Raw genomic sequence first — 57,671 nt, 5'->3', positions numbered from 1 at the left:
CAGCAGACCCATTTGATCGAGTCCTCCTGGTGCTGTACTTAAAAAGCTTGTCGCAAAACTTAAATCTAAAAACCGTGCGATGAGCAAACTTGTGCCGTATGTGAGAACAATCATTGCAACGGTACTCGTCACCCCGCCGATTAAAACTTTCAATGGCAGACGTAATGTTTCCGGCTTTAATAATAGTCCGATGTAGGCACCGATTAAAATTTGTGCAATATGAAGAACATCACTCGGCATTGTCGGCGCTTCAATTCCAAAGAATTTTAATCCGATGACAAGGATGATTGGTGTTAAAAAATGCGCGACAGGCAGCTTTAATTTTCTGCCGAGTGGAACAGCAACAGCAGCGAGCAAAATGACAAGGACTACTTGCCAAACGTCCCATGTTAACGGAATACTCGCTCCCCCAACAACGTGACCGGATACTAAAAACGGAATGAGCAGCACGACCCCCAACACACGAACAATATGAAAATACGTGACCGCTGTTAAATGGACATCCCCTTCTTCTTCTGCAAACAATACAAGCTGAGATAATCCGCCTGGGACATTGGCAGCGACGGCCGTTTTAAATGTAAGCCCCGTGGATCTGGCAATGATCCATGCAATCCCTAAACAAAACGCAAATAATAGAACATTCACGATGATCATAAAGAACAGCAATGATTTGAAATCTGAAAAAAGCGCGAAATCAAATTGCTGTCCAATCGCGACACCGACAATTACAAGTCCAGTATTACGTAAAACTGCTGGCCATTTAAGCCGGTCTTTTATGAAAAATTGTGCAATTAATACTGAAAAAATAGGACCGATCAACCATGGAATCGGCAGTGAAAGCGCGGAGAATAGAAGTGCCCCAATCAGTGCAATTACGAATACAAGAAGCATAACTCCTCCCCTTTTCTTTTGATGAATACGTTCATTTTAACTTAAATTATTTCGGAATGCGAATAACTAAAAAAACCTTTAAGTTGACAATAAACAGTAAAAACTAGAAAATATGTACCAGAAATTCAGTTGGGACTACTTAAATACGTTCTGAAATAAGTAGATTCCGCAAAAAATATTTATAATAATTTATGTATATTTATTCAATTATTATCAACAGTTACTTTTGTTATATAATAACCACTTATTATAATACTATAAGGATTAATCCACTATTTTTCCATTACATCTCACCGCTATCATTTCTGTATCAGTACATAAATATTGCCTCTAAAATGATATTTACATGCAATTTCCTTTTACAAATATAACAACACGAGTAAGTATGTAAGCATTTTCATTTGCGATTTTTCATACATGAGTGCATAATAGGTTCATAAAGTTGTCGCAACTTTAATAACATAATAGAGGTGTTAATAGATGATCTATGCAAACCCTAATACTGCTGGTGCAGTAATCAACTTTAAAGAAAAATATGATAACTTTATCGGTGGCGAATGGGTTGCTCCTGTTAAAGGGCAATACCTAGATGTAAAATCACCTGTAACTGGTAAAGTATTTACTACAGTTGCTCGTTCAACTGAGGAAGATATTGAATTAGCATTAGACGCAGCACATGCAGCTAAAGGTGCCTGGGCACAAACTTCTGTTGCATACCGCGCGAATATTTTAAATAAAATTGCAGACCGCATTGAAGAAAATCTAGAAAAAATTGCTGTTGCAGAAACTTGGGACAACGGTAAAGCAGTACGTGAAACATTAAATGCTGATATTCCATTAGCAATCGATCACTTCCGTTACTTCGCTGGCGCAATCCGTGCACAAGAAGGCGGTATTTCTCAAATCGATAACGATACAGTAGCATACCACTTCCATGAGCCAATCGGGGTTGTAGGTCAAATTATTCCTTGGAACTTCCCATTACTTATGGCTACTTGGAAAATCGCGCCTGCATTAGCAGCTGGTAACGTAATCGTGATGAAGCCTGCTGAACAAACACCAGCATCAATCATGGTATTAATCGAATTAATCCAAGATTTACTACCAAAAGGTGTATTCAACGTTGTAAACGGTTTAGGTATTGAAGTAGGTAAACCACTTGCTACAAACCCACGTATCCAAAAAGTAGCATTCACTGGTTCTACTGGTGTTGGCCGTTTAATTATGCAATATGCGACAGAGAACATTATCCCTGTAACATTAGAGCTAGGTGGTAAATCACCGAACATCTTCTTCCCGGACGTAATGGATCAAGACGATGAGTATTTAGATAAAGCAATCGAAGGTTTAGTAATGTTCGCATTAAACTCAGGCGAAATTTGTACTTGTCCTTCACGTGCATTAATTCACGAATCTATTTATGACAAATTCATGGAACGTGTATTAGAACGCGTAAAAGCAATCAAAATCGGTAACCCATTAGATACAGAAGTTATGATGGGTGCTCAAGCTTCAAATGAGCAATTACAAAAAATCTTATCTTACATCGAAATCGGTAAAGAAGAAGGCGCTGAGCTACTTATCGGCGGCTACCAAAACCAATTAGATGCTGATCAAGAAGGCGGCTACTATGTGGCACCAACAGTATTCAAAGGTAACAACAAAATGCGTATCTTCCAAGAAGAGATCTTTGGTCCAGTTCTTTCTGTAACAACATTCTCTACTTTTGAAGAAGCAATGGAAATCGCAAACGATACAGAATTCGGTCTAGGTGCTGGTGTATGGTCTCGTAACATGGATACAGCTTACCGCGCTGTTCGTGGTATCCAAGCTGGTCGTGTTTGGACAAACACTTACCACCAATACCCTGCTCACGCAGCATTCGGTGGATTCAAAAAATCAGGTATCGGTCGCGAAAACCACTTAATGATGTTAGAGCACTACCAACAAACAAAATGTATGTTAGTAAGCTACAACAAAAACGCTCAAGGTTTCTTCTAAGCCGAAGCGATATAAGGGATGTGCTAATGTAGCACATCCCTTTTTTAATATTTTAATTGAGGTTGCTGTGGACTTTATGGGAAGAAAACAGAGCGGCGCGGAGTGGAGGGGCTGACTTCTAGGGGATCAGCGTGCGCGGAAAATCCACTAAATACTTGCCGACGTATTGGCAAGCATTTAGTTAGTTGAAGCCACGCCCCCAGAAAAGCATGCCCCGCAACGCAGCAGAGCGGACCAGCTCCAACAAGCTACCTGAAGTGAGTGGATATCTCAAATTTCCAAAGCATTATCCACAATTAGGGGGTCATATTATATGGAAAAGCTAATTGCAACCGAAAAAGCGGTTGAGATTATTGAGCTATTGAAGGCAAAGCATGGGAACTTAGTTTTTGAACAGTCATCGGGATGCTGTGATGGTACGGTGCCGATGTGTTTTCAGGCGGACGGTCACTATATTAGCAGCCAGCTTGTCCACATTGGGGAAATTGCAGGTGTTCCGTATTATATCGATAAACATCAGGCAGAGTATTTAAAGCATATGCAAGTTGTTGTTGATGTAATGGAAGGCCGCGGCGCTTCATTTTCACTCGAAAGTGCTGAAGGCTTTGCTTTTTTAATGAAGTCAAAGGTAATGTAATAAATGCAAAACGCCATCCAGGTGCTTGTGAGCTTTTTGGATGGCGTTTTTTTATTATGATAAAACTGGGGGATAAATTGGGATAGACAATGTCACCAATGCCACACTTAATAATAATAGCGATAATTTAACGTTTTTCTTCATATTCTTCGTCTCCTTTATAATTAAATGAATTGGATTGCTTTTTCAAACTTCTTTTCTTGCCGGTAGTACTCACCCAATAAATAAGAAAACTGCTGGTGCATTTCTTTAAATTCTTCACTGTTTGCCGTGAACGGAATTAACCTCCCCTCCAAAAATTCCATCGCTTTCTTTTCTTGTCCACCTAGCAAATATAAATAAAAAGAAGCAAATAAATTAAAACTAATTTTTCTCTTACTTTTTGCTTCTTCTTTTAAAATAGTAAAAGTTTTTATACTTTCTACTTTCTGTTCAAGACGAAATTGTGTCATACCCAAGTTATATAAACAAAATAGATAGTTATCGCTGTCATTTTCCATTAACGAAGCACTTTTCTCAAAGTAAACGAGGGCACTTTCATATTCGCCTCTCATTTGATATAAATCTCCAAGATTATGGTATATAGCAGGCAGTAACTGCTGTTGTTGCATCAGTTCAACATTTCTCAAGAGATGATCATAAATTTCGATTGCTTCATGGAACACTTTCCCCTGAGCGTAATAAAGAGCGAGCGACATCGATGTATAAATAATCCGCTTAAAATTAAACTGGTCCTTATAAAAATGCAGTGCTTTTCTCCCGTAAATGATCGCCTGGCTTGGTTCATCGAGCCGTCCTTTTATTAACGAAAAGTGATAGTAAAACTCCCCTTCCAGTGATCCGAGTTCTGAATTTGTCTGAAGTATAGTAGTTAGTTCTACAGCTGCTTCCGCGTATTTTCCTCTTGTTAATAAAACTAATGCATAATAGTAAGAATGTAAATATCTCTCATGTTGGGAAAAATTTTGACGGTGGGCATTTAGCCACTTCAGCTGATGTTCCGCCAGTTTATATTCGTTAATAAAAACGTAGTATCGTAATTTGTAAAGTTCATATAAATAGATCGATTCCGTAAAACCAATAATTTCTTCATAGTCTTTTAATCGGTCCATTGTCTCATTAGCTTTCTCATTTTCTAGATAATTGATCTGTTTTTGTAAGTCTTTCAATAACTTTATGATATGGTGTTCGCTATTTTTGACGTCATGGCTATTAATATTCAAACGTTCAAGCAGTAGACGAATTGTCTCGCAGTTTGCTTCTTTATTGTTATTTTCTATTTTACTTAAATGTGGAATTGAGCAAATTCCCGCTGCTACCTCATTTTGAGTCATTCCCAGCTTTGTACGATAGTACTTTATTAAAGAACCTATTTTCATTCAAATACCACACCCCTTTAAAAGTTAGTTAGTTTATCTAGTATACTTAATATTTTCCCAATAATCAAAAAACTGTTAATGTGATAAATTCAATATGTAATCCAAATATATTTTGAAAAGGGGTCAGGAAAAATGAAAAAAGTGAAGAGTACGTTATTTAGTCTTTTGATTGCAGGATCATTAATGAGTCCGGCACATGCGGCAACTTTGGGTAATGAAGACAATTCGGCAAACAATGTCGGCCAAGAAAAGTTCCGTGTGTACATTGAAGCAAACAACCAGTCTGCAAAACAATCAGCAAAATCACAATATTCAGCACGTTGGGAATTAACAGAGAACGGATTTTCAACAGAAATGAATGAAAAGCAATTCCAGGCATTACAAAAGAATAAAAATTTCACAGTCACAAAAGTTCCTGTCGTTTCTTTAGATCCAATCAACTTGGAATTGGGAGAGGATTATACAGTAGAAGATAGAACGCCGGATGCATCAGCGTACGCAAGAGCTTCCCAGCAAGTACCATGGGGAATTAAAGCGATTTATAATAATAGTTCATTAACATCTACATCTGGAGGAAGCGGCGTAAATATCGCCGTACTTGATACGGGAGTAAACACTTCCCACCCTGACCTATCCAACAATGTGGAGCAATGTAAAGACTTTACGACTGCATCATCTGTTGTAAACAATAGCTGTACTGACAGAAACGGTCACGGTACACATGTTGCCGGTTCAGCTTTAGCTGATGGCGGAAGCGATCGAGGCGGCGTTTACGGTGTTGCTCCAGATGCAGATCTTTGGGCATACAAAGTATTAACAGACAGCGGTTCTGGTTACTCGGATGATATTGCTGCTGCAATCCGTCATGCGGCTGACCAAGCAACATCTACTCGTACGAAAACGGTCATTAACATGTCATTAGGTTCTTCAGCGAACAACAGCTTAATTTCAAGTGCTGTCAACTATGCATACAGCAAAGGCGTACTTGTTGTTGCGGCTGCTGGTAACTCAGGCTATGCACAAGGAACAATCGGCTATCCTGGTGCATTACCGAACGCTATTGCAGTAGCAGCATTGGAAAATGTACAGCAAAACGGCACTTACCGTGTAGCTGACTACTCTTCACGCGGTTATGCTTCAACAGATGGCGATTATGTTATTCAGCAAGGTGATGTTGAAATTTCAGCTCCTGGTTCAGCTATTTACTCTACATGGTACAACGGCGGCTACAACACAATTAGCGGTACATCAATGGCTACACCTCACGTAGCAGGTTTAGCAGCAAAAATCTGGGCTCAAAACCCGTCTTGGTCTCACACGCAACTGCGCTCGAACTTACAAACACGTGCAAAAGCTGTAGACATTAAAGGCGGTTACGGTGCCGCTACAGGCGATGACTACGCTTCAGGATTCGGGTTTGCCCGCGTTCAGTAATATAGGCCGTAATAAAAAACGAAACACCGGGCGTGCTGCTGGTGTTTCGTTTTTTCATTTATTTTTTTCTACACGGTAGCGCAGTAATGTTTTTAATCGATCACCGGTTACTTTACGCGGATCCGATAAATAAATTTCGCGGTGCACTAATGTTTTAATGCGTAAATCATTGTTTTCAATAAACTCCTGCATGACCGTGAACGTCTCACTCTCTGTAGCAAACGGACCGATATGCAGCATTTGTACCGACAGACCATCCGTCATCTCGTCAAAGTAAACTTCGCTCAACAGTTCATTTCGCTTTTTATTCCGTGCCACTTCCATCGCTTTATTGAACATTGCTTCATTTACAAATTCCGGCTGGCGGATCATAATCGTATACACAAGATCATCTAGATGGAGCTCATCGGAATCGTAATTCTTTTTATCCCACAGCCCTTCAAGCGGATAGACCGTATACTCAAAATAATCATCCGGCGCAAAGCCGTTTTTATGACTCATACGAATCGTATACGCCAAACTGTACAAGGCCTCTACGCGTTCTTTAAAGTCTTGTCCATTCGGATTGCCCTCACCTTTGATACAGATATATTTCTGTTGCGGGACGTCCAGTAATGCCGGTTTTGCTTTTGTGCCGTATAGCTCTTTTTCGTGTTTTCTATATTCATGCTTCATTTCATTCACCCCTTTATCTTAAAGATACACGCTTTATAAGGGTGGTCGCAATGTTCTAATATGTTCGGAAATGTTCTAATATAATTTTATTTGTTCTAATAAAGCTGCGATTTTCTAATATAATCGGGTGTTGTTCTAATAAGCAGTCACTTTGTTCTAATATCCCTTACCGATCAGCTAATATCTCCCGGTCATCTTCTAATATCGGTTCTAATTGTTCTAATAAAATCCCGATCGCATATCAGTTTCAACATATTCAGCTGCTAACGTTGCTTGAATACAGTTGGAACCGGCGAAACTTCTAATATCGACCAAGTTTCTTCTAATATCCCCTCCGACTCTTCTAATAACCCGGACCAATGTGCTAATAAAACCGACCAACAAAAAAACAGCCTAAGTAAAAATCACTTAAGCTGCTTCGCGTAAATTATAATTCACAAGCCCAGCCATCTTTATCGCCGTCTCTTGCCGTTGCATAAGCGGGATGCGATGAGCTGACACCTTTCGGATAATAAACCCGCATTTCTGTACAGTTTTTAAATGCAGTCGGTGCTCCCGGAATGACATATGTCCCGGAATTTGCATCACCTTTTGGTTTTTCAGGTGTTGTATTCGGCACGATGAACTCTTTCGCACTAATTGAGTAGGATTGACCGTTCGTAGTCACAACAATTGTTCCATCCTGAGCAGTTGCGTAAGCTTTTGTACCAACCGCTTTAATGTTTGTAAGCACTTCTTTATGCGGATGGCCATAGCTGTTACCCTCTTCATAGCTTAAAATAACCGCTTTCGGATTTACCTTCTGTAAAAACCCAAGCGAGCTACTCGAACTTGAACCGTGATGACCAGCTTTTAAAATCGTTGCGGAAACATCGTATTTCTTCGCAATTTGCTCCTCGATTCCTGCATCTGCATCGCCCATCAACAAGAAGGACATTTTTTGATACGTCAGTTTTAATACGATGGAAGCATCATTCATATCACTTGCTTGCGCATTGACAGCTAAAACTTGAATTTTCATAGTTGAATCCAATGAAATCAAGTCCCCCACTTTTGGCTCTTTATACGGAATTTTCTTTTCGGCCACCATCTGCAGTAAGTTTTCATACGTTGCTGTTGTATGGACTTTTCCGCTGTTAATAAATTCGCCAACCGTAAAGTTTTCCAGTACTGCAGTCAATCCACCGATATGATCGGCATCCGGATGTGTCGCTACTACGTAATCAAGTTTCTTCACATTTTTAGATTTCAAATAAGCAACAACCGTGCTGCCGTATTCTTTCGTCCCTGCATCAATTAGCATTGTTTTCCCATTAGGTGCTTGAACGAAAATCGAGTCCCCTTGTCCAACATCCAGAAAGTGTACGTTCAGTTTGGAAGATGTTGTCCCTAAGCTTTCCTGATATTTCACAGCACGTGCTAAAAATGCGGAAATATGAGCACGCGTTAAATTATTCGCTGGCTTGAATGTACCGTCTTCATAACCCGTTGTAATTTTTGCTGCAGCTAATTGGCTCACTGCTTCATATGCCGTATGCCCTTTTTTTACATCTTTAAATGTTTTCGTGCCATTCGGTAAATCAAATGCACGTGCAATAAATGCCGCCATATGACCGCGTGTCACTTTCGCCGTCGGTTTAAACGTCCCGTCCGTATAGCCATTAATGATACCTGCTTCTACAGCTGATTGAATATATCCGCTGTTTTTATGTGACTTCGGAACATCTTTAAATTTTGTTGCTCGCTGTGTCCCATCAAGACCGACAGCTTTTGCAACCATGACAGCCACTTCTTCGCGCGTCACAATATCTTTCACACCGTACGTCTTTTTGTCAGCACTAATAATCCCTTTATTCAATAAATAAGCTATATCCTGATAATTACTATGCTTTGGCGGTACATCAGTAAACACTTGTTCCGCACTTGTCGGTGAAGCATGTAGCATCGTGGATACAGCTAGAAGAAACACTAATAATAAACTAAATACATTTTTCATTATCTAACCTCCATTATTTATTATAGATTTTTTAATAAAGAAAGGAAGTTATTTTCGAATAGTATCTAATAATTCTTTTTGGTAGTAATGGATTGATCATCCTTTTCTTGATCATTCAAAATTACCGGATGGGATTTGTCCCTTTCTAAACAACCTGATATTGATAATTAAAAATCGTAGTCGAGGATTTATAGTAGAAATTTAAATTTCTTTACAAACAAAAAAAGCATGTAGCCTTTGCTACATGCTTATAAATGACCCGTACGGGATTCGAACCCGTGTTACCGCCGTGAAAGGGCGGTGTCTTAACCACTTGACCAACGGGCCATGGCTCCGAAGGCAGGACTCGAACCTGCGACCTGCCGGTTAACAGCCGGATGCTCTACCAACTGAGCTACTTCGGAATAATTGTATATGGTGGGCCTAAATGGACTCGAACCATCGACCTCACGCTTATCAGGCGTGCGCTCTAACCAGCTGAGCTATAGGCCCTATTTAAAAACTGGAGCGGGTGATCGGAATCGAACCGACAACATCAGCTTGGAAGGCTGAGGTTTTACCACTAAACTACACCCGCATATGGTGGGTTTGGACGGAATCGAACCGCCGACACTTAGAGCTTCAATCTAATGCTCTACCAACTGAGCTACAAACCCACAAATGGCGGTCCCGACCGGGATCGAACCGGCGATCTCCTGCGTGACAGGCAGGCATGTTAACCGCTACACCACGGGACCATTTGGTTGCGGGGGCAGGACTTGAACCTGCGACCTTCGGGTTATGAGCCCGACGAGCTACCACTGCTCCACCCCGCGACAATATTATGTTTATACTTTTTTCATTACCCAGTTTGTAAAAATGGAGGAGGTAGAGGGATTCGAACCCCCGCGCGGTGTTACCCGCCTGTCGGTTTTCAAGACCGATCCCTTCAGCCAGACTTGGGTATACCTCCAAAAGTATAAAATGGCTACCGAGGGAGTCGAACCCACGACCTTTCGGGTATGAACCGAATGCTCTAGCCAGCTGAGCTAGGTAGCCATGATGATAAGTATTTCTCTACTTGATAAGCATATAAGCTTTATCCAGTTAAGTTATATGGCGCGCCCGGCAGGAGTCGAACCCACAACCTTCTGATCCGTAGTCAGACGCTCTATCCAATTGAGCTACGGGCGCATATTGTTTTATTTAAAAAATGGTGCCGAGGGCCGGAATCGAACCGGCACGGTGATCACTCACCGCAGGATTTTAAGTCCTGTGCGTCTGCCAGTTCCGCCACCCCGGCATTTTTTGGAGCGGAAGACGAGGTTCGAACTCGCGACCCCCACCTTGGCAAGGTGGTGTTCTACCACTGAACTACTTCCGCAAAATGCATTAGAGAATTTTTATTCTGACAGTATATATAATGGTTATAAAACTGGTGAGCCATGAAGGACTCGAACCTTCGACCCTCTGATTAAAAGTCAGATGCTCTACCAACTGAGCTAATGGCTCTTGATTAAAATGGTGGAGGATGACGGGCTCGAACCGCCGACCCCCTGCTTGTAAGGCAGGTGCTCTCCCAGCTGAGCTAATCCTCCCAAAAAAAATAAGCGAAGCGACGTCCTACTCTCGCAGGGGGAAGCCCCCAACTACCATCGGCGCTAAAGAGCTTAACTTCCGTGTTCGGTATGGGAACGGGTGTGACCTCTTTGCCATCATCACTTCACTTAATTATTTAGTTAAAAGAAATTTCATTCTTTCAAAACTGGATAAACGGTTCATTGAATTGTGCAATAAAATGTGGTTAAGTCCTCGACCGATTAGTATTCGTCAGCTGCATGCGTCGCCGCACTTCCACCTCGAACCTATCTACCTGATCGTCTTTCAGGGGTCTTACTTACTTGCGTAATGGGAAATCTCATCTTGAGGGGGGCTTCATGCTTAGATGCTTTCAGCACTTATCCCGTCCATACATAGCTACCCAGCGATGCCTTTGGCAAGACAACTGGTACACCAGCGGTATGTCCATCCCGGTCCTCTCGTACTAAGGACAGCTCCTCTCAAATTTCCTACGCCCACGACGGATAGGGACCGAACTGTCTCACGACGTTCTGAACCCAGCTCGCGTACCGCTTTAATGGGCGAACAGCCCAACCCTTGGGACCGACTACAGCCCCAGGATGCGATGAGCCGACATCGAGGTGCCAAACCTCCCCGTCGATGTGGACTCTTGGGGGAGATAAGCCTGTTATCCCCGGGGTAGCTTTTATCCGTTGAGCGATGGCCCTTCCATGCGGAACCACCGGATCACTAAGCCCGTCTTTCGACCCTGCTCGACTTGTAGGTCTCGCAGTCAAGCTCCCTTATGCCTTTACACTCTACGAATGATTTCCAACCATTCTGAGGGAACCTTTGGGCGCCTCCGTTACTCTTTAGGAGGCGACCGCCCCAGTCAAACTGTCCGCCTGACACTGTCTCCTACCCCGCTAAGGGGCATGGGTTAGAAGTTCAATACAACCAGGGTAGTATCCCACCGACGCCTCCTTCGAAGCTGGCGCTCCGAGATCTCTGGCTCCTACCTATCCTGTACAAGTTGTACCAAAATTCAATATCAGGCTACAGTAAAGCTCCACGGGGTCTTTCCGTCCTGTCGCGGGTAACCTGCATCTTCACAGGTACTATAATTTCACCGAGTCTCTCGTTGAGACAGTGCCCAGATCGTTACGCCTTTCGTGCGGGTCGGAACTTACCCGACAAGGAATTTCGCTACCTTAGGACCGTTATAGTTACGGCCGCCGTTTACTGGGGCTTCAATTCACAGCTTCGCTTGCGCTAACCGCTCCTCTTAACCTTCCAGCACCGGGCAGGCGTCAGCCCCTATACGTCACCTTACGGTTTTGCAGAGACCTGTGTTTTTGCTAAACAGTCGCCTGGGCCTATTCACTGCGGCTTCTCTAGGCTATGCACCCAAAGAAGCACCCCTTCTCCCGAAGTTACGGGGTCATTTTGCCGAGTTCCTTAACGAGAGTTCTCTCGCACACCTTAGGATTCTCTCCTCGACTACCTGTGTCGGTTTGCGGTACGGGCACCTCTCACCTCGATAGAGGCTTTTCTTGGCAGTGTGAAATCAGGAACTTCGCTCATACGAGCTCGTCATCACAGCTCAACGTTATAGTATGCGGATTTGCCTACATACACGCCTTACTGCTTGAACACGCGCAACCAACGGCGTGCTTACCCTATCCTACTGCGTCCCCCCATTTCTCAAACGGTGAGGAGGTGGTACAGGAATATCAACCTGTTGTCCATCGCCTACGCCTATCGGCCTCGGCTTAGGTCCCGACTAACCCTGAGCGGACGAGCCTTCCTCAGGAAACCTTAGTCATACGGTGCATGGGATTCTCACCCATGTTTCGCTACTCATACCGGCATTCTCACTTCTAACCGCTCCACCAGTCCTTCCGGTCTGACTTCAACGCTGTTAGAACGCTCTCCTACCACGCATACTCAAAGTATGCATCCACAGCTTCGGTGAATCGTTTAGCCCCGATACATTTTCGGCGCAGCGTCACTCGACCAGTGAGCTATTACGCACTCTTTAAATGATGGCTGCTTCTAAGCCAACATCCTGGTTGTCTAAGCAACGCCACATCCTTTTCCACTTAACGATTACTTGGGGACCTTAGCTGGTGGTCTGGGCTGTTTCCCTCTTGACTACGGATCTTATCACTCGCAGTCTGACTCCCGTGTATAAATATCCGGCATTCGGAGTTTGTCTGAATTCGGTAAAGCGAGATGCCCCCCTAGTCCAAACAGTGCTCTACCTCCGGTATTCTCAATCACGAGGCTAGCCCTAAAGCTATTTCGGAGAGAACCAGCTATCTCCAGGTTCGATTGGAATTTCTCCGCTACCCACACCTCATCCCCGCACTTTTCAACGTGCGTGGGTTCGGGCCTCCAGTGAGTGTTACCTCACCTTCACCCTGGACATGGGTAGATCACCTGGTTTCGGGTCTACGACCACGTACTAATTCGCCCTATTCAGACTCGCTTTCGCTGCGGCTCCGTCTTCTCAACTTAACCTCGCACGTAATCGTAACTCGCCGGTTCATTCTACAAAAGGCACGCTATCACCCATTAACGGGCTCTAACTACTTGTAGGCACACGGTTTCAGGATCTATTTCACTCCCCTTCCGGGGTGCTTTTCACCTTTCCCTCACGGTACTGGTTCACTATCGGTCACTAGGTAGTATTTAGCCTTGGGAGATGGTCCTCCCGGATTCCGACGGAATTTCACGTGTTCCGCCGTACTCAGGATCCACTCTGGAGGGAATGAACTTTTGACTACAGGGCTTTTACCTCGTTTCGCGGACCTTTCCAAGTCGCTTCGTCTAATTCATTCTTTTGTAACTCCGTATAGAGTGTCCTACAACCCCAAAGAGCAAGCTCTTTGGTTTGGGCTCTTCCCGTTTCGCTCGCCGCTACTCAGGGAATCGAATTTTCTTTCTGTTCCTGCAGGTACTTAGATGTTTCAGTTCTCTGCGTCTGTCTTCAACACGCTATGAATTCACGTGAAGATACTATCCGATTAAAGATAGTGGGTTCCCCCATTCGGAAATCCCCGGATCAAAGCTTACTTACAGCTCCCCGAGGCATATCGGTGTTAGTGCCGTCCTTCATCGACTCCTAGTGCCAAGGCATCCACCGTGCGCCCTTATTAACTTAACCAAAAGTTAACACTTGGATAAAATCCAAGATTTAGTTTACACGTCAATTGCTTGACTTGTTTAAAAATCTATAAAATAGAAATTTGATTTATTGCTTTCAATGTCGTTTTATCCAGTTTTCAAAGAACAAAGGTTTTGAAGTGTTTCATTCAATTAAGAATGAACCTTCAAAACTGAACAGCAAACGTTAATGTTTCATTCCCCAAGGGAATGATTCCGAAAAATCCTTAGAAAGGAGGTGATCCAGCCGCACCTTCCGATACGGCTACCTTGTTACGACTTCACCCCAATCATCTATCCCACCTTCGGCGGCTGGCTCCATAAAGGTTACCTCACCGACTTCGGGTGTTACAAACTCTCGTGGTGTGACGGGCGGTGTGTACAAGGCCCGGGAACGTATTCACCGCGGCATGCTGATCCGCGATTACTAGCGATTCCGGCTTCATGTAGGCGAGTTGCAGCCTACAATCCGAACTGAGAACGGTTTTATCGGATTAGCTCCCCCTCGCGGGTTGGCAACCGTTTGTACCGTCCATTGTAGCACGTGTGTAGCCCAGGTCATAAGGGGCATGATGATTTGACGTCATCCCCACCTTCCTCCGGTTTATCACCGGCAGTCTCCTTAGAGTGCCCAACTGAATGATGGCAACTAAGAATAAGGGTTGCGCTCGTTGCGGGACTTAACCCAACATCTCACGACACGAGCTGACGACAACCATGCACCACCTGTCACCGTTGCCCCCGAAGGGGAAACTATGTCTCCATAGTGGTCACCGGGATGTCAAGACCTGGTAAGGTTCTTCGCGTTGCTTCGAATTAAACCACATGCTCCACCGCTTGTGCGGGCCCCCGTCAATTCCTTTGAGTTTCAGTCTTGCGACCGTACTCCCCAGGCGGAGTGCTTAATGCGTTAGCTGCAGCACTGAGGGGCGGAAACCCCCCAACACTTAGCACTCATCGTTTACGGCGTGGACTACCAGGGTATCTAATCCTGTTTGCTCCCCACGCTTTCGCGCCTCAGTGTCAGTTACAGACCAGACAGTCGCCTTCGCCACTGGTGTTCCTCCAAATCTCTACGCATTTCACCGCTACACTTGGAATTCCACTATCCTCTTCTGCACTCAAGTTCCCCAGTTTCCAATGACCCTCCCCGGTTGAGCCGGGGGCTTTCACATCAGACTTAAGGAACCACCTGCGCGCGCTTTACGCCCAATAATTCCGGACAACGCTTGCCACCTACGTATTACCGCGGCTGCTGGCACGTAGTTAGCCGTGGCTTTCTAACAAGGTACCGTCAAGGTAGCGCCAGTTACTACGCTACTTGTTCTTCCCTTGCAACAGAGTTTTACGAACCGAAATCCTTCTTCACTCACGCGGCGTTGCTCCATCAGACTTTCGTCCATTGTGGAAGATTCCCTACTGCTGCCTCCCGTAGGAGTCTGGGCCGTGTCTCAGTCCCAGTGTGGCCGATCACCCTCTCAGGTCGGCTACGCATCGTTGCCTTGGTGAGCCGTTACCTCACCAACTAGCTAATGCGCCGCGGGTCCATCTTATAGTGACAGCAAGACCGTCTTTCAACTTTCAAACATGTGTTAAAAAGTATTATTCGGTATTAGCCCCGGTTTCCCGGAGTTATCCCAATCTATAAGGTAGGTTACCCACGTGTTACTCACCCGTCCGCCGCTAAAATTTTAAAGGTGCAAGCACCAATAAAATTTCCGCTCGACTTGCATGTATTAGGCACGCCGCCAGCGTTCGTCCTGAGCCAGGATCAAACTCTCCATAAAAGTAGTTTGAAAGCTCATTTGCTTTGCTAGCGATCCAACTTCGTTAGAAGTTGGAATCTATTGTTTGCTTCATTTAAGAAGCTTGTTTCATTAACGTTGCTTGTTCAGTTTTCAAGGTTCATTTTGTTTCGTTTGTCGCGGTAACTCCCGGCGACTTGTATAACTATACAGCCTATTTAAATAAACGTCAACAGTTTTAAATAACTTTTTTCATCTTTTTTATTTCAGTCTAGTTTCTTCTTATATAAATGTATTCGAAATAAATACTGAAACTAACCGAAAAATCTCTTATCCCCTTCTCTTTTCTAACTAAATTCTATAAATAAATTATAGAACCACACTACTCTCTCCCCCATCTAAACAAAAACTCAAAAAACCCCAATCGTTCAAAATCCCCGCCACAGCTTTGGAAATTTCAAACGATTGGAGCGTTTCCTCACCCTAAGTTTTTTGAATTACTTTCATCTCTTCAACTTGCCGGTACTTACCTTGGTAAAATAATAGCGGATCGCCTTCATTAACTTCAATTAACTTCGGCTTCCCTAAAAAAATTGTATGATCGCCTGCCTCGACTTGTTCGACTACTTCACAAACTGTGCGCATGATTGAATTAGGGATTAACGGAAAGTTCTCAACATACTCAAATTCAAAAGGGCTGTCTACTTGAATCTGACCTGCGAATCTTTTGGAAACATCAATTTGTTCATACTTTAAAATACTAACACCGAACATATTTGACGCTTTGATTTTATCCAATGTAGCCGCTTTATGACCGATTGAAATTGCGACTAATTCAGGATCGAGTGAGATGGACATAAAACCATTTGCAGTCATTCCATGCGGCTCTGCATCATTTAAAGTAGTAATAACCGTGACACCTGTTGCAAATTGTCCCATAGCTTGTCTAAATGATAGTGCTGTCATCAAGTACCCCTCTTTTCCAGTTAAATAGTAACGTTTGATTTTGTTTTCCAGACCGGGTTTGTCCATCCATTTAAATCGTAGTCCGACATTGCACTGTCTACAACAGATTTGAAATAGTCCACATTCCCTGTAGCCATCCCATGATATAACGCTTCCAGTCGAATGTTTTCATGGTTACCTGCGTAGTTTACTTCGTATAATTCATGGCGGCCGCCAAACTCAGAACCGATTGCATCCCATACCATTTTCAATAATTTCACACGTGATTCAGCATCTACACCTGTGCCGCGATAGTACTCATCTAAATACGGACGAATTTCAGGATTGTTGAAGTCAGCTGCACTTGATGGCAGTTGAATTAGACCTCCAGCGACTACTTGTTCGAAAATATGAACGACCTTAACCCATACTTCCGGTGCAAGGACACGATATGCACTGGCAGCTTCACCATTAGGAACAGCAATTCCGCTCATACCTATATCAGGGTTTGTCGCCATAGCTGTTGATAATGACCAAATCATATTACGCATCGCAACAATTTCTCCTATATTTGCCTGAACACCTCTAAATTGATGCGTACCAGAAAACTCCGTTGCTTTTAAAATTAGTCCTAACATAAAGTCCAGTTTAACACCTAAACGCGTACATCCATGGAAGCTAAAACGATTGACGAAATGTGTGGCTGGCACGAAGTTATTAGAAACTTCCACATTTTTATAAGCTAGAACATCTTCCCATGGGATAAATACATTATCCAAAACAATGACCGCATCATTTTCATCAAAACGACTTGATAATGGATAGTCGAATGGAGAACCGTTTACTTTAGCACTGAACTCATATGATTGACGGCTGATCATTTTTAATCCCGGCGCATTCATTGGAACAAGGAAAATCAACGCATGACTCACATCTCCATCACCAAGGGATTTTGGTCCATAGTTAGCGACAAAATTATAGTGAGTCAAAGCGGCAGCTGTCCCTACCATTTTTGCCCCCTTTACGATAATCCCGTCGTCTCTTTCCTTCACAACACGAACGAAAACGTCTTTGTTTTCATGCAATGATTTTGAACGATCCATTTGCGGATTAATGACTGTATGATTAACAAACGGCAGCTCTTTCGATGCTTTTCGGTACCATGCTTTTGCATTCTCTTCAAAACCTACGTAATAATCCGAGTAGGCATTTAAATGTCCGAGGAACGAAGCTTTGTAATCAGGTGTACGGCCCATGAATCCAAAATTTAATTTAGACCATTCTGCAATAGCGTCGCGCGCCCCTAATAAATCGTCCGCATTCTTTGGAGTTATAAAAAATTTATGTGTACGGTCACCATACTCATTAATTCCAGTTAATATGGATTGTTTTTCCGGATCATGCAATGCATCATAAAGACGTGAATATGATTTTGCAGAATTTTCATAGGCTGGATGTTCTACAACATTATCAATCTTTTCACCATTCAAATAAACAACACGACCATCATTTAGGCTTTCCAAGTAACTTTTACCAGTATGCATAACTTATAACCTCCTTTGATTTGTTAGCTTCAGTGTAAAGGAAGAAAGCGTTTTCACATATTGCAGTTCCTGTCTAAAATTTTCGTTTTCACTAACAGCAATTGCTAGTTTCATAATAAAAAGATCACTTAACGACCAGATTAAGTCGTTAAATGATCTATAAATACTAATTTATATTACGGGCAGATTTAAGACTTTAAGCACTTTTAAATTTAACAAAAGCTGAAATCGGATTTTAGGACATCGTAAATCAATTTGTAATAACTCCTTTATATTTTGTAAACGATACCTGACCCCTCCGACAGATAAATTCGTTAACTTGGCTGTTTTCTCCAAATTGCCGCCATTATCTAAAAAATAATAAAGTGTTTGCATCAGATCCTCTTCTTGTAGAATTTCCTGAAGATCTCTTTCTACTATACTTCTAAGTAATTGTTGATGTTCCGTATATAATAATGCACCAAGTATGCCGATATCCTCAAACTGCATAACCGGCTCATTGGAAGTGGCCATTCTCTCAGCAATGATTGCCTCTTTAATAGATGGATTAAGGCATTCCAATGTATTTGTTGTCGAACTTATACCGACACGGCAAATGATCGAATCCTGATATTTATCGATTGAATGCAAGAATTTTTCGGGTGCTCCGTCTAATAGAGGGTCATCAAAAGAAAGCGGAACAAAACATAAAACCCCTTGACCGCGTTGGACAATCAATACTTCCATATTTAGCTTTTTAAAAAAGTTCACGATTTCACGATATACTTTTACAAACATCTGCAAATTGTCGTCACTTGATTTATCTTTGTAGTTAAAGGAAATATAGGCAATATGATAACTTTCCTGCACATAAATATTCAATAGCTTCAGTTCCCGTAACAGCTCTTTATAATCCGTAATCTCTCCAATAAGAAGCTTTTCAAATAACACGGCTTTCATTCGTTCATTTGCATCGAACATCGCCTTTTTATTGATAAGCACAATACTGCAAATGGTACTGATTCGCTCAAGTATCATTTTTTCTTCTTCTGTAATGATTTCATCTTTCTGATAGAAAAATCCGCAATATTGAAAAACTTCCTGATCGACTATTATCGGTGATATAAGAATTTGCCCGCTGTCCAGGCTAATTTCGCGTATCTCCCGGAACTTCCAATTCGCATATTTCTTCTTATATTCCAAAATAAAGTTTTCCAGTAGTACCGATTGACAGGAGGAATAGCAAAGGTCCCCTTCAAGATCAAGCAGAGCAATTTCTCTTCCTACCATTTGATTACATTCCTTTAATATTTCAATTAAATTTTGTTTATTAATGAGCATTTCATTTAATTTATTGTAGATTGCGATTACATTTTTCAGTTGCAGATTTTCCTTAACCATCTTATTCACATCGATTTGTTGCTTCAGGTTTTGCATCGGTATAAAAGTTGTAAGATTTTTTTTCAAATCAAAATTCAACAATAAATCCACGCCTTTCAATATATAATTCAACTACCACTCAATATTTAACGCTTCATACCAGAAACGCAACTACTTCAAAATCGATTTCTGCCTACAATCTAAATAAAGCCTATCACCCTATCCGAAATTTCAAATAGGATGATAAGCATTTTAGTTTAAGGAGATGCAAATATTTTTTGCTTCTGTAAAGAATTCAATACTGTGACGTCCGCCTTCTCGACCAACACCGCTCTTTTTGAAGCCGCCAAATGGAACACGTAAATCACGAACAAACCAGCAATTCACCCAAATTGTCCCTGCACGGACAGCATGTGACACACGATGTGCACGCTTCAGATTTTCTGTCCAAATGACACCGTTTAATCCATAATCGGTATTGTTTGCAATTGCTAAAGCTTCTTCTTCCGTATCAAACGGTAAGATCGTTACGACTGGTCCAAAGATTTCTTCCTGACATGTACGTGCATTCGGATCATGATGCAGGAAAATCGTCGGGGCGATATAGTAGCCCTTCGCCAGATCATCCGATAATTGCAGCGGCTGGTCACCTGTAATCAGCTTTGCGCCTTCTTCTTTGGCTAATTCAATATAATAATTTACCTTATCGTATTGCACTTTACTCACTAGTGGGCCAGTTGTCGTTTTCGGGTCTTGTGGATCGCCAACGACTAGTGCCTCTGCTGCTGCTTTAAATTTCTCTAAAAACTCATCTAAAATTGTACGCTGCACTAATATGCGTGAACCGGCTAAACAAACTTGCCCGGAATTTAAAAATGCTGCCTGAATCGATGTCGGTACAGCTTTTGATAAATCCGCATCTTCGAAAATAATATTCGCTGCTTTCCCCCCAAGCTCAAAGGAAGTTTTCTTCAATGTATCCGCGCCATTTTTAATAATCTGTTTACCTGTAACAGTCGATCCTGTAAATGAAATCAAATCAATTTCAGGCTGTTCCGTTACCCATGTACCAACCGTTTTTCCGCTTCCATGAATCACGTTTACGACACCATCAGGAATGCCTGCCTGCTGTGCAATTTCTCCAAGAAGCGAAACCGATAATGGCGTTAATTCTGCCGGTTTAATGACAGCTGTATTCCCAGCTGCAAGACATGGGCCCAATTTCCAAGTCGTTAACATAAATGGTGCATTCCAAGGTGTAATTAGGCCTGCTACACCAACCGGTTCATAGCGTGTATAGTTAATAAAGTTTTCATCCATGGGATACGCTTCATCCCCTTGCTTCTCTACAAAGTCTGCAAAGAAACGCAAATTATGGGCAGCACGTGGGATATCGGAGCCGACTGCATGCTGATAAGGCTTTCCTACATCCATTGCTTCAAGGCGGGCAATTTCTTCTTTTCGTTCAACGATAATATCTGCCATCCGGCGAATTTTCGCACAACGCTCCGCTAACGGCATTGTACGCCATTCACTATGTTCAAAAGCCTGACGCGCACTGTTGGCAGCTTCTGTAACGTCCTCTTCGGATGCTTCCGAAACAATCGCAATTAAACGTTGGTTGGAAGGATCGTGTACTTCAAATGTTTTCTTTGTTGCGGATTGTCTGTATTGTCCATTAATAAAATGATTAACCGTTAACACTTCTTTTTCAGTTGTTAGCATCTGTCTCTCTCCTTTTGGCAACGGATTTCCCTGCTATGCCCCAATGTGTTGCAGCTGTTTCCTGTAAATGGACGCGGACTGTTTCTATTGGTGCATCCAATACATCGCTGGCTGTTTTGCTCAATTGTTCAATAAGACGCTCTTTTTGTTCGGGTGTACGTCCTTCTAAAATCGTTACTTGGATGAATGGCATTCGCCCGCACCTCCAGTAAATGAAACCGAAATCGTTCCTAAACTTTGGAAACTTGCATGGAAAAAGTCTCCCGGTTTTATTTCGATCGCTTCACTAATCGACCCACTTAAAATTAAGTCGCGTGGTTTTAAATGCAAGTTCCGCTCATGCAGCTTTTCCGCTAACCATTGAATGCTAATAAGCGGATTTTGCATCACAGCGCCAGATGTTGTCGAAGCAACGATCTCCCCATTTTTGTAGTAAACAACCCCTAATGCATCAATAAAATCGGCATCTAGTTTTATTGGACGGTTGCCCAAAATATACCGACTCGAGGATGAATTATCGGCAATCGCATCAAGTAAAGTAAACTTAAAGCGTTCAAATCGACTATCAATGATTTCAAATGCCGGCAGCACAAAATCAATTGCATCGATTACTTCTTCTAAAGTGGGAGAACCTTTTAACGGTTTCTTTAAAACGAAAGCGAGTTCAGGTTCCAGTTTTGGATGAATATATGGTGCTAAATCATGTTTACCGCCTTCGATTAAGTACATATTTTTCAAAAGCACACCATATGACGGTTCATGAACTCCCATCATCTGCTGTTTTGCTTTTGATGTTAATCCCAACTTCCACCCAATCTGTTCCGTTTGTTCTTGCTCTATTTTTTTATCTACTAGTAACTGCTGAATCTCATAAGCTTCACGCTCCGAGAATCCATCTATTTTATTGGCAAACTGTTCAAGTGTTTGCGCATTTTTTTCAGCCCAATACAACTCATCTACAACCGATAATTTAGTAATACTCGTCATATGAATCCTCCTATACAAACTTCACTTCAACAGAACCAATTTGTCCGAAGGCTGCCTTAAAATGATCCCCTTTTTCAATTGGTAGCGCTGATGTAAACGCGCCAGTTAAAATCACTTCGCCGGCAAGTAGCGGGACATTAAACTGTTGTAATGCGTTCGCTAACCAAACCGCAGAATTAACCGGATTGCCCAAAACATTACTTCCCGTGCCCATTTCAATGAGTTCGCCGTTCTGATACGTATTTAAACCGATTGTTGTTAAATCAATATCATAAATTGACAGACGCTGATCCCCTAAAACGACCAAGCCGGAAGAGCCGTTATCTGATACCGTATCTTCAAATCTGATTCGCCAGTCTGCAATACGGCTGTCGATTATTTCAAATGCCGGAACAATATAATCAATTGCCAGTAATACATCCAAAGGTGTAATATGAGGTCCTTTAATATCTTCTTTTAAAACAAAGGCCAGCTCTGATTCGACTTTAGGCTGTATCAGTTGATCGATGTTAATCGTATCTCCCGATTTGTACAACATATAATCGAATAAATGACCGTAATCCGGCTGGTTGACATTGAACATATTTTGAATTGCTTTACTCGTAGCGCCGATTTTTTTACCGATGACTTTATGGCCAGCCTGTTTTTTTTGCTCTACATAGGCAAGTTGGATTTCATAAGCCTGCTTTAAGGAAATTGTAGGCGCAAGCTGTGTGAACGGCTCAATCGGCGCCTTCGTTTGCTCGGCTTCCAAAAGCATTTCTGCAAAACCTTGTGCATTTGCCATACTATCAGACCTCAACTTTCTTTGAAGATAGTTCCATTGCCACATCGATGATCCAGTCTTCCTGTCCTGCAACGGCATTTCGTTTCCCAAGTTCTTCGATAATACTTACCGCATCGACTTGGAATTTTTCTGCAGCTTTTCTTACGTGTAACAGGAAGCTATTGTACACACCAGCATACCCTGACGATAAATTTTCACGGTCAATAAATGGCAAGTAATGCATTTCTGGTGCCACTAATTCTTCCGCAGCATTCATCAGTGTTGAAAGGACAATCGGTGTTTCGATATTCGATTTCACCATTGCGGCAATAAGGACTTCCAATGGCGCGTTTCCAGCACCGGCACCTAGTCCTCGTAGCGTCCCATCAATCAATGTTGCTCCGTGTTCAATTGCTGTTAACGAGTTTCCAACCGCCAACCCTAAATTATTGTGACCATGGAACCCTACTTGAATTGACAATGTCTCTTTTAAAGCATTGACCCGCTCAATGACTGTTTTTGGCACTAATGCGCCGGCAGAATCGACGATATATACACCATCTGCACCGTACTCTTCCATTTTCTTCGCTTCTTCCGCTAAACGCTGCGGTGTTGTACTGTGGCTCATCATTAAAAATCCGTAAGCATCCAGATTTTGCTTTTTCGCTTCTTCAAAATATTGTTGTGATATATTAGCCTCTGTACAGTGAACCGCAATGCGGAGTGCATCAATTCCAATATTGGCTGCTTCTACAATAGCTGGACGTGTTCCAATACCCGGAACGAACAATGAAGCAATTTTAGATTGGCCTTTTACTTTCACGGCTGCCTCGATCAGCTTCATCTCGTCGTATTTAGAAAAGCCTTGCTGAATCGTGGAGCCTTGAAGTCCTGCACCGTGGCTTACTTCGATTAAAGGAATATTCGCTGCCGCTAATTCGGCAACAATCTGTTCAACAAATTGTGGAGTAAAGGAATGGCTGACAGCATGTGAACCATCACGCAATGTAGTATCTCCGATTAGAATTTTGGTCACTTTAAAGCAGCCCCCTTCAGCATATTTTCTGCAATTTTTTCTCCAACTTGTAAAGCCGCAGCTGTCATAATGTCGAGATTACCGGCATATTTCGGGAAATAATCACCCGCGCCTTCTACCTCATTCATTATAATGACCACTTTACGGTTGCCCCAAGGAGTTTCGCGTTCATCGACAATCGGTTGCCCTTTCAGTCGGTAACCTGGTACATATTGCTTCACCTTTTGTACGACATCTTCTACAGATTTCTGTAATTGGACTGGATCAATATCATCTTCCAGTACCGCATAAACGGTATTGTTCATTAAAATAGGAGGCTCCGCCGCATTGATGACCGGCATAGCGCGTGCTGATTGCGCACCACCCACTATTTTTGCTGCATTGGCAGTTGTAATCGTAAATTCATCCAAGTTCTGGCGTGTTCCTAAACCGATGGATGGGCTTGAAATGGTAGCGATAATCTCGCTGTAGAGCACTTCTGCAATTTGGCTCACTGCATAAACAAGCGGTGTTGTAGCCTGCCCGCTGCAAGACACCATGTTAATATTCATTTCATTGATATGTTTTTCTATATTAATACTTGGAATTACATACGGTCCGATTGCTGCAGGTGTAAGATCAATCGCTACAATTCCATTTTCTTTAAGGATTTTTGCGTGCTCAATATGTGAATACGCACTTGTAGCATCAAAAACAATTTGTACGGAACCGTGGTCGATAATCCCGTGAATACCCTCTGCAGTTGTTGCTATCCCGGCTTCTTTGGCACGCTTTAGACCGTCTGAGGCAGGATCAATACCTGCCACCAGAACTAAATCTAAATGTCCATCAGCTTTTAAGATTTTCATCATCAAGTCTGTACCGATGTTGCCGCTTCCTAAAATTGCTACTGGAACTTTAGTCATTTGCTAACCCCTCTATTCGTTTGTAACTTTTTCAGCTATTTTACCTACACCGTATGTCCAGAAAGAGTCAGGGAAGGCTGCCCCTACCCATGTATCACCATTACCTGGGACATCAGCCATTTGCCAAGTGATCGGTTTCCAATCCGGGTCAAAGATTAAGTAACCTGCATCTCCAAACAATTCGACCCGCAACCCGCTTGGTTCATAGGCATACATACAAAATGCTTGGCTAACCCCATGCTTATTTGGCGGAATTTCAATAAAGTATCCATGGTCTTTCAACAAATCGCCAACTTCGTATAAATTTTGAGGTATGCCATACCAATAGCAAATATGATGTAATTTCCCTTTAGCACCTGTAGGCTCAGCCATGAAAGCGATTTCATGAACGAGGTTAGAAGCACTAATCCAAGATCCTACGACAAACTCACCGTCAACAATTTGTTCACGAAGTTTAAACCCTAATACTTCAATCAAAAATTCTGTATCAGCTTTAGGATTTGAAGAGAATAAATTAATATGGTCTAGTCGACGCACTGGGACACCACGATTTGGACGCTTACTAAATCGCGAAAGTAACTTAGACTTGTTCTCTTCAGGACAATCAAAGTACTCTACCTCCCAAAAAACTTCCATGTTATGACCATCAGGAGTTGTGAATGCATAAGAAGGGCCATGTCCATAATTTTCGTTTTGCCAACCAATACCATATCCACTTGCTTCAATTGCTTTGACCCGACGCTCTAAAGCTTGCGGAGATGTTGTGCGCCATGCTACATGTCCCAAACCTGAATAATCAGATTCAGTAATAATTAAGGAGTATTTATAATTTTCTTCATAAGCACGTAAAAATGTTTGTTTACCAATAACATCTACAACAGCCATACCTAACATTTCTGTGTAAAATTTAATCGATTCCTCAGGCGTGTTAGAAAGTACCTCAACATGTGCGATTTGTGCTACATCAAAGATTGGCTCTACATAATTATTCATGAATAATCCCCCTTGAATGTTATTTTCCGCTCTATTTTCTGAAAAATCAAAATAGATTGTAAATTAATATTAACTTTTATTTTGTTATATACAAGGCGAAATTCCCTCTATGCGGGAAAGGTGAAAAATGTTTTTTAGAGAATAATATAAACATAAATCAGAATTTTAATGGAGGTATGCAAATGAAGAATAATGGCGAAGTTAATTCCGTTAAAAACGCATTGAAAATTTTGAAGGCTTTTAAAATAAACAATCATCAAAAAGGTGTATTAGATCTTGCAGATGAGTTGGGGATTAGTAAAAGCAGTGTACATAGATTGTTGAAAACATTGGAATCAGAAGGCTTTGTGGCAAAAGCTAAGAACAACGCCAAATACGAATTAGGCATGTCATTAATTGAATTGAACTCCATTTATTTAAAACATTTGGATATTTACGATGTGACGTTAGAAAGTATGATGAAAATCATCACATTAACCGGAGAAACTTCTCATTTAGCCATTTTAAAAAATGATGCTATCGTTTACCTTAATAAATTGTCAAACCAGCAAACGATGGAAGTAGAATCACATATAGGACATTCAAATTATTTGCACTGTACTGCAAGCGGCCGCGTATTATTGGCGTATAGCAGCATTGCTACGATTCAGCGAATTCTCGAACAACCTTTGCAAAGGTTCACCCCCCGCACAATAGTAGATGCGAAACTGTTGCAAAAAGAGTTGCAAAACACAAAGGAAAAAGGATATGCAGTTGTAAGAGGTGAGTACCGTGCAAATATGACATCTATTGCCGTACCCATTAAAAATCTGCAAAGCAAAGTAATTGCAGCACTGAATATAGTTGCCCCTACCAATCGGTTAACAGATGAAAAAATAAATTATTATGTAAGATTGCTTTGTGAGGAATCCACAAAAATTACGAAGAAGATTGGGTATTTGTCTTTTCAGTGAGGTTGGGGGTTGCCAAATTTTATTTGCAGCAAACTTTTCCAAGATCAGCTATATTATAGAGAGGATCAATAGATAGGATGGATGTAATATGAAAAAACAAGTACACGTAGTTGGAGCTATTATCGAAAACGATAAACAGGAAATTTACTGTGCACAACGTAGCCCTCAAATGTCATTACCAAACTATTGGGAATTCCCAGGTGGAAAGATCGAGAAAGATGAAACTCCACAGCAAGCATTAAAACGCGAAATTTTTGAAGAATTCACTTGTGAAATTGCTGTTGGTGATAAAGTTGAAGACACAACTTATGATTATGGTACGTTTATCGTTCGTCTTGAAACATATATGGCGAAAATTGTGAATGGAACACCTGTTGCTTTAGAGCATTCAGATACGAAGTGGGTAAAGCGAACATCCCTCAATGAACTAGATTTTGCACCAGCAGATATTCCAGCAATCGAAAAATTATTAAAATAATTTAAAGGTGGTGCTTTTATGGAGCAGTTAGTTAAAAAACTTGAAGCTTCTTTACATAAAGGTTTTATCGATCAATCAAAGGCCGTCTCCTCACAGTTTAAACCGAAATTATTGTCCAATAAAGCACATGAAAATGTCCTTTCGACACTTTTACAAGAAATGAAAACATGTAAAACGTTTACCTTTTCTGTGGCATTCATTACAGAAGGTGGATTAGCTACAATTAAAACGATGCTATATGACCTTGAGAAAAAAGGCATTCGTGGTCGTATATTAACGTCTACCTTTTTAAGCTTTAATCAGCCAAAAATGTTTAAAGAACTGCTCAAATTAACGAATGTAGAAGTTCGTGTTACCGATGTGAAAGGCTTTCACTCAAAAGGCTATATTTTCGAGCATGATCAGCATTATTCATTAATTGTTGGAAGTTCTAATTTAACGGATAGCGCACTAAAAGCAAACTTTGAATGGAATGTTTATTTAACTTCTCTTGAAAATGGTGAAGTTATCAATCATTTTAAAAGTCAGTTTGAACAGCAATGGAATAGTGCCATCCCGTTAAGTGAAGAGTGGATTGCTCACTATCAAATTAATTATGAGAAGCCAGAGTTTAACAGTAAAGTCGCATCACCACCTTTATATGTAACAAACCCATTAAAAGAGAGTTTAAAAATACAACCTAACAAAATGCAAACTGCCGCGCTTGAGCAGTTAAAGCTCCTTCGCCAAAGTGGTGCAAACCGCGGTCTTATCATTTCAGCAACTGGAACAGGTAAAACTTATTTATCTGCGTTTGATGTTCGAAATGCTGCACCAAAACGTATGTTATTTATCGTGCACCGTGAACAAATTTTGAAAAAGGCGATGCAAGATTTCCGTAATATTTTACTAGGTGATCCTCAAGACTATGGGATTTTATCAGGAAATTCAAAAGATCTAAATGCACGCTATTTATTTGCAACGGTCCAGACCATTTCACGTGACCCTTATTTACAGCAGTTTGCTAAAGATCATTTTGACTATATTTTAATTGATGAAGTTCATCGAGCAGGTGCGGAATCATATTTAAAAATTATGAATTACTTTGAACCTCAATTTTTGTTAGGAATGACGGCGACACCAGAACGTACAGATAACTTCAACATTTATGAACTATTTGATTATAATGTCGCCTATGAAATTCGCCTTCAAGCAGCATTAGAAGAAGACATGCTCTGCCCTTTCCACTATTTCGGTGTGACGGACTATGAGCTTGATGGTGAACTCATCGATGAAACAGCAGATTTACAAAAGCTAATTCATCGTGAACGAATCGATCATATTATCGAAAAAATTTCGTATTACGGGTTTTCTGGGGATCGCGTTCGTGGATTAATGTTTTGCAGTACGAAGGAAGAAGCTCGCACTCTATCCAACTTACTGAATATACGTGGGTATAAAACGACTGCATTGACTGGAGACCACTCTCAAGAAGAACGTGAAGAAGCAATTGCTAAATTAGAAAATAGTGAGCTGGAATATATTTTGACGGTAGATATTTTTAACGAAGGTATCGATATTCCCTTCATTAACCAAATTGTCATGCTTCGCCAAACACAATCTAGTATCATCTTTATTCAACAGCTTGGTCGAGGGTTACGGAAACATAATGTGAAGGAATATGTAACGATTATCGATTTTATCGGCAACTATAAAAATAACTATTTAATTCCGATCGCCCTATCTGGTGATAAGTCGATGAACAAAGATAATGTTCGCCGCAACACGGTTAATACAGATTATATTCAAGGGGTTTCAACGATTAACTTTGAAGAGATTGCGAAAAAGCAAATTTTTGATGCGATAAATAATGCAAATTTATCGACATTAAAAATGTTACGAGATAGCTATTCTGAGCTTAAAAATCGGATTGGACGTATTCCAATGCTTAAAGATTTTATCGAACAAAATTCTTTAGATCCGGAAGTCATTATTAGCTACTCTCCTACCTATTATGATTTTTTAATGAAGATGAAAGAAGATATCCCTTCAATTACCGATTACGAAAAATCCGTCCTATCATTCATTGGAAAGGATTTCTTATCAGGGAAAAGAATTCATGAAATTTTATTGTTGCAACTTCTTTTAGAGGAAGAAGAATCTATTTCAGAACAAAGCTACCTTTCAGCATTGCAAGCTCAAAATGCTTATATTCATAAAGGTACAATTGAAGGCATTGAAAATGTGTTTTCTTTAAACTTTTTTGTAGAAGCTGACAATAAAAAATTCGGAAATAAACCATTAATCATTAAATCGAATTCACGCTATATGTTTAATGAGGAATTGCAACTATCACTTCGAGATGAAAATTTCAAACAGTACTTCGTTGATTTACTTGAATGTGCCTTTATGAAAAACAAACAATTCAATAATCACGAACCATTTAAACTATACGAAAAATACTCTCGCCGTGAAGTATGTCGCTTACTAGACTGGGAAAAGAACGAGGAAGGAACATTAAATGGTGGTCGTCCGAAAAACGGTGATTTCCCTATTTTCGTAAATTATCATAAAAATGATGAAAATGACCTTGAAACAAACTATATGGATGAATTTTTATCCGACGATACATTTAAATGGTGTTCAACAAAAAATCGATATATCGATAAATCAAAGGATATGCAAATCCTTATTCACTCTGTTGAAAATGGGACAAACGTTTATCTGTTTGTAAAAAAAGACAATGGTGAAGGTAAAGATTTCTATTACCTAGGTCGATGTGCTGTAAACCCAAGCACTGCAAAGCCTGAAAGAATTTTGGATAAGGGGAAATATTATCCTGTCGTTACAATGGAAATGGTACTGGAACAACCAATCCAATACGACATCTACCACTATTTAGTAGAGGAATAAAATAAAGCAAGGTGTAGCCCAAGTTTTGGTCACACCTTGCTTTTTCTATTGATTATTCTTTACCTCTAAATATCTCCCGCTTATGCCACTTAAAATACTTCTTATTCTCTTCCACTCTGGCAACGCGCATTTTCTCATGAATGCCGTATTTCACATAATCCATCTGGTCAATTTCAGAGGAAATATGAATTTTTCCTGTTCCATCAAATGCGATATAGCCTTGGTCATATAGTGCATCATGGTTATGACAAAGCAGAATACCGTTGTATGGATCAAGTCGCTCATCATTTGTTGCGTCTTTCCACGGTTTTGAATGGCTGGCGCGTAATAAACCAGGTAAAGAAATGCCGCATAGTGCACATTGATTGTCCCATAGCGGCATCAGTTGCTTTCTAAATTTTTGCTGACCTTTACGGATTTTCACCTTTGCTTCCGCTTCTGTTTCAATTAATACAGGGGCCAATGTATTGCGTTCTTTTTGCGCAATGAGCCCCATAGCAAATTCCAGCTGTTCTTCATTTTCCTCATAAATATTCGCATCACTCATAAGCTCCAGCAGCTTGATTGCAAGCATTTCATTACATGGATATAAAAAGCCTTGATTGCCGTCACCATTATGTTGGAATGGTGAATATTTGACTGGGAGCAGTGGCTGGATTTCATCAAAATGTTCTTTTATCGAAATTGGAAAGTGAAGCTCCTCATAAACTGCCGGAAATAGATGTCCCACTACGCCTGATTGATCAAAAGGATTTACCCCTTCCCCGCAATCTTCCTGCGCGGTACTGATGGCAACAATTTCCCCTTTCACACAGTGAAAAATCGCATCGCCCTTCTTTACTTCCTTCATTCGCTCCCAAGAATGTGGTGTTTGTCCACTATTGTCTAAAATTGAGCACCATACGACCTGCTTTTCCTTCGCCTCATCGTATGTACGCCCTTGCATTACAATGTAAAAATTCATACGTACACCTTCGCTTCTTTGCTTTCTTTTAGTGTACCATTTCTTTTTTCTTATCATAACTAACATGCCTTAGAAATAAATCTCACTTTCATAGTATTTTCCTCAAATCCTTCAGTGAGATTAAATTTCAATTTTCTCCACCCCCCACTATTTCGCCTCTCGAAAAGCTCCCAAAAAATGTTATAATCCCAATAAGAATCATTTTCACTACTATCACAACCGGTTGCACTCAGTTTTGAGTTGTTTAACAGAAAGGACTAGAAATGCTAGCAAGATTTTTTACGTATTATAAGCCGCATAAGCGATTGTTCATCATCGACTTTTCGTGTGCGGTATTTGTGGCCGTCTTGGAATTGCTGTTCCCGATGGCTGTGCAATGGTTTATCGATGATCTGCTCCCGACGAACGATTGGGGTATGATTACTAAAATCAGTGCGCTTCTTTTACTGACGTATATTTTAAGTACGGCAATGAACTTTGTCGTGAACTATTTAGGCCATAAGCTTGGGGTCAATATCGAAACCGATATGCGCCAGCAACTGTTCAATCATGTGCAGCGCCAACCTTATACGTTTTTCGATAATATGAAAACAGGTCATTTAATGAGTCGAATTACGAATGACTTATTCGATATCGGGGAGTTTGCACACCATGGTCCGGAAGATTTGTTCATCGCGATGATGACATTTATCGGGGCGTTTACGATTATGTTCAATATTAACGCGACCCTTGCGACAATTATTCTGATTTTCGTTCCGTTTTTAATTGCAGTTATGTATTGGAGCAATAGACGAATGAAAAAAGGCTGGAGCGTTATGTACACTGAAATCGCGAACGTCAATGGCCGTGTGGAAGACAGCTTCTCAGGTATTCGCGTCGTGAAATCATTTACAAATGAAGAATTCGAAACGAACCGCTTCAAAGATCAGAATGCCCTATTCCGTAAAGCGAAAATTTACGCATACAAAGTAATGGCCGGCACACATTCAAGCATTTATATTTTAACTCGTTTACTGACGTTACTTGTTCTTGTCGTCGGGGCATGGCTTTCATTTAACGACGACCTTTCAGCCGGGGAGTTCGCGAGCTTTATTTTATTTACGAATGTATTAATTAGACCAATCGATAAAATCAGTGCATTGCTTGAAATGTATCCAAAAGGAATGGCAGGCTTTAAACGTTTCTGCGATCTGATTGACCAGGAACCAACGATTGTCGACCGTCCAAATGCGATTGAGGTTGATCATTTAAATGGCGATATTGAATTTAAAAATGTCGACTTCAAATATGCGGACAGCAAGCAAGTACTGAACAACCTATCATTTAAAGTAGAAGCAGGAAAAACGGTTGCCTTTGTCGGTCCCTCCGGTTCAGGGAAAACGACGATCAGTGCGCTCATCCCCCGCTTTTACGATATTACGGGCGGTGCGATTACAATTGACGGGCACGATATCCGCGATTTAACACAGCATTCGCTGCGTAAACAAATCGGAACAGTACAGCAGGATGTATTTTTATTTACAGGTACTATTCGTGAAAATATCGAATATGGTAAATTAGGCGCGAGCTTCGAGGATATTAAAGCAGCAGCCGAGCAGGCAAACTTGCTAGAATTTATCGAGAATTTACCAGATGGCTTCGAAACGGAAATCGGTGAACGTGGTCTGAAATTATCGGGCGGTCAAAAGCAGCGCCTTGCGATTGCGCGCATGTTCCTAAAAAACCCGCCAATTTTAATTTTGGATGAGGCAACATCTGCCTTAGATACAGCTACTGAGCGGATTATCCAGCAGTCGTTGAATGATTTGGCGAAAAACCGGACGACATTGATCATTGCGCACCGTTTAGCGACAATTCGCGATGCGGACTATATTTTCGTCGTCACACCAAATGGAATTGAAGAGCAAGGCACATATGAAGAGCTTGTCGCAAAAGGCGGTATTTTTGCAGGGCTTCATCATGCATAAAGATTAAAAGTAAGATGAGGTGGATGATTGCGGTCATTCACCTTTTTTTCACCATAATGGAGGGGGTTTTTTAATGGGTATTCCAGTAATTGATTTACATTGTGATGCATTGTGGCGTATGCAGCAGGACGGTCACCGGTTTAACGATGGTCTGCTTGATGTAAATGCAGATAAACTGCTTGCAGGAAATGTAATGGCACAGGCGTTTGCGATTTATGTTTATCCAACGTTAACATTGGAGGAAAAACGGGCCGCTGCTTTCAAACAAATTGCACTCTTTCAGAAGGAAGTGCTAAGTGAACAAGTTGTGCATATTAAAAAGTGGACAGATTTTGAGAAACTTCAGCCGGGACAAACTGGCGCTTTTTTAACGATTGAAGGCGTCGATTTTTTCGGAGGCGATATTGTTTTTTGGCATCAATTCCGTGAGCTAGGCGTGTTGTCGATCGGGCTTACATGGAATTACTCTAACGAAGCTGCAGACGGTTTACATAGTACATCACAGATTGGCGTCACACCGTTTGGCAAAGAAATTATTAAGCTGAATAATGAGCACCGGCTGTTCACCGATGTCACCCACCTGCATGAACGAAGCTTTTGGGATGTCATCGAGCATGCCGATTATGTAATTGCTTCTCATTCAAATGCCATGGCTGTTTGCAACCATGAACGCAATTTGAACGATGCACAAATTAAAGCGATGATTGAAAAAAATGCGCCGATTCATGTAGTGTACTATCCTGAATTTATCAACGGTACAAACACAGCAAGCATGACGGACTTGATTCGTCATATTGACTATATTTGCTCGCTTGGCGGGAAGCATTTGATTGGTCTTGGATCCGATTTTGATGGAATCGATGCGAAGATTCCCCACCTTGAACATTCTGGAATGCATCAAAATCTTATTAATGAGCTGTTAAAGCATTACAGTGAACAGGACGTGCGTGGTTTTGCCTCTGCGAATTTCTTGAAGCATTTGCCGAAATAGGCTGTAACGTCGGGTCCTCCTCGGTTTCGTGCTATACTAGAGAAACTTATGAATGAGAGGACGTTTTACTATGAACGGCAAAAACCGAAGCGATGTCTATCCAGGCTTGGAAGTGGATATCGTACTGAAACAAGACCAGCGTACAGGCAAAACAACACGCGGCATCGTAAAAGACTTACTGACAAACAGCAGCTCCCATCCCCACGGCATTAAAGTACGCTTAGCTGACGGACAAATTGGCCGTGTGTGTCAGACGTATCCGAAGTAAGGGTAAAAGCAAAAGTACTTCACACCTATATTCTAGGCGGTGGAGTTCTTTTGCTTTTTTCTCAACAACTCCCATTAACATTGGCAAATCATTAAAATATTCCCATCCGGATCTTTGAAATTAAAATAGTGGTTATGTTCAATATCTGTAATCAACTCAACGCCCTTGTTCCTCATAAAATGAAATGCCTCTTGGATGTTTTCCGTATTTAGGTGGAACGCCGGTATTTTAAATACACTGTCCTCTGAATAAATTTTGCTATCTAACACAATTCCTGTACCTTCCATAGGCAGAACATAAAGATGACCAAACTGAATTTCACCCTCTGCTTTCACCCCTAAAATCTCGCAGTACCAATCCCTCGCGTTTTCAATATTACTTACCGGAATAAAGATTGTGCCGACCTGTTTTAAGATAGGATTATCCATAAAACACCTGCCTTTTTAAAGTTTGAGTTTATTAAATATTCGGCATAAATGAAATGATGTCCTCCCCTCATTGTCATACTCGTTCCTACACTAAATGGATGTAATTGAAGTGCAATGCACATGTGTGGATTGCGCTTCATTTTCTTTTACAATTAATATCCCTCAATTTCTAATTGAACTCTTACTCTTTAAAAACTTGAAAATAGCACTGCCGACTAAAAACTTAATAATAATTGCCATAAACAGGTATTCAACTTTTTCAGGTAAAATAAATAAGCAACCGAATTTCGCCCCAAAAAACATTTATTTCTATCGAAAGTGTTTACTTTGCTTTTATTTACACTTAAATCATTGAAATACATAGATTACTTTATTAAACTAGGTTACGAAAAGTAATCAAAGAGGGTGTGACCTACTTTATTGTAGATCACTTTATTTTTATTCTTATACTTACTTTTAATAAGCAATTTACAAAAAGTTATTAGGGGGAGTTTATTATGACAAAACAACAATGGGCATCATTACTTGTACGAGTGGTGTTTGGTTTTATGTTCTTTTACCATGGATTTGTTAAATTTCAAGGAGGAATCGAGAATACAGCAGGTTACTTCGAATCACTTGGTTTAATGAGTGGTCTTGCATTTGTAGTGGCAATCATCGAATTAGTTGGTGGTTTATTATTGATCCTTGGACTTGGTACTCGGATAATTGGTGCAATATTTGCAGTTATTATGATTGGTGCAATCTTCACAGCAAAACTTTCACTTGGATTATTTGGTGACGGTACTTACGCTGGATATGAACTAGAAGTGGTTTACGTAGCACTAGGTATTTATTTCATATTTGCTGACCGTTCTCCATTATCACTTGATGCTAAATTAATGAACTAAGCAGATTAATTGAACATAGCAAAGGAGCAAGAGATGTCCATAAGTAGACTCTCTTACTCCTTTTTTGCACATTGTTTTTTACTTTATTTTTGTGTATCCAATGTATCCCAGAAACTGATATCTGCAGTTTCAATTGAACGATCTGCTATTGCTTGAACCGCAGCATCAAGTGTTGTAATCGTTTGTTTGATTAAATAACCATTACTTTTTTGACCAATAACTGCCGATTCATTGAAGTGATCGGACATTCCGCGCATTTCAAATAGAAGTGTAGCAATATCATATTGAACTGCGGCGCCATTACGGCCGATATTCTCACCATTGCCGCCATTATATTTCGCTAAATGACCCCACCCAGTAGAATCAACAGCATTAAATACAACAGCTCCCAATTTTTTCGATTTCTCTAATACTTCCGGTTTCACATTATCATTTGTAGGATAAAGCATAGATCCTGACACTAATTTCCCGTCTCGTCTTGCTTGAGTACCTTGGTGATGCAGGTCAATCATGTAGTCAATATCATATTTTTGTAAGACATTTTTATGAAGAGCCTGTGTTTCCGGGTGCACTTTATCAACATGATCACGATTTAAGTCTGCCCCTACTGCATTGTATCGTGTTAAATTACGTCCTCCGTCAGCGATATAATCATCTAGAGAAAAGTCGACATCTCCCATCGCACCATCTGCATTCAACATAGGCACAATAAGAATATTGACCTTATCAAGAACGCCCTTTGTTTTACCTGTGCCAAGATGCTTGATAAACTCCAATGCGCCTTCTGTAGTTAATTGTTCATTACCGTGCTGTTGCGTCAAAAATAGGATTGTCGGGTTGTTTGGATCTGTAATATATTTTGCCAAGTAAATATCTCGTTTTTTTACAGTTTGACCGATCACTTCAAGCTGCATAGCATCCTGTTTTGCGTCTTGCTTTTTAAGATAATCTACCATTTCATCGTAAGTATATAGGATTGACGTTTGAATCGATTCATTTCCACCATAGTTCGGACCTTCACCGACAGCATAGGCAGTTAATGAAGCTGGTGCCACAGCTCCCAGTGCCAAAATGCCAGTTAAGGATAGTGCTAACGCTTTCTTTTTCATAAGACCCCTCCATCACTTTAATTTTCAAAATTATTAAAATAATAATTTATACTTTAAGAATATCCATCAATTCTATAATCGTATATAGAGGGAATCTATCAATTTACTTGCATCCAAGGTAGAACGTTTGTTTTAATTTTCCATTAATGGTGTATATTTATTTACTCATTATTTCTCTGTTGTTTTCAGTTTTTATAGAGTAAAAGTCACTTAGCTGTTGTAGGGAAATTAAAAAATGCACAAAAAGCTCAGCTGCTTTTTGCGCATTATACTTACAGTTTCACATCAAACATAGCCTCTGTTTTTTCCTGCACTTCCTCTAGTGTCACTCCATCCTGAAGTTCCACTAGCTGCATTTTGCCATCTTGAAAATTAAAGACCGCCAAATCGGTAATTAACCGATGAACGACATTTTTGCCTGTCAACGGCAATGAGCATTCTCGTTTAACTTTCGACTCACCATATTTGTTCGTATGTTCCATAATGACGATGACCTTTTTCGCGCCGACAACTAAGTCCATTGCCCCGCCCATCCCTTTTACTACTTTTCCGGGAATCATCCAGTTGGCCAAGTCCCCCTCTTCCGAGACTTCCATTCCACCGAGAATCGCCAAATCAATATGCCCGCCGCGAATCATCGCAAAGCTTTCCGCACTATCAAAAAATGTCGCACCTACTTTTGCTGTGACCGTTTCCTTCCCGGCATTGATCAGATCTGCATCGACTTCTGTTTCTGTTGGGTACGGCCCAATTCCGAGCAGTCCGTTTTCCGACTGCAGCATCACATTATAATGCTCAGGAATTTCATTGGCGATTAGAGTTGGCATGCCGATACCTAAATTTACATATGTTCCATCCTGTATTTCCTTCACTGCGCGTCGGATAATTTTCATGCGTGCATCCATTATGCTTCCTCCCTTACAGTGCGGCGTTCAATGCGTTTTTCAAAAGACTCGCTATGGACAATATGCTGCACATAAATGCCTGGCAGATGAATTTCGTCCGGATCCAGTTCGCCTGTTTCGACAAGCTGCTCCACTTCGACAATCGTCACTTTACCTGCTGTCGCACAAAGCGGGTTAAAATTACGCGATGTTTTACGGAAAACGAGATTTCCGGAGCGATCGGCTTTCCATGCTTTCACAAGCGCAAAATCCCCTGTAATCGCACGTTCAAGCAAGTATGTTTTGCCGTCGAACTCCTTTGTCTCTTTCCCCTCAGCGATTGGCGTACCAACACCTGTTGCCGTATAAAATCCTGGTATGCCTGCACCCCCAGCACGAATGCGTTCCGCTAATGTGCCCTGTGGTGTTAATTCCACTTCAAGCTCGCCGTTTAAGAATTGCTGTTCAAATGTTTTATTTTCCCCTACATATGAAGCAATGATTTTCGTAATCTGCTTGTCTTGCAATAGAACGCCGAGCCCGAAATCATCGACACCGCAGTTATTGCTGACAACCGTCAGATTTTTTGTTCCTTTATCTTTTACAGCCTGAATTAGATTTTCCGGAATACCGCATAACCCGAAGCCCCCCACTAATAATACAGCTCCATCGTCTATTGCCTGAATCGCCTGTTGTACAGAAGCTACTACTTTGTCCATGTCCTTATCCCCTTTCACATCCATACAAAATATTCTATAAAAAGACGAAATTCCCTTTAAAAATCTGTTTTTCTATTTTCCGTTGGCAGTTTGGCTTGGTGCGTTTTCTAATAAACTTTGAAATGTTCTAATATATTTTTATTTGTTCTAATAAACAGCCGGTTTTCTAATATATTCCCGAGATGTTCAAATAAGTCGGCTCTTTGTTCTAATATCCTCGATGCATTTTCTAATATCTGCAGCCGTTCTTCTAATAAACCACTCCCTTGTTCTAATAAAACCCACACCCGCCTCCCGCTGCCCCCTTATCCAGGCAAAACTACAGTCATCTTGCCGACAACATAACCGATTTTCTAATAAATCCCCCAGACTTTCTAATAACACTCCCTCTTCTTCTAATATCCCTTTCATTTGTTCTAATAAAATCAAGCCCCTCCTACCCCGTACCTCTGCGCTGCCTCGATTTTCTAATAACTCACCCTCTTCTTCTAGTAAATGCCCCACCCCCATACAAAAAAAGCCAAACCGCCCATAAAGAACAGTCTGACTTTGCTTTTAGTTTTGTTTTTCATGTGGGGCTTGGTAAATACCGATTTCTTTAGTATTCGGATCACGAACAATGCGCTGATCGTCTTTTAGCGGAATAATATCCGGATCTTCTGCATCGCTGCTTCGGCCAAAATCTCCTGCAACAGTTGTATTCGGTAATGCTTCATACTTTTTCTCAGGCTCAAATGGTACAGGGCGTTCATCCATTACCTCTTTATTAATAAGGTTCGAAGGATTAGAGCGGTTTGTAATCCAATCATCAAGTGTATGGCCTGTCCAATCTTCTTCATCAAATGGGTCGGTACCTGTTATTAGCAGTTTCCCGCCTTCTTCAATGATTTTTTCGTATTCTAGCCGCTTACTTTCCGGTAGACCAAGGCGGCGGATTTTCTCTTCGATTGGCGATTCCTTCGTCAATGCGGTTTTCACTATACTGCGGACACCATTAGTCGTAATTAACGACACTTGCTGATCACGTGCGATGGAGTGAAATTCATCTACATCCTTTGTTAAAAGATAAATATGTGTACCTTCCAATTCATTGTCCGGTCTGCGTAATTCCTGGAGTTTTTCTAGCAATTCCTGTTTCGTATAGGCAACATCAATTTTCTGTTTCGGCTCATCAAAAAACATTTGCATCCCTCCATTAAATTATTCGTAAGTACCTTTTCCCCATCTCCCCCATACAAAACTTATTTTAAAATAGTATCCGTTTGTTCTACCGCTAAAGTGTAATGCATTTTTTCGCTCTTTTTGATTATTTATTTACTCAAAAACAATGTTTCCCACTCACCACTCAACACCTTGAAATATTCTGTTGATTGCTTCAGATAACGCTTCATTTTAAACTATATCTAGTAATCAACAAGTTGTTCAATACTTATCTGGAGGAATTATATATGAATAAAAAATCAAAAATAATTTTAGCCGTTTCACTAGCCATTATTGCGTTTATGATTGGAAAAGCGTTTATTTTAGATGAGTCCAGCAAAATATATTTGGTCATCTTCGCCTTTGTCGGATTAGGACTCGCTATGCTGCGTCTCTTTATTAATGGGATGATCAAAAAGATGAAGGGTAAACCTGTCGGAGTGAAAGTGATGTTCTTTGCCGTTCTTCTTGGCTGTGGTATTCCGTTTCAGAACTGGTTCCGTACAGATATTTTGCTTGCGATGGACCGCGAATATTTAGTGCCTTGTATTGTCGTAACTGTTGCCAGCGTATTTTTCATGACAGTTCTTTCCGGCGTAATCTCTCAGCGTAAACGCGCAAGTCAAATAGAAGAAATGACAATAGAACAATAGCGAAATCCCGTTGAAAAGTTCAACGGGATTTTTTTCGCATCTATCAAATCAACGTTTCGATTTTTTCATAAATTTCTTTCAGCATCATATCATAACGATCACCGTTTAAATAAAAATTGCAAACATAGGTACCTCTTTTTCTCTCTGCCAATTCATCCCCTGCCGGAATTTCATTATGTATATAAAGCGTTGAATGTGAACCATTTATAAGATTTTGAAAATGCAATGTATCGTACGTTATATTTTCTTTCGTAAAAGCAAAATGACCTTTCGCTGCTTCATAATAAACGATCGGAATGATTGACCCCTCATAAACCTTAATATATTCATCTCGAGAAGCTTGTCCAAATGCGGTTGGTGTAATAAACAGTGCATCAAATTGTAAAGTAGAATCGGTAACCGCTTCTTCAAGTGCCTCGAATGTAATTTCCACAATTTCTATATTGGTATTATATTGATCGTGAAACTCTCCTAAAACAGCAATTTTTAACGGCTTCCCGTCATACGCGACTATTTCCTTCGAACACCCTGCCAATAATAGAAGCCCGAGCAGAAATAATACTTTTTTCATTTATATCTCATCCTTTCTTAGATGAATTGTATACTAGGTTGCTGTCATTCCTTGCAAATTATTCATCAGGGAATAATTAAAGGAGCTGCCAGCATGATGCCGCAACTCCTTTGCTTTTTTAGGAATATAAAAAAATGCACAAGGAAATCACCGTTTCCCTATGCATTCAATCTTATTATTGACCAAATTCCGTTACGAATTCAGAAAGCTCTTTACGTACTCGTACATTTGGCACATTATCGTAATAACCGAACTGGAACATTGAAATGACACGTTCATGCGGCTGTGCGTTTAATGCTTCACGGAATTTCGGGTTGTCCAGGAAGCCAGGTGTTTTCCAGCAAGTACCGATGCCTTTTTCCCATGCCAGTAGTTGCACATTTTGTAAATAGCAAGCTGCCGCTGCATAGTCTTCCAATCGTTCTTTTTGACGAACATCTTCTGTCACAAGCACAATTGCGTATGCACCGGCCAATGTGAATTTTTTCATTTGTATAGCAAGCGCATCTTCCGAAAGCTCCTGCCATTTCGGAACTGCAAGGTCTCGAAGCAGCTCATGTACTTTTGGCAGCTGTTCCTCTGCACCTACTACGATGCGCCATGGCTGACGGTTACCGTGATTCGGTGCCCATTTTGCATCATCCAAAATTTCCATTACCGCCTTTTTGTCAACCTGCTGCCCATTAAACAGCTTAATCGAACGGCGTTGCAATACTGCGTCTCTTACTGATAAAGTCATCGCCAAATCCTCCTTCAATTACTACTATTACATTAGCATGAATGATCTATAATTAACATATTCCATGGTGTGAATTCTATTAAAAAGTTCATTATTGGGCAAGTGATTAAAAAAGCGGAAAAACTCCGCTTTTTCCATCTCTGTTCTCTCCCAAACGCCCCTTAAAACTCATCCGCTATATGGAAATAGTAATACTGCATGTTCGGAGTATAAGCAGTGGAATCTTCATACGTATAGAGGCGGTCGCTGCTGTTCGATGTATGGGCATTTACATACGGAACCCCCTCCTTTATACGCGTCACAATTGTACTGTGATCGATGCGGCCGTCCCCCGTAAAATCATAAAAAATAACATCCCCAAGCTGCAGTTCACTTGCCGAGTTTACCCTTGTCGCACGTAAGCCTTTCGTGGACGTTTCCAAATACCAGCGAAGGGAATGCGCAACAGACCAGCTATAACTCCAGCGCTCCGGTTGTCCGATCATCCACCAGCCCTGCCCCCGATTCGGTGCCCCCCACATTGGAGCCCCTCCAGCACGTAAACATTGGGAAATAAAGTTCGTACAATCGTCCCGAAAGACCGGATATTCGGGATTAAAGCTGTCCCACCATCTATTTGCATAAGCAACAGCAGCCATCCGATTATAAGTAGGCAACGATCTTCTCCTTTTTTCACAGCGTATGTCGAGTACTTTCTAATTATGAAAGTGTTATGAATGTAGAGCAAAAATCCCCTGTTTTTGTAAATGTTTGATACAATTATTTTATGGAAATATGAAACGGTTAGGGGGAATTATGATGACACAACATGCAGAAAGGGAAATTTTTCTTCCTATAGCCCTTTGCGATAAAAAAGGTAATTTAAATCCGGAAGCAATCGGTTTTGCACGAAGACCTATTATCGACAGTAATTTGTCAGGGCATTTTATGCGCAAGAAAAAATGGAATTACTGGTGTGTATATGGTGAGGAGATTTTATTTTCCGCGACAATCAGTCATATGGATTACGCAGCTGTATGCTTTGTTTATTTCCTCGAATATGAAACACAACGTTACTTCGAAAAAACAATCTTAATTCCGCTTGGGGCAAAAGTAAAAATGCCGACACAAGTGCTGGAAACAATTCAATATAAAAATTCTGAAATGTCCATCCAACTTACATACTTCAACCGCGAGACCCATTTAACAGTGACTGCGCCTGATTTTGACGGTGACCCTTTACATGCCGAGCTGACAATTGCACATCCGAAAGATGATGACTCACTCAATGTGGTCATTCCATGGAATCGCCGAACATTCCAATTTACGGCGAAACATCACACATTACCAACTACAGGAACGGTAAAAATCGGAAACCGCACCTTCACGTTCACACCGGAAGAAAGCTTTGCCGTACTTGATTACGGCCGTGGTGTATGGCCTCGTGAAGCAATATGGAACTGGGGTATGGCATCACAGCGAGTACGTGGTCAGCGGATTGGATTAAACTTTGGCGGTAAATGGACGGATGGAACAGGCATGACCGAAAATGCCATCTTTATCGACGGTGAAATGATGAAGATTCATGAAGATGTTCTGTTTCACTATGATCGCACTAATTTTATGCATCCTTGGACGATCAAAACAAAATTCAGCGGACGCGTCAACTTAACTTTCACGCCATTTTTTGAACGGGTGGCAGAAACGAATGCGAAACTCATTGTTTCCTCTGTTCATCAGATGGTCGGTTATTACGATGGATTTATTCAGCTCGATGATGGCAAAACACTGCATATCCAGCAAATGCTTGGCTGCATTGAAGAACATGTTGCAAAGTGGTAACACGTTAGGGGGAAAAATTAATGACAGCTCAAGATTTTAAGCAGGAACAACAGCGTCTGCATGAAACGATCCATTATATGGATCAGATTTTAAATAGCTCGAAGAAGGATATTGAAACGGCACAGGAAAATATCCGTACTGCGATGGCCAATGTTGAGTATTTGGACTCCAGTGACAGCTTCCTGAATATTTTAATGAATACACGTTTTTTCGAGCTTGCCCGTAATCAAAAAGAAGGGTTGGAAGCGATTCGGCAAAAACCGTATTTTGCACGAATTCATTTCCAGCGTGAAAATGAAAACGAGGAGTTTCTTTATATCGGAAAGACTTCACTTTTCCATAGCGAAACCCATGAACCGATTATTGTTGACTGGCGCTCCCCTGTCGCAAACGTCTATTACGATGGCCGCCTTGGTGATATTTCTTATGATGTCCGGGATGAAACACATTCCGGTCATTTGTTTGCCAAGCGCCAATATAAAATTGAAAACGGCGAGCTGATCAATTACCGGGATGTCGATTTAACAACAAATGATGAGCTCCTTCAAGAAGCGCTTGAAGGGAAAGCAGATGTCCGGTTAACCGAAATTGTCTCTACTATCCAGAAGGAACAAAACGAAATTATCCGTGCACATCTTCGTCAGCCGATCCTTGTACAAGGTGCAGCTGGTTCAGGGAAAACAACAATCGCCCTGCACCGGATTTCGTATTTCCTTTACACAATGGGCGAGCATTTCAATCCTGAGCAATTGATGATACTTGCACCAAACCGGTTATTTATCGACTATATTGCTGATGTATTGCCTGAGCTTGGCGTCGATAAAATTTGCCAAACAACGTATGCGCAATATGTCCTTGATGCACTGAATTTAAAGCTAAAACTGCAAAATCCGAATGAACAGCTCGAGCAGCTCATTGCAAACCCTTCCGTACAGCAAGAGAGTGCCATAATTGCGAAAACAAAAGGCAGTCCATTTTATGAACTGATGATGAACCGTTATATCGAACACCATGAACAGAAGCTAGCGGCATTGTTTGATGATGTATTCATTGAAAAATACCGCATTATGAAGGGCGAGCATTTACGAAAGCTGTTTTTAGTGGAATTTCATTATATGCCTGTGGAAAAACGGCTTGAACGTATTAAAAAGGTAATTCAAACAGAGGTAAAACGGAAAACGGCAGCAGTGCTCGCGACATTGAATACGCGTTATGAAGATGCGATCGGTCGTGCGCTAAACGGCATGCGGGACGCAGACAAACGCCGGCGTACAGTAACAAAGCTGATTGATGAACGGGATGCCCGCATTCCAAAAATTAAACAGGAAGCCAAATCCGTTGCAACAGTCTATATGAAAAAATTCCAGAAAGTAAAAGTGAAACAGATGTACCGTGAGCTTTTGACGAATCGGGAATTGCTCGGTGAAGTTGCTCCTGAATGGCCTTTTGAAGAAGTGGTGCATTTTATAAAAGCGCATCAGAAAGAACGTTGGGTGCTGGAGGATTTGGCGGCACTTTACTTTTTACAGGCTAAAATTAAAGGTATCGATGACAAGTGGAAAATGCGCGTCGTTTTTATCGATGAAGTTCAGGACTACAGCTATTTCCAGCTTGCTGCACTAAAAGCCGGGCTTGAAACGGATATGTTCACAATGGTTGGAGATCTTGCCCAAGGGATACACAGCTACCGGTCACTGACAGAATGGCAGCCAGTACTCTCACTTTTTCCGCGCGCAACGTATGCAACACTTCAAAAAAGCTACCGAACAACAATTGAAATTATGGACGTTGCCAATGAAATCCTGAAGCAGATGGATGAGGATCTACCGCTTGTTGAACCTGTTGTCCGTCACGGGAAAGTACCGGAATTCATCGCCGCAGAAAGTTTTAATGCGGCTATAATTCAAGACGTTCTTGTAAAGATTCGAGACAATCAGCATCAATCTATTGCACTTATTTGTAAAACAACCGATGAAGCCGTTCAGTTAATCGAACAGCTTGAAAACTCGGATATCCCTGCCCAGCTGCTCGACGAAAATTCAGCAATTGATCAGCAAAAACTTCTTGTTATCCCAAGTCATTTGGCAAAAGGTTTAGAGTTTGATGCGGTCATTCTCACGTCATTTGATACATCTTATGATGACAATCCGCTTGACCGGAAACTGCTCTATGTTGCCTTAACCCGTGCCATGCATGAGCTTTATCTGATTGGTCCATCAAAAGAGGCTTTTTTGATGAAGTGAATGATGCATAACATGCAATTTTAAAGAGCGTACTCATATAGCTTCTTATTTTATTCCGGTATATTTTGGCGAAGGCCGCATAGCAGCAGTAAAGGCACACCGTTAACGATGCGCCTTTACTGCTGCTTTTTTTTTGCGACATGAGAATTCGCCAAATCCATTGTGTCCCTCTTTATACCGTTAAAAGCTAAAAAGCGGCGCTTACAGTGGTAGGCGCCGTATCAACGCACAAAGAGCCACCATCTTAAAACAAGTATAAATAGTAATAAAAAAACGTTCAGATAATCCTGAACGTTTACTTTGTATGCAGTTGAATCTACTTCGCTTACGATCCAATATAAATGTAATAATCGAGCTGTGATGACTTCATGAACCCGGCCTTTTCATATACATGAAGGGCTGCCATGTTTTCGACTTCCACATCGAGTAAAATTGTCTTGTCACCCGACCGAAGCGCATAGTCTTTCACTAAATTTAAAATTTGCGTGCCGATTCCTTGGCGCTGTCTTTTCGGAGATACCGCAAATGCCGTAATCCACTGTACTTCGCCTTCTTTGCGGGTCGTCACTGTTCCAACGACTTCCCCATCAATTTCGGCTGTCCACATGACAAGGCCTTCTGTTGTTGTATTAAATTCGATCAGTTCCAATGATTCTTCACGAATATCGCCGAATGCATCACTGAAAATTGAAACAAGTGCTTCCGTGTCCTTTTGCATAAACGGGCGTAAAGAAACAGGTCCCTCTTTTTGCAAAACTTCCGCACGGGCTTCCAATGTAGCTTCCGAAAAGCTGTATAAATACCCGTTATTTTGAAGAAATTCTTTGCCGTAATAAGAGCCTTCCACGACTAATGCAAGCTCTCCTTCACTTTCACGCATCGCCAATCCTTCTTTCAGCACATTCAATATTGCCGTACCAATTCCGAGCTGACGATACATTGGTGCAACGAGCATCGACCATTCATACGTATTTAACCCCATCAAGTCGACCGCAGTTCCTGCTCCTACCAGCAGATTCTTCTCATCATCATATACAAGAACATAAAATCCCCGCATTTCATAGCTTTTCGCTACCGGTAAATTCATAACTTGATTTAACAGTACGCCATCACAAACGGCCGCCGATTTGCATAATTTCTGTACTTCTTCATATGTTTCTTCATCTAAAGGAAACGACACTGTTATTGCCGATAAATTCATTCTTTCTACTCCAATTCTAACTACTATAATTTCTTTATTTTAGTAAAGCTGTCGAAGTAACGCAACACTCGCGCATGAATCCGTTCAAATTTATCTTCATGCAATTATAATTCCCTTTAAAAACAAAGTAACTTCGTGATACAATTTTTCTAGTAAATATGCATAATTTTAACTACTTATTACCCAATAATAAGGTATAATAATCCTATGCATGATTACTTTTTACAAAAAAAAATTCATCTTAAATGACTAAACGATGTTATTTAATTATAATTACAATATGAATTAATTAATTAAGGAGACTTAACTTATGACAAAAGAACAAATCTATTCTACTAGTACCGAGCCACTACTAGATACCCCTTTTCCTTCTTTTGTACTTTTGCCTAATGGTACACTCGTTCATGGAAATCTCCGTCATTTAGACTATCCAATAAAAGAGACAAAAGAACTAATCGGAAATTCCATACACGACACGCTATTTTCAGAAGTAGGTGACGATGTCATTGAATCCATTTTAACAAGTTCGGTAGCGTTATGTTTACACAACATTCCTCTTTCACTGAAAGGTAAGCCTTCCAAAACTTGCACCCTTTATACGAAGCCGACAATCTTTGCTAATGAACAGGCAATTTCTGTTCTTTGTATTCCAAATGAAGAAGTTCGTTTAATGGATGAAGAACAGCAACATTTAGTCGATCTTAAGAACGGGATTCATCAGTCTTTCATGACCGTTACACTTGACCAGGACGGCTTTATTACCCAGACAAATCAGTCGTTTTTAACAGCAAGCCGCTGGACACCGAAACGGGTTATCGGGAAAACATTGTGGCAATTGTTCCCGCAAAATCCCGAATCAGAAAAGGTAGTCCTGGAAATTTGGAAAACACTGCAAAATGGACAAGTATGGCAAGGTGAAGTTGAGAAACTGACAAAGGATGAGCAGCTTTACTGGGTACATTTAACGGCGATTCCGATGATGGGCCAAACATCTGAAAAAAACGAGTATTTGCTGATTGAACGTAATATTACAAACGAGAAAAAGATTCAGTTCCAACTGGAGAAAATTGCATATATCGATACAGAAACAGGAATGATGAATGTTCACCGCCTGGAAAAAATCATCGGGGAAATGATTGAGGAAGAGCGCCATTTTTCATTCGTTTATTTAAGTATCGATAAGTTTTACACAATTAAGGATTTACATGATGGCGTAGCCGGAAATTCCCTTATCTTAGAGTTTACGAAACGCATGAAAATGTATTTCCAAGATAGTACGATGGCTCGTATAAATGAAAGTGAATTTGTCGTAATTACACCATTGCCAGAATGGTTTACACAAGGTTTCCTGAATTATTTACAGCAAAATCCAATCTACAGCGGTAACGTAGCAGTCCCACTTTCATTAAGCGGCGGGATTACACGCTTCCCGGAAGATCAAATGACATTCTCTCAATTAATGAAGGCATCATTGGCTACCATCGCTTCTGTAAGGAGCGCGGGCGGTGACAGCATCGTTTCATTATCAAAATCTTCACATGCTGCATTAAACCGCAGATCGATAGTTGAAAAGCGGTTACTGCTTGCACTAGATCAGAAAAACCTGCATGTTCTGTACCAGCCTCAACTTGATTTAGGAAGCGGTAAAATTACTGCTGTCGAAGCATTAGTCCGTTGGGATGATGAAGAAATCGGTGCTGTTTCACCTGATGAACTGATTCCTATTGCGGAAGAGACAGGCCTTATTAATAATATCGGTTCGTTTATGCTGGAAAAAGCATGTGAACAAGCGGTCCTATGGAAAAATGCAGGTCACGCGATCAAAGTTAGCATCAACTCTTCTGTACGCGAGTTCCGTGATAAAAATATGGCCAAGTCCATTTTGGAAACACTTGAACGTACTGGATGTCCCGCAAATTTACTGCAAATCGAAATTACCGAAAAGTTTGCGTTGGAAGCTGAAGCTGAATCGGGCATTATTAAGCAAATGCGTACACTTGAAAATGAGGGCATCGTCTTTGCGCTGGACGACTTCGGTACAGGATACGGCTCGTTCCGTTACATGCAGCTTCTGCCGATTTCTATCTTAAAAATTGACCAGACATTTATCCGCGCACTGAAATCGGAAAAAAACCAGCAGCTCGTAAATGGTATGGTACAACTAGGAAAATCAATGAATTTAACGGTTGTAGCGGAAGGTGTGGAAACAGAAGAACAAATGCAGTTCCTGACAAGCATCGGCTGTGAGGTCATCCAAGGTTACTTTGTAAGCAAACCAAGCTCTATCGAAGAAATCACTTCATTACTAGGATAAATAAAAGCTCGTAAGGCAACTGATGATCAGTGCTTTACGAGCTTCTCTTTTTTACTTTTGTAAAGGACTGAATCGAAGTTCTTCCTTTTCTCATTATACGCAGGATGATCTGCATCATTACTTCCGCAAATACAAGCCCCATCGCAATCGCGCCGGAAATCATAAATGCGCGCATCCCATTTTCCAGTCCAGCAATATAATCGAGCTCCATCACATTGCGCATTGTACTGTAAGCAATGCCCCCGGGTACTAGCGGAATAATTCCGGAAACACTGAATATAATCATCGGCATCCTAAATCTGCGCGCAAAGAAATATGCTACTAATGAAACGACAAACGCACCAAGAAAAGATGCGCGTACATCATCCAGTCCACTTTCGAAAAGAACATAATAGACAGCCCACCCTACAGCACCGACAAAACCACATGCCGGGATTGTTTTGATCGGGGCATTAAAAATGACCCCAAAACAGGCGGTTGCAATAAAACTAATAACGACTTGAGCCAGCACATGCTCCACCAACGAACGCTCCCCTCCACTCAATCATATATTGGAATGATCGTACTTCGAATTGATCCAAAAAACTTATAGCGAAAGAACAAGCGCAACACCTGAACCAATCGCAAACGCTGTTAAAAAGGCTTCGGCACCCTTTGCCATCCCTGCCGTGAAATGTCCTGCCATCAAATCGCGGACCGCATTCGTAATGAGCAGACCCGGCACTAAAGGCATGACCGAACCGATAATAATTTTGTCTATTTCCGTACCGACATTAAAATGTACTGCGGTATATGCAACAGCAGCCACTCCTACCGATGCTAAAAACTCAGAGAAAAACTTGACACGGGTCATATTATGAAGAATCGTCACAATATACAGGCCGACGCCTCCTGCAACAAAGGCCGCCGGAATATCCGAAAACGTTCCTTTAAACAGCAGTAAAAAGGCGCTGCTCGCTAAACATGCTGCCAAAACTTGAATGGAAATCGGTAGGAAATAATTTGTTTTTTCTATCTTCTTTAACTCGTCATACGCCTGCTCTAATGTTATCATTTGAGATGTAAGCTTACGTGAAACATTGTTTACAAGCACAATTCGATGTAAATCTGTAATTCGTGTTGGAATCGATGTAATTTGTGTAGGCTGCGTTTTACCTAGAGAGAAAATAATACCTGTCGGCGTAACATAGCTTTGTGCATTCATCATATTTTGAGAACGGGCCATTCTTAACATCGTATCTTCAACTCGATACGTTTCAGCACCGCTTTCAATCATAATACGGCCAGCAAGCAAAAAGCAGTCGAGCGCCAGTTCAGTATTTTCACCATTCATTCAAGGGACCCCCTTCCACTTCTTAGCTCATATTACTTGAAGCAATCGGAAAATAACAGTCTTTTTTCATGCAATTTATGCTGACAGAACAATGTATTCCCTTAAAATTTACAGTGACTATCCTTTTGGACACAGATAATAGATTAACCCAATTAGAAAGGAACCCGATACACCATGACAAACCCTTACAGAAAACGGCGTGGTCCTTGGATTGACTTACTTCTTATTGGCGCTATCGGTTTTTTAGGTGCCATTATCGTTTTTTTAACTTTTTTAAGCGATGATCCGATTTTCGGGCCCAGCGATAAAACATCCGCTCAAGAACATACGATCACGGAGGAAGCATCACAATTCCCCGGAATAAAAATTGTCACAGACCGTTCTGATGACAAGATGGTGCCCTATACCGTTCAATATCCGCTAACGGAATATGAAGCTTTCAATAAAGCGGTAACGACTTATATAGAAGAGTCAAAACAATATTACATAAGCATGATGCGTCTGCAGCAGGACTCAAAGAAGTTAACAGGCGATTTAAAGATAACTGTCGAAACATTCGAGCATGATCATTATTACTCCTTTGTTTTAACGAATAATACGATTTTAAATACCGAAGAGAAGCAAACAACGATTCAAACGTTTCTAATTGATTATGAAACAGGCTATCTGTTTGATATTCGCGACCTTTTAAATGAGGATTTAGAAAGCCTGAAAACTTTTGCTGCTCATATCCAATCGGAAATGCTTAAAAGTCCAGCTTATAAAGAGTATGTATTAGAAAAGGAGCTCGCATTCGCTACCGAGCCAAAATGGCGTTTATTTAAACGTTTTGCATTGAAAGATGAATCTCTTTTCATTTACTTTAATAAAGGTGAAGTGGCAAAACCGGAAGCAGGTGTACCGGTAGTTGAAATTCCTTTATCATTCATCAACCCGCTTTTAGCATCTGATTTCCAAATAGCGATGCAATCCGAAAATACGATTATTCCTAGTGATAAGGGTTCATCAAAAAAACGGATCGCCCTTACGTTTGATGACGGTCCACACCCGGAAGTAACGAAACAGATTTTAGTCCTTCTGGAAAAGTACAATGCCAAGGCGACATTCTTTATGCTAGGTAGCCGGGCACAATATTATCCGGGCTTAGTACGTGAAGTGCTTGATAGCGGTCATGAACTCGGTAATCATACGTGGTCACATCCCGTTTTAACAAAAATGTCTCCTGCTGAAATTGAAAAGGAGTACAATTCCACAGAGGAAGCGATTATCCATGCAACGGGCGAAAATTCAACGGTTTTCCGTCCTCCATATGGGGCGATTAATGAGGAAATTCGTAACGCCATCCCATGTAAATCAGTTAACTGGACGATTGATACACTTGACTGGAAATACCGCGATTCAGAAAAGCTGTTCCCGATGGTGAAAGAGGTATTGCATAATAACGCGATCGTGTTAATGCATGACATTCATCAATCTACAGCAGATGGACTGGAGCCTGTCCTTGCATACTTACAAAAGGAAGGCTATGAATTTTTAACGGTTTCTGAAATTTTGCCGTATCATTAAAAGTAACTTAAAAAAAGAGTGGTGATTTTTAATCGCCACTCTTTTTGTGTTAATCCTCAAATGCTTGTACTTATTCCTCACTTGAGTGAAGTTAATCCTCACTTTTATTGGGATAATCCTCAGATGCTTGCACTTAATCCTCAATTGAGAGCAATTAATCCTCACTTCTCATTAGACCATACTCAAACGCTCAAATCACCTGACCTTTTACCCCTTGCTGTTCCAGTTCCTGACGTGCATGTTTTGCAAATTGTACCGCATGATTATTACGTCCGATTTGCGCCGTGTTGCACAGCTCATCCCAAAATAACCTCTTCATTTCGAATTGGTCACACTCGAGCAAGCAGAGCAGGCTTATTTTCAGCTGAAGCAACAGCGGCGGTTGTTAGAAACCCTTTTGAGAAACTAGACGTTTCTCAAAAATTCATGAATACCATCCGCAACCTCTCTTAAAACCTCGCCAACTTTTTTCCTCTTCAATGTTTAAAAAAAGTTAATAAAGGTTATAAACCACTATCGCGAAATAATTAAAATAAGAAATAGGAGATGGAAATTATGAGTTTTATTTGGTTCTTAATAATTGGCGGGGTTATCGGTTGGCTAGCAGGAGCAATTTTAGGTAAAGATGTCCCAGGTGGAATTATCGGTAATATTATCGCAGGTATTGTTGGTGCATGGATTGGTGGTATGCTTCTAGGAAGTTGGGGACCTAAAGTTTCTGATTTCTATATCGTCCCAGCTATCATAGGTGCAATTATACTTGTGTTCGTTGTAAGCTTTATTATGAAATCGATGCGTAGAGCTTCGTAACATTTATTTTTAAGTAAATCAGATATAAGTAATTTAAAGCGGTCCTTCCTAATATTGGGAGGACCGCTTTTTCATTTTTGATTCTCTAACCTCAAATTCCCCCATTAAACATTAACTGTAACTTTTTTGTAACCCTTTCTCCAGAACCATATCCTATTATTAAGATGCGTTATTATAAATTGCCCACCCCAAAAATAAAAAGCATAGAATGGAGAATTTATTATGAAAAAAATAACAATATTATTAATGGCCCTTGTTTTTATAGGAAGTATTTTCGTAATTAATAATGAAAATGCTCAAGCAGCGGATTTTGAAAAAGCTTTTGCAAAGAAAACAATACTCGTAAAATCTGCGCCCGGTGAATCCTATAAAACGCTCGGTAAACTGAAAGCAAAAACTTCTGTGAAAGTATACGGTGGTGTTCCAATCGGTACGGATCAGAAAGACTCATCGAACGCTGATCAATATGGCTGGTCAAAAATTATGTATAAAGGCAAATATGCATATGTACCAACACATGAACTAAAATTTGAGCATCCATCAGCATGGGCGCCGAGTGTGAAAGCGAAAGCCATCGCCGAAATCAAGGAACAATTTGTTTCGAAGAACGATAAAATACGTTTAGTGTACGACAAAAATTCTTACTATGAAGTGTTTATCCAGAAGGATGGCAAAGGTGAGTATCAATATTTAGTCTACATCAATTGTAAAACCGGCTGGTGGCACGGGTGAATTCGTTCTAGAACCGGTTTAAAGGTAATAAGTGGTGTTACCCCGAATATATTAGATTACCTATCCATAGGTTGTTTCCCGGAGGTGAGCTGAAACTTATATTAGAACAAAAGTTTGGTTATTAGAAAATCTCGCTTCGATATTAGAAGATCAGGAAGCGATATTAGATAATCGGCAACACTTATTAGATGAAGCGCGAGATATATTAGAAAATCGAAAGTTTATTAGAAGAAATAAAAATATATTAGAACATTTTAAGATTTATTAGAACTTCCAGCTGCCAGCACCGCCTCACGTTTTGAAACTAAAACGATTTTACTGTTCTCTTAGTTTATAAAGGTTTAAAGCTAACGCATAAGTTTTTGACTAAACGAAAAGAGGAAGCAAAATGAAAACGAAATGGCTTTTGAGTAGTAGTGCCGTGATAATGGGTTTGGTGGGGTTGGCAGGAACATTTATTCCCGAAGAAATTTCAAAAATATTAGGGATTGCCTCTACCCCTGTTACTCTGATTCTTTTGCAAATCATCGGTGGACTATATTTAGGATTCGCAATGTTAAACTGGTTCACACGTTCCGCCCTAATCGGAGGCATCTATAACAAACCCGTCGTATTAGGAAATCTGATGCATTGTATCGTTGTCTTTTTCGCCCTAATCCGGCAGTTGGCGGAGCAGTTTCATTTCTTACTCTTAATTTTGACATTCATTTATTTTGGGTTTGCCGTCTGGTTTACATTGGTTATGCGCTCGAACCCTTTAAGTAATCAATCAAAAATGCCTGTTTAACTTAGTAAACTTTTTTCGAATTAGCATTAAAAGGACCAAACACAAGTATGTTTGGTCCTTAAATTAATTTAGCTATCTTGATTTTATAATTCCTGTCTTAACGCCTGCATTACTTCAATTTTCGTTGCTTTACGTGCCGGGCGCAGACCTGAAATCATTGCCACACCGATACTGATCGCTGCAGCAATCACTACGAGCTGCCACGGAATCGCTGAAAATTGTACATTGTTGAATCCATCTTCGCCTGTTGCTGCCTTTAAAATAAGCGGCAATAGCGCATTCGATGCAAAGCTTACAATATATGAAATTGCAATTGCAAGAACTGTTCCAATAACTCCGATAAACGTACTTTCCATTAAAAACAGTCGTTGAATCAGTTTCGGGCTGGCTCCAATTGCTTTTAATACACCAATCTCACGTGTACGTTCTGTCACAGCCATTGTCATCGTGTTGAAAATTCCGATTGATGCAATCAATACTGCGATTGTTCCAACAAAAACAAGTCCGGCTTTCAATACTAGGAAAAAGACGTTTAACTCATCCAGCTGTTCTGTAACGGAATACACACCGTAACCTTTTCCGCGTAACTCTTCTAAAATCGGCTTTACATATTCCAAGCTTTCCGCATAAATATCGAAGCGCTCAGAAAATAGTTCAATATCACTGGCTACCTCTACATCGGTAATTACTTGGCTATACATATTTTCAATCACTTCACGTTGCTCATCCATCATATAAATCCTGTTTTCAGTTGCCCATTCATAAGCCGGCTCTGGCATAACACCGACAATCGTATACGTCATACGCTCTGACAGTACATCCGGTTGTTCATGTGTACTTAGAGCAATTTCTACTTCCTTGCCGATAAGCGAATCCTTGTACCCTTCTTCAGCACCGTCGTAATACGTGCCTTCCGCTTCCGCTGCCTTTGATTTTTCCTCGATTAATTTGCGGTCCGCTTCATTCAATAATGATTGGCCGAAATGATAGCCGACAATAATTTCCTTTTCGTTTTCAGGATATTTCCCTTCCGATAATGGTTTCGCTACCGATGCATAATCATTAAAGTCCAATAAACGCAGTGATGTAGACGTATCACGGTCCTCCATATAGCCTGCTACATTAGCATCCACACTAGTCGTTTTTAATACCGTTTGTACATTTTCTACCGCTTCAATATCCGCTACTTCCTCTGCGGTAAACACCGCTTGACTGCCGAGCACTTCTATTTGTGTCACCGTCTCACTCGATAAAATCTCATCTTCCATTGATTCCTGTAATCCAAAACCGATCGAGGCAAGCACGATTAAAAACGCACAGCCCATCGTTGCGGCAAGTACCGTCATAAATACACGCAGCTTATTTTTCTTAATATGCTGCATCACAAAATTTACCTGATCTTTAAATAGCATTGTGTTCACCTTCTTTCACCAATTGACCGTCATGCATCCGATAGCGCTTGTCCGCAATCATCGCTACTTCCTCATCGTGTGTAATAATAATAAATGTCAGATCCAATTCACGGTTCAGCTGCTGGATCAGTATTAATATATCTTGCTCTGTCTCTGAATCAAGGCTCCCTGTCGGCTCATCCGCCAACAAAATCGGTGCATTCGTCACAAGTGCACGGGCAATACTAACCCGCTGCTGTTGTCCGCCTGATAATTCATTCGGATAATGGTCAGTCACTTCAGTTAATCCGACCTTTTTCATGATTACTTCAACCCGTTTTCTGCGCTCCAATACGTTCATCCCTTGCAGTTTTAACGGTAACTCAATATTTTCAAATGCCGTCAAACTTGGCATGAGCTGGAAGTTTTGAAAAATAAAGCCGAAGTTTTCTAACCGGAACTTTGCACTCTGAACTTCATTGAATCCTGCAATCTCCTGTGCATTTACTACAATTGAACCGTGTTCCGGCTTCATAAAACCTGCCAAAATCTGAAGCAGTGTCGATTTACCCGATCCGCTTTTCCCGACAACCGCCACGATTTCCCCCTTCTTAACATCAAATGATACATCATTCAGTACCGGAACCTGTCTTTCCTTTCCGCGTTTACCGATAGAGAATGTATGTTGTAAGTTCGTTACTTTAATCATCATCGTTCACTCCTTTTCACTTAACTTTAGTGTAAAGGGCAAATCTTAATATTTAGAAAGGCTAAATATGAAGAAATTCTTAAGAAATCCTGAATCCCCTTTATGTTTTTTCGGACATGAAAAAACCACAAGCACAATTCCACCTGTGCTTGTGGTTGAATCTTTTTTAGAAACCTACCATCTTTTGCTTTTCAAATGTTTTACCGTTGAAGCTCGTCACTTTTGAACGGGATACTGTAAATAGCTCATCTTCAATATAAAGAAGACGCTGTACAACATTATACGAATCTTCATATTGTTCACCAGGACGCGCCTTTTCGATCATATCCGCTGCTAGCTCAATTCCTTTAGTTGTTACTTTGTAAATATGAGCACCTGTTCCTTCATATTTCAGCTGGTCTTCCTCATCTGTTGGCGAGTAAATCGTAACCGGGAAGCCGTAATAATTTTGACGCGAATCTCTGAACAGTGCTTTATGGTCATACTGCACAGGAGAATAAGTACCGCGACCACCGATTATAACCGCTTGCTGTTCTTTCGGGTTATTGAAATCCGTCACGTCAAACAGGCTCAGTTTCATTCCTTTTGTATAGACAATCGGCTCTTTTGAACCTTCCTCCATCTTCACTTCCGTATCATAACCAATACCTAATAAGTGATTTTCACCAATTGGATGCAAGTAATTACTGAAGCCTGGAATTTTTAGCTCCCCTAACACTTTCGGTGCTTTCGGATTTTTCGTATCAATGACAAAGAGCGGATCTGTTTCTTTAAATGTCACTAAATACGCTTTGTCTCCCATAAAGCGAGCAGAGTAAATGCGTTCCCCCTTTGCAAGATCATTGACCGCACCTACTTGTTTTAGGTTTCCATCCAAAATGAAGAGATGGTTTTTCGAATTGGCTGTTGTTCCCCATGCACTGCCTTCTGTAGTAGCGATACGGACATGCCCGTCGTGCTCATCCATTGAAAATTGATTTAATACAGAACCAGCAACTTTACCTTGTGCTGTCATTTTCACTGCTGTTTTATCAATAGAAATTTTATAAATTGTCGTTTCGCTGTTTTGATTTACCGGCATTGTGCTCGTTACCGTATCTTCAAGAGATGTGCTCTCCAATGCAGGCCAGAAGCGGTAATGATTCATCGAAGCAATATAGATTGCGTTTTCTGACATGTACAATTGCCCGCTGTTACCTAGGAAGCTCTCTGTTTTCCATGCGTTCGATTTTACATTGGACATATCGATCGCTGATACGATCAAATAATTCGGTTCATTGCTTTCAGGCAGCATACGAATTTTATCGACCGGCATAACAGTTTCCTTCCCCCC

At 40.8% G+C, this 57,671-nt stretch carries 49 protein-coding genes, 14 tRNA genes and 3 rRNA genes (2 of these 66 only partly in view); 18 read left to right on the top strand and 48 right to left on the bottom strand.

The features are described 5' to 3' along the window. Positions 1-891: the 5' portion of an AbrB family transcriptional regulator gene (locus MKX73_RS09220; protein ID WP_340717174.1), read on the bottom strand. It extends 132 nt beyond the left edge of the window; only the first 891 of its 1,023 coding nucleotides appear in the window; the start codon lies at positions 889-891; its stop codon lies beyond the left edge, outside the window. Between the two features lie 480 nt (positions 892-1,371). On the opposite strand from MKX73_RS09220, the gene exaC reads away from it, so the two are divergent. Together exaC and MKX73_RS09210 are read left to right on the top strand one after the other, a co-directional pair. Continuing rightward, complete coding sequence (gene exaC, locus MKX73_RS09215; protein ID WP_340717173.1) at positions 1,372-2,892, top strand: acetaldehyde dehydrogenase ExaC; 1,521 nt, start codon at positions 1,372-1,374, stop codon at positions 2,890-2,892. Between the two features lie 313 nt (positions 2,893-3,205). Continuing rightward, complete coding sequence (locus MKX73_RS09210) at positions 3,206-3,529, top strand: DUF779 domain-containing protein (RefSeq protein ID WP_340717172.1); 324 nt, start codon at positions 3,206-3,208, stop codon at positions 3,527-3,529. A 164-nt stretch (positions 3,530-3,693) separates the two neighbouring features. Here MKX73_RS09210 and MKX73_RS09205 read toward each other — a convergent pair whose 3' ends face one another. After that, positions 3,694-4,908 (bottom strand): helix-turn-helix domain-containing protein, encoded by a 1,215-nt coding sequence (locus MKX73_RS09205; RefSeq protein ID WP_340717171.1) that lies wholly within the window; start codon positions 4,906-4,908, stop codon positions 3,694-3,696. Positions 4,909-5,040: 132 nt separating this feature from the next. Here MKX73_RS09205 and MKX73_RS09200 point away from each other — a divergent pair, with 132 nt between their 5' ends. Next, positions 5,041-6,342, top strand: a complete 1,302-nt coding sequence (locus tag MKX73_RS09200) for a S8 family peptidase (RefSeq protein ID WP_340717170.1) — start codon at positions 5,041-5,043, stop codon at positions 6,340-6,342. Between the two features lie 54 nt (positions 6,343-6,396). On the opposite strand, the gene MKX73_RS09195 is transcribed toward MKX73_RS09200, so the two are convergent. From MKX73_RS09195 to MKX73_RS09055, 29 genes are all read right to left on the bottom strand, one after another. Continuing rightward, positions 6,397-7,017 (bottom strand): GyrI-like domain-containing protein, encoded by a 621-nt coding sequence (locus tag MKX73_RS09195; protein ID WP_340717169.1) that lies wholly within the window; start codon positions 7,015-7,017, stop codon positions 6,397-6,399. A 427-nt stretch (positions 7,018-7,444) separates the two neighbouring features. Further along, a complete protein-coding gene (locus MKX73_RS09190) occupies positions 7,445-9,013 on the bottom strand; it encodes an S-layer homology domain-containing protein (protein ID WP_340717168.1) in 1,569 nt (522 codons plus the stop codon). A 255-nt stretch (positions 9,014-9,268) separates the two neighbouring features. After that, positions 9,269-9,340, bottom strand: a tRNA-Glu gene (locus MKX73_RS09185). Between the two features lies 1 nt (position 9,341). Continuing rightward, a tRNA-Asn gene (locus MKX73_RS09180) sits at positions 9,342-9,417 on the bottom strand. Between the two features lie 11 nt (positions 9,418-9,428). Next, positions 9,429-9,505: transfer RNA gene (locus tag MKX73_RS09175), tRNA-Ile, on the bottom strand. A gap of 11 nt (positions 9,506-9,516) precedes the next feature. Then, positions 9,517-9,590 (bottom strand) — tRNA-Gly (locus MKX73_RS09170). 3 nt (positions 9,591-9,593) lie between these two features. Next, positions 9,594-9,669, bottom strand: a tRNA-Phe gene (locus MKX73_RS09165). A 5-nt stretch (positions 9,670-9,674) separates the two neighbouring features. Beyond that, positions 9,675-9,750, bottom strand: a tRNA-Asp gene (locus tag MKX73_RS09160). A 3-nt stretch (positions 9,751-9,753) separates the two neighbouring features. Further along, a tRNA-Met gene (locus MKX73_RS09155) sits at positions 9,754-9,828 on the bottom strand. A 44-nt stretch (positions 9,829-9,872) separates the two neighbouring features. After that, a tRNA-Ser gene (locus MKX73_RS09150) sits at positions 9,873-9,965 on the bottom strand. Positions 9,966-9,977: 12 nt separating this feature from the next. After that, a tRNA-Met gene (locus tag MKX73_RS09145) sits at positions 9,978-10,051 on the bottom strand. 58 nt (positions 10,052-10,109) lie between these two features. Further along, positions 10,110-10,186 (bottom strand) — tRNA-Arg (locus tag MKX73_RS09140). Positions 10,187-10,206: 20 nt separating this feature from the next. Beyond that, positions 10,207-10,295 (bottom strand) — tRNA-Leu (locus tag MKX73_RS09135). Positions 10,296-10,301: 6 nt separating this feature from the next. Then, positions 10,302-10,376, bottom strand: a tRNA-Gly gene (locus MKX73_RS09130). Between the two features lie 52 nt (positions 10,377-10,428). Beyond that, positions 10,429-10,504, bottom strand: a tRNA-Lys gene (locus MKX73_RS09125). Between the two features lie 10 nt (positions 10,505-10,514). After that, positions 10,515-10,590 (bottom strand) — tRNA-Val (locus tag MKX73_RS09120). Positions 10,591-10,602: 12 nt separating this feature from the next. Next, positions 10,603-10,718: ribosomal RNA gene (rrf, locus tag MKX73_RS09115) — 5S ribosomal RNA — on the bottom strand. 74 nt (positions 10,719-10,792) lie between these two features. Continuing rightward, positions 10,793-13,721: ribosomal RNA gene (locus MKX73_RS09110) — 23S ribosomal RNA — on the bottom strand. A 230-nt stretch (positions 13,722-13,951) separates the two neighbouring features. Then, positions 13,952-15,507, bottom strand: a 16S ribosomal RNA gene (locus MKX73_RS09105). The 16S, 23S and 5S rRNA genes sit together here with 14 tRNA genes alongside, the layout of an rRNA operon. A 441-nt stretch (positions 15,508-15,948) precedes the next feature. Continuing rightward, positions 15,949-16,431 carry a flavin reductase family protein gene (locus MKX73_RS09100; protein WP_340717167.1) on the bottom strand — a complete coding sequence of 161 codons (483 nt, stop codon included), beginning with the start codon at positions 16,429-16,431 and terminating at the stop codon, positions 15,949-15,951. Positions 16,432-16,451: 20 nt separating this feature from the next. Beyond that, complete coding sequence (locus MKX73_RS09095; protein ID WP_340717166.1) at positions 16,452-17,954, bottom strand: 4-hydroxyphenylacetate 3-hydroxylase family protein; 1,503 nt, start codon at positions 17,952-17,954, stop codon at positions 16,452-16,454. A 171-nt stretch (positions 17,955-18,125) separates the two neighbouring features. After that, positions 18,126-19,415 carry a PucR family transcriptional regulator gene (locus MKX73_RS09090; protein ID WP_340717165.1) on the bottom strand — a complete coding sequence of 430 codons (1,290 nt, stop codon included), beginning with the start codon at positions 19,413-19,415 and terminating at the stop codon, positions 18,126-18,128. Positions 19,416-19,565: 150 nt separating this feature from the next. Continuing rightward, positions 19,566-21,038, bottom strand: a complete 1,473-nt coding sequence (locus MKX73_RS09085) for an aldehyde dehydrogenase (RefSeq protein WP_340717164.1) — start codon at positions 21,036-21,038, stop codon at positions 19,566-19,568. Beyond that, entirely contained in the window at positions 21,025-21,231 is a 207-nt protein-coding gene (locus MKX73_RS09080; RefSeq protein WP_340717163.1) for a tautomerase family protein, read from the bottom strand. The genes MKX73_RS09085 and MKX73_RS09080 overlap by 14 nt, the downstream gene beginning before the upstream one ends. Next, positions 21,213-22,025, bottom strand: a complete 813-nt coding sequence (locus tag MKX73_RS09075; RefSeq protein ID WP_340717162.1) for a 2-keto-4-pentenoate hydratase — start codon at positions 22,023-22,025, stop codon at positions 21,213-21,215. The genes MKX73_RS09080 and MKX73_RS09075 overlap by 19 nt, the downstream gene beginning before the upstream one ends. A gap of 10 nt (positions 22,026-22,035) precedes the next feature. Then, positions 22,036-22,812, bottom strand: coding sequence for a 2-keto-4-pentenoate hydratase (locus MKX73_RS09070; protein WP_340717161.1), 777 nt, complete (start codon positions 22,810-22,812; stop codon positions 22,036-22,038). A gap of 4 nt (positions 22,813-22,816) precedes the next feature. Next, positions 22,817-23,827, bottom strand: coding sequence for a 4-hydroxy-2-oxovalerate aldolase (gene dmpG, locus MKX73_RS09065; RefSeq protein ID WP_340717160.1), 1,011 nt, complete (start codon positions 23,825-23,827; stop codon positions 22,817-22,819). Then, complete coding sequence (locus MKX73_RS09060; RefSeq protein WP_340717159.1) at positions 23,824-24,732, bottom strand: acetaldehyde dehydrogenase (acetylating); 909 nt, start codon at positions 24,730-24,732, stop codon at positions 23,824-23,826. Before MKX73_RS09060 ends, dmpG begins: the two co-directional genes overlap by 4 nt. Before the next feature lie 12 nt (positions 24,733-24,744). Further along, the gene (locus tag MKX73_RS09055; protein ID WP_339197321.1) at positions 24,745-25,725 is read right to left on the bottom strand and encodes a catechol 2,3-dioxygenase; all 981 of its coding nucleotides are present in this window, start codon (positions 25,723-25,725) and stop codon (positions 24,745-24,747) included. Positions 25,726-25,907: 182 nt separating this feature from the next. On the opposite strand from MKX73_RS09055, the gene MKX73_RS09050 reads away from it, so the two are divergent. From MKX73_RS09050 to MKX73_RS09040, 3 genes are all read left to right on the top strand, one after another. Beyond that, the gene (locus MKX73_RS09050) at positions 25,908-26,678 is read left to right on the top strand and encodes an IclR family transcriptional regulator (protein ID WP_340717158.1); all 771 of its coding nucleotides are present in this window, start codon (positions 25,908-25,910) and stop codon (positions 26,676-26,678) included. 88 nt (positions 26,679-26,766) lie between these two features. After that, entirely contained in the window at positions 26,767-27,156 is a 390-nt protein-coding gene (locus tag MKX73_RS09045; RefSeq protein WP_340717157.1) for a (deoxy)nucleoside triphosphate pyrophosphohydrolase, read from the top strand. An 18-nt stretch (positions 27,157-27,174) separates the two neighbouring features. After that, positions 27,175-30,048 (top strand): DEAD/DEAH box helicase, encoded by a 2,874-nt coding sequence (locus tag MKX73_RS09040; RefSeq protein WP_340717156.1) that lies wholly within the window; start codon positions 27,175-27,177, stop codon positions 30,046-30,048. Positions 30,049-30,100: 52 nt separating this feature from the next. Here MKX73_RS09040 and MKX73_RS09035 read toward each other — a convergent pair whose 3' ends face one another. Then, positions 30,101-31,012 carry an HNH endonuclease gene (locus MKX73_RS09035; RefSeq protein WP_340717155.1) on the bottom strand — a complete coding sequence of 304 codons (912 nt, stop codon included), beginning with the start codon at positions 31,010-31,012 and terminating at the stop codon, positions 30,101-30,103. Between the two features lie 263 nt (positions 31,013-31,275). Between MKX73_RS09035 and MKX73_RS09030 the strand changes: the two genes are divergently transcribed. The 3 genes from MKX73_RS09030 (at position 31,276) to MKX73_RS09020 (ending at position 34,238) form a co-directional block, all read left to right on the top strand. Then, entirely contained in the window at positions 31,276-32,979 is a 1,704-nt protein-coding gene (locus MKX73_RS09030) for an ABC transporter ATP-binding protein (protein WP_340717154.1), read from the top strand. A 73-nt stretch (positions 32,980-33,052) separates the two neighbouring features. Next, positions 33,053-33,970, top strand: a complete 918-nt coding sequence (locus MKX73_RS09025; protein WP_340717153.1) for a dipeptidase — start codon at positions 33,053-33,055, stop codon at positions 33,968-33,970. Positions 33,971-34,040: 70 nt separating this feature from the next. Beyond that, positions 34,041-34,238 (top strand): YwbE family protein, encoded by a 198-nt coding sequence (locus MKX73_RS09020; protein ID WP_079523789.1) that lies wholly within the window; start codon positions 34,041-34,043, stop codon positions 34,236-34,238. A 74-nt stretch (positions 34,239-34,312) separates the two neighbouring features. Here MKX73_RS09020 and MKX73_RS09015 read toward each other — a convergent pair whose 3' ends face one another. Then, complete coding sequence (locus tag MKX73_RS09015) at positions 34,313-34,666, bottom strand: VOC family protein (RefSeq protein ID WP_340717152.1); 354 nt, start codon at positions 34,664-34,666, stop codon at positions 34,313-34,315. Positions 34,667-35,163: 497 nt separating this feature from the next. Here MKX73_RS09015 and MKX73_RS09010 point away from each other — a divergent pair, with 497 nt between their 5' ends. After that, a complete protein-coding gene (locus MKX73_RS09010) occupies positions 35,164-35,556 on the top strand; it encodes a DoxX family protein (protein ID WP_079523791.1) in 393 nt (130 codons plus the stop codon). Between the two features lie 83 nt (positions 35,557-35,639). Here MKX73_RS09010 and MKX73_RS09005 read toward each other — a convergent pair whose 3' ends face one another. The 5 genes from MKX73_RS09005 to MKX73_RS08985 form a co-directional block, all read right to left on the bottom strand. Further along, positions 35,640-36,665 carry a M14 family zinc carboxypeptidase gene (locus MKX73_RS09005; RefSeq protein WP_340717151.1) on the bottom strand — a complete coding sequence of 342 codons (1,026 nt, stop codon included), beginning with the start codon at positions 36,663-36,665 and terminating at the stop codon, positions 35,640-35,642. A gap of 272 nt (positions 36,666-36,937) precedes the next feature. Then, positions 36,938-37,570, bottom strand: a complete 633-nt coding sequence (locus tag MKX73_RS09000) for a 3-oxoacid CoA-transferase subunit B (protein ID WP_445783308.1) — start codon at positions 37,568-37,570, stop codon at positions 36,938-36,940. Then, positions 37,570-38,268 carry a CoA transferase subunit A gene (locus tag MKX73_RS08995; protein ID WP_340717150.1) on the bottom strand — a complete coding sequence of 233 codons (699 nt, stop codon included), beginning with the start codon at positions 38,266-38,268 and terminating at the stop codon, positions 37,570-37,572. The genes MKX73_RS09000 and MKX73_RS08995 overlap by 1 nt, the downstream gene beginning before the upstream one ends. A 186-nt stretch (positions 38,269-38,454) precedes the next feature. After that, a complete protein-coding gene (locus MKX73_RS08990; protein WP_340717149.1) occupies positions 38,455-38,697 on the bottom strand; it encodes a hypothetical protein in 243 nt (80 codons plus the stop codon). Between the two features lie 126 nt (positions 38,698-38,823). After that, positions 38,824-39,450, bottom strand: a complete 627-nt coding sequence (locus MKX73_RS08985) for a general stress protein (RefSeq protein WP_340717148.1) — start codon at positions 39,448-39,450, stop codon at positions 38,824-38,826. Between the two features lie 266 nt (positions 39,451-39,716). Here MKX73_RS08985 and MKX73_RS08980 point away from each other — a divergent pair, with 266 nt between their 5' ends. Next, the gene (locus tag MKX73_RS08980) at positions 39,717-40,121 is read left to right on the top strand and encodes an MFS transporter permease (protein WP_340717147.1); all 405 of its coding nucleotides are present in this window, start codon (positions 39,717-39,719) and stop codon (positions 40,119-40,121) included. Positions 40,122-40,164: 43 nt separating this feature from the next. On the opposite strand, the gene MKX73_RS08975 is transcribed toward MKX73_RS08980, so the two are convergent. The 3 genes from MKX73_RS08975 to MKX73_RS08965 form a co-directional block, all read right to left on the bottom strand. Beyond that, a complete protein-coding gene (locus MKX73_RS08975; protein WP_340717146.1) occupies positions 40,165-40,692 on the bottom strand; it encodes a hypothetical protein in 528 nt (175 codons plus the stop codon). Positions 40,693-40,867: 175 nt separating this feature from the next. After that, a complete protein-coding gene (locus MKX73_RS08970) occupies positions 40,868-41,431 on the bottom strand; it encodes a nitroreductase family protein (protein ID WP_340717145.1) in 564 nt (187 codons plus the stop codon). Between the two features lie 161 nt (positions 41,432-41,592). Beyond that, entirely contained in the window at positions 41,593-42,087 is a 495-nt protein-coding gene (locus MKX73_RS08965; protein ID WP_340717144.1) for an amidase domain-containing protein, read from the bottom strand. Positions 42,088-42,229: 142 nt separating this feature from the next. On the opposite strand from MKX73_RS08965, the gene MKX73_RS08960 reads away from it, so the two are divergent. Both MKX73_RS08960 and helD read left to right on the top strand, forming a co-directional pair. Then, positions 42,230-43,252: a DUF2804 domain-containing protein gene (locus MKX73_RS08960; protein ID WP_340718874.1), complete on the top strand. Its 1,023-nt coding sequence runs from the start codon at positions 42,230-42,232 to the stop codon at positions 43,250-43,252. Positions 43,253-43,272: 20 nt separating this feature from the next. Further along, positions 43,273-45,495, top strand: coding sequence for an RNA polymerase recycling motor HelD (helD, locus tag MKX73_RS08955; protein ID WP_340717143.1), 2,223 nt, complete (start codon positions 43,273-43,275; stop codon positions 45,493-45,495). Positions 45,496-45,820: 325 nt separating this feature from the next. Here helD and MKX73_RS08950 read toward each other — a convergent pair whose 3' ends face one another. After that, positions 45,821-46,696 (bottom strand): GNAT family N-acetyltransferase, encoded by an 876-nt coding sequence (locus MKX73_RS08950; protein ID WP_340717142.1) that lies wholly within the window; start codon positions 46,694-46,696, stop codon positions 45,821-45,823. 310 nt (positions 46,697-47,006) lie between these two features. Here MKX73_RS08950 and MKX73_RS08945 point away from each other — a divergent pair, with 310 nt between their 5' ends. Continuing rightward, entirely contained in the window at positions 47,007-49,010 is a 2,004-nt protein-coding gene (locus tag MKX73_RS08945) for a sensor domain-containing protein (protein WP_340717141.1), read from the top strand. A gap of 34 nt (positions 49,011-49,044) precedes the next feature. On the opposite strand, the gene MKX73_RS08940 is transcribed toward MKX73_RS08945, so the two are convergent. Together MKX73_RS08940 and MKX73_RS08935 are read right to left on the bottom strand one after the other, a co-directional pair. After that, on the bottom strand, positions 49,045-49,530 hold the full coding sequence (locus MKX73_RS08940; protein ID WP_340717140.1) for a threonine/serine exporter family protein: 486 nt from the start codon (positions 49,528-49,530) through the stop codon (positions 49,045-49,047). A gap of 66 nt (positions 49,531-49,596) precedes the next feature. Beyond that, positions 49,597-50,343, bottom strand: a complete 747-nt coding sequence (locus tag MKX73_RS08935; protein WP_340717139.1) for a threonine/serine exporter family protein — start codon at positions 50,341-50,343, stop codon at positions 49,597-49,599. A gap of 174 nt (positions 50,344-50,517) precedes the next feature. Between MKX73_RS08935 and MKX73_RS08930 the strand changes: the two genes are divergently transcribed. After that, a complete protein-coding gene (locus MKX73_RS08930; RefSeq protein ID WP_340717138.1) occupies positions 50,518-51,909 on the top strand; it encodes a polysaccharide deacetylase family protein in 1,392 nt (463 codons plus the stop codon). A gap of 190 nt (positions 51,910-52,099) precedes the next feature. Here the strand turns inward: MKX73_RS08930 and MKX73_RS08925 are convergent, their stop codons facing one another. After that, on the bottom strand, positions 52,100-52,228 hold the full coding sequence (locus MKX73_RS08925; protein ID WP_303047304.1) for a hypothetical protein: 129 nt from the start codon (positions 52,226-52,228) through the stop codon (positions 52,100-52,102). A gap of 236 nt (positions 52,229-52,464) precedes the next feature. Between MKX73_RS08925 and MKX73_RS08920 the strand changes: the two genes are divergently transcribed. The 3 genes from MKX73_RS08920 (at position 52,465) to MKX73_RS08910 (ending at position 54,238) form a co-directional block, all read left to right on the top strand. Beyond that, the gene (locus MKX73_RS08920) at positions 52,465-52,719 is read left to right on the top strand and encodes a GlsB/YeaQ/YmgE family stress response membrane protein (RefSeq protein ID WP_079523808.1); all 255 of its coding nucleotides are present in this window, start codon (positions 52,465-52,467) and stop codon (positions 52,717-52,719) included. A 222-nt stretch (positions 52,720-52,941) separates the two neighbouring features. After that, positions 52,942-53,451: a hypothetical protein gene (locus MKX73_RS08915; RefSeq protein ID WP_340717137.1), complete on the top strand. Its 510-nt coding sequence runs from the start codon at positions 52,942-52,944 to the stop codon at positions 53,449-53,451. Between the two features lie 388 nt (positions 53,452-53,839). Then, entirely contained in the window at positions 53,840-54,238 is a 399-nt protein-coding gene (locus MKX73_RS08910) for a multidrug DMT transporter permease (protein ID WP_340717136.1), read from the top strand. Between the two features lie 83 nt (positions 54,239-54,321). Here MKX73_RS08910 and MKX73_RS08905 read toward each other — a convergent pair whose 3' ends face one another. The 3 genes from MKX73_RS08905 to MKX73_RS08895 form a co-directional block, all read right to left on the bottom strand. Beyond that, entirely contained in the window at positions 54,322-55,650 is a 1,329-nt protein-coding gene (locus MKX73_RS08905) for an ABC transporter permease (protein ID WP_340717135.1), read from the bottom strand. After that, positions 55,640-56,338: an ABC transporter ATP-binding protein gene (locus tag MKX73_RS08900; RefSeq protein WP_340718873.1), complete on the bottom strand. Its 699-nt coding sequence runs from the start codon at positions 56,336-56,338 to the stop codon at positions 55,640-55,642. The genes MKX73_RS08905 and MKX73_RS08900 overlap by 11 nt, the downstream gene beginning before the upstream one ends. A gap of 166 nt (positions 56,339-56,504) precedes the next feature. Next, positions 56,505-57,671, bottom strand: the 3' portion of a protein-coding gene (locus MKX73_RS08895; protein ID WP_340717134.1) for a beta-propeller domain-containing protein. The gene runs 966 nt beyond the window's last position; only the last 1,167 of its 2,133 coding nucleotides appear in the window; the start codon falls outside the window, past its right edge; it ends in the stop codon at positions 56,505-56,507.

This window comes from Solibacillus sp. FSL W7-1436 (assembly GCF_038007305.1).
Taxonomy (GTDB): domain Bacteria; phylum Bacillota; class Bacilli; order Bacillales_A; family Planococcaceae; genus Solibacillus.
Note: the sequence above shows the minus strand (reverse complement) of the source record. Positions and strands in the feature narration are given on the sequence as shown.

What these genes read in the sequence shown, in the direction of transcription:
- MKX73_RS09195 (WP_340717169.1), bottom strand. Translation starts at nt 7,017, where the DNA reads ATGAAGCATGAATATAGAAAACACGAAAAAGAGCTATACGGCACAAAA.
- MKX73_RS08945 (WP_340717141.1), top strand. Translation starts at nt 47,007, where the DNA reads ATGACAAAAGAACAAATCTATTCTACTAGTACCGAGCCACTACTAGAT.
- MKX73_RS08980 (WP_340717147.1), top strand. Translation starts at nt 39,717, where the DNA reads ATGAATAAAAAATCAAAAATAATTTTAGCCGTTTCACTAGCCATTATT.
- MKX73_RS09205 (WP_340717171.1), bottom strand. Translation starts at nt 4,908, where the DNA reads ATGAAAATAGGTTCTTTAATAAAGTACTATCGTACAAAGCTGGGAATG.
- MKX73_RS09075 (WP_340717162.1), bottom strand. Translation starts at nt 22,025, where the DNA reads ATGACGAGTATTACTAAATTATCGGTTGTAGATGAGTTGTATTGGGCT.
- MKX73_RS08985 (WP_340717148.1), bottom strand. Translation starts at nt 39,450, where the DNA reads ATGTTTTTTGATGAGCCGAAACAGAAAATTGATGTTGCCTATACGAAA.
- MKX73_RS09015 (WP_340717152.1), bottom strand. Translation starts at nt 34,666, where the DNA reads ATGGATAATCCTATCTTAAAACAGGTCGGCACAATCTTTATTCCGGTA.
- MKX73_RS08910 (WP_340717136.1), top strand. Translation starts at nt 53,840, where the DNA reads ATGAAAACGAAATGGCTTTTGAGTAGTAGTGCCGTGATAATGGGTTTG.
- MKX73_RS09010 (WP_079523791.1), top strand. Translation starts at nt 35,164, where the DNA reads ATGACAAAACAACAATGGGCATCATTACTTGTACGAGTGGTGTTTGGT.
- MKX73_RS08970 (WP_340717145.1), bottom strand. Translation starts at nt 41,431, where the DNA reads ATGACTTTATCAGTAAGAGACGCAGTATTGCAACGCCGTTCGATTAAG.
- MKX73_RS08925 (WP_303047304.1), bottom strand. Translation starts at nt 52,228, where the DNA reads ATGAAGAGGTTATTTTGGGATGAGCTGTGCAACACGGCGCAAATCGGA.
- MKX73_RS09085 (WP_340717164.1), bottom strand. Translation starts at nt 21,038, where the DNA reads ATGCTAACAACTGAAAAAGAAGTGTTAACGGTTAATCATTTTATTAAT.
- exaC (WP_340717173.1), top strand. Translation starts at nt 1,372, where the DNA reads ATGATCTATGCAAACCCTAATACTGCTGGTGCAGTAATCAACTTTAAA.
- MKX73_RS09040 (WP_340717156.1), top strand. Translation starts at nt 27,175, where the DNA reads ATGGAGCAGTTAGTTAAAAAACTTGAAGCTTCTTTACATAAAGGTTTT.
- MKX73_RS09095 (WP_340717166.1), bottom strand. Translation starts at nt 17,954, where the DNA reads ATGCATACTGGTAAAAGTTACTTGGAAAGCCTAAATGATGGTCGTGTT.
- MKX73_RS08950 (WP_340717142.1), bottom strand. Translation starts at nt 46,696, where the DNA reads ATGAATTTATCGGCAATAACAGTGTCGTTTCCTTTAGATGAAGAAACA.
- MKX73_RS09050 (WP_340717158.1), top strand. Translation starts at nt 25,908, where the DNA reads ATGAAGAATAATGGCGAAGTTAATTCCGTTAAAAACGCATTGAAAATT.
- MKX73_RS09005 (WP_340717151.1), bottom strand. Translation starts at nt 36,665, where the DNA reads ATGAAAAAGAAAGCGTTAGCACTATCCTTAACTGGCATTTTGGCACTG.
- MKX73_RS09020 (WP_079523789.1), top strand. Translation starts at nt 34,041, where the DNA reads ATGAACGGCAAAAACCGAAGCGATGTCTATCCAGGCTTGGAAGTGGAT.
- MKX73_RS09025 (WP_340717153.1), top strand. Translation starts at nt 33,053, where the DNA reads ATGGGTATTCCAGTAATTGATTTACATTGTGATGCATTGTGGCGTATG.
- helD (WP_340717143.1), top strand. Translation starts at nt 43,273, where the DNA reads ATGACAGCTCAAGATTTTAAGCAGGAACAACAGCGTCTGCATGAAACG.
- MKX73_RS08920 (WP_079523808.1), top strand. Translation starts at nt 52,465, where the DNA reads ATGAGTTTTATTTGGTTCTTAATAATTGGCGGGGTTATCGGTTGGCTA.
- MKX73_RS08915 (WP_340717137.1), top strand. Translation starts at nt 52,942, where the DNA reads ATGAAAAAAATAACAATATTATTAATGGCCCTTGTTTTTATAGGAAGT.
- MKX73_RS08900 (WP_340718873.1), bottom strand. Translation starts at nt 56,338, where the DNA reads ATGATTAAAGTAACGAACTTACAACATACATTCTCTATCGGTAAACGC.
- MKX73_RS09055 (WP_339197321.1), bottom strand. Translation starts at nt 25,725, where the DNA reads ATGAATAATTATGTAGAGCCAATCTTTGATGTAGCACAAATCGCACAT.
- MKX73_RS09030 (WP_340717154.1), top strand. Translation starts at nt 31,276, where the DNA reads ATGCTAGCAAGATTTTTTACGTATTATAAGCCGCATAAGCGATTGTTC.
- MKX73_RS09000 (WP_445783308.1), bottom strand. Translation starts at nt 37,570, where the DNA reads ATGGATGCACGCATGAAAATTATCCGACGCGCAGTGAAGGAAATACAG.
- MKX73_RS09080 (WP_340717163.1), bottom strand. Translation starts at nt 21,231, where the DNA reads ATGCCATTCATCCAAGTAACGATTTTAGAAGGACGTACACCCGAACAA.
- MKX73_RS08995 (WP_340717150.1), bottom strand. Translation starts at nt 38,268, where the DNA reads ATGGACAAAGTAGTAGCTTCTGTACAACAGGCGATTCAGGCAATAGAC.
- MKX73_RS09200 (WP_340717170.1), top strand. Translation starts at nt 5,041, where the DNA reads ATGAAAAAAGTGAAGAGTACGTTATTTAGTCTTTTGATTGCAGGATCA.
- MKX73_RS09190 (WP_340717168.1), bottom strand. Translation starts at nt 9,013, where the DNA reads ATGAAAAATGTATTTAGTTTATTATTAGTGTTTCTTCTAGCTGTATCC.
- MKX73_RS08905 (WP_340717135.1), bottom strand. Translation starts at nt 55,650, where the DNA reads ATGCTATTTAAAGATCAGGTAAATTTTGTGATGCAGCATATTAAGAAA.
- MKX73_RS08930 (WP_340717138.1), top strand. Translation starts at nt 50,518, where the DNA reads ATGACAAACCCTTACAGAAAACGGCGTGGTCCTTGGATTGACTTACTT.
- MKX73_RS09070 (WP_340717161.1), bottom strand. Translation starts at nt 22,812, where the DNA reads ATGGCAAATGCACAAGGTTTTGCAGAAATGCTTTTGGAAGCCGAGCAA.
- MKX73_RS08935 (WP_340717139.1), bottom strand. Translation starts at nt 50,343, where the DNA reads ATGAATGGTGAAAATACTGAACTGGCGCTCGACTGCTTTTTGCTTGCT.
- MKX73_RS08975 (WP_340717146.1), bottom strand. Translation starts at nt 40,692, where the DNA reads ATGAAAAAAGTATTATTTCTGCTCGGGCTTCTATTATTGGCAGGGTGT.
- MKX73_RS09100 (WP_340717167.1), bottom strand. Translation starts at nt 16,431, where the DNA reads ATGACAGCACTATCATTTAGACAAGCTATGGGACAATTTGCAACAGGT.
- MKX73_RS09060 (WP_340717159.1), bottom strand. Translation starts at nt 24,732, where the DNA reads ATGACTAAAGTTCCAGTAGCAATTTTAGGAAGCGGCAACATCGGTACA.
- MKX73_RS09035 (WP_340717155.1), bottom strand. Translation starts at nt 31,012, where the DNA reads ATGAATTTTTACATTGTAATGCAAGGGCGTACATACGATGAGGCGAAG.
- MKX73_RS09045 (WP_340717157.1), top strand. Translation starts at nt 26,767, where the DNA reads ATGAAAAAACAAGTACACGTAGTTGGAGCTATTATCGAAAACGATAAA.
- MKX73_RS09210 (WP_340717172.1), top strand. Translation starts at nt 3,206, where the DNA reads ATGGAAAAGCTAATTGCAACCGAAAAAGCGGTTGAGATTATTGAGCTA.
- MKX73_RS08960 (WP_340718874.1), top strand. Translation starts at nt 42,230, where the DNA reads ATGACACAACATGCAGAAAGGGAAATTTTTCTTCCTATAGCCCTTTGC.